53 protein-coding genes, 2 tRNA genes and 1 riboswitch (2 of these 56 cut by a window edge) are annotated in these 56795 nt (G+C 65.1%); of the genes, 25 read left to right on the top strand and 30 right to left on the bottom strand.

Annotated features, from left to right (window positions below; all coding sequences use genetic code 11):
- Nucleotides 1-283, top strand: the 3' portion of a protein-coding gene (locus tag KVT37_RS02140) for an isoprenylcysteine carboxylmethyltransferase family protein (protein ID WP_217569148.1). 197 nt of this gene lie to the left of the window's left edge; the window shows 283 of its 480 coding nt (coding positions 198-480); its start codon lies beyond the left edge, outside the window; it ends in the stop codon at nt 281-283.
- A gap of 306 nt (nt 284-589) precedes the next feature.
- Here the strand turns inward: KVT37_RS02140 and KVT37_RS02145 are convergent, their stop codons facing one another.
- Together KVT37_RS02145 and mgtE are read right to left on the bottom strand one after the other, a co-directional pair.
- Nucleotides 590-976, bottom strand: coding sequence for a MerR family DNA-binding transcriptional regulator (locus KVT37_RS02145; protein WP_027168973.1), 387 nt, complete (start codon nt 974-976; stop codon nt 590-592).
- Nucleotides 977-1119: 143 nt separating this feature from the next.
- Entirely contained in the window at nt 1120-2517 is a 1398-nt protein-coding gene (gene mgtE, locus KVT37_RS02150; protein ID WP_217569900.1) for a magnesium transporter, read from the bottom strand.
- 380 nt (nt 2518-2897) lie between these two features.
- Here mgtE and KVT37_RS02155 point away from each other — a divergent pair, with 380 nt between their 5' ends.
- The 7 genes from KVT37_RS02155 to KVT37_RS02185 all read left to right on the top strand — a co-directional run bounded on the left by KVT37_RS02155 (nt 2898) and on the right by KVT37_RS02185 (nt 11797).
- Entirely contained in the window at nt 2898-3569 is a 672-nt protein-coding gene (locus tag KVT37_RS02155) for a response regulator transcription factor (protein WP_254633750.1), read from the top strand.
- Nucleotides 3570-3703: 134 nt separating this feature from the next.
- Nucleotides 3704-4894 carry an aminotransferase class V-fold PLP-dependent enzyme gene (locus tag KVT37_RS02160; protein WP_217569151.1) on the top strand — a complete coding sequence of 397 codons (1191 nt, stop codon included), beginning with the start codon at nt 3704-3706 and terminating at the stop codon, nt 4892-4894.
- Between the two features lie 11 nt (nt 4895-4905).
- A complete protein-coding gene (locus KVT37_RS02165) occupies nt 4906-5868 on the top strand; it encodes a CoA ester lyase (RefSeq protein ID WP_217569153.1) in 963 nt (320 codons plus the stop codon).
- Between the two features lie 19 nt (nt 5869-5887).
- Entirely contained in the window at nt 5888-7075 is a 1188-nt protein-coding gene (locus tag KVT37_RS02170; protein WP_217569156.1) for a malate--CoA ligase subunit beta, read from the top strand.
- A 13-nt stretch (nt 7076-7088) separates the two neighbouring features.
- Nucleotides 7089-7988: a succinate--CoA ligase subunit alpha gene (gene sucD / locus KVT37_RS02175; RefSeq protein WP_126054042.1), complete on the top strand. Its 900-nt coding sequence runs from the start codon at nt 7089-7091 to the stop codon at nt 7986-7988.
- 89 nt (nt 7989-8077) lie between these two features.
- Nucleotides 8078-9046 carry a D-glycerate dehydrogenase gene (locus tag KVT37_RS02180; protein WP_217569157.1) on the top strand — a complete coding sequence of 323 codons (969 nt, stop codon included), beginning with the start codon at nt 8078-8080 and terminating at the stop codon, nt 9044-9046.
- 66 nt (nt 9047-9112) lie between these two features.
- Nucleotides 9113-11797: a phosphoenolpyruvate carboxylase gene (locus tag KVT37_RS02185; RefSeq protein WP_217569159.1), complete on the top strand. Its 2685-nt coding sequence runs from the start codon at nt 9113-9115 to the stop codon at nt 11795-11797.
- 156 nt (nt 11798-11953) lie between these two features.
- Here KVT37_RS02185 and KVT37_RS02190 read toward each other — a convergent pair.
- Nucleotides 11954-12038, bottom strand: a tRNA-Leu gene (locus KVT37_RS02190).
- Between the two features lie 238 nt (nt 12039-12276).
- Here KVT37_RS02190 and lipB point away from each other — a divergent pair.
- Entirely contained in the window at nt 12277-13020 is a 744-nt protein-coding gene (lipB, locus tag KVT37_RS02195; protein ID WP_217569161.1) for a lipoyl(octanoyl) transferase LipB, read from the top strand.
- A gap of 10 nt (nt 13021-13030) precedes the next feature.
- Here the strand turns inward: lipB and KVT37_RS02200 are convergent, their stop codons facing one another.
- From KVT37_RS02200 to KVT37_RS02315, 24 genes are all read right to left on the bottom strand, one after another.
- Nucleotides 13031-14281 carry a site-2 protease family protein gene (locus KVT37_RS02200; protein WP_217569163.1) on the bottom strand — a complete coding sequence of 417 codons (1251 nt, stop codon included), beginning with the start codon at nt 14279-14281 and terminating at the stop codon, nt 13031-13033.
- A gap of 688 nt (nt 14282-14969) precedes the next feature.
- Nucleotides 14970-15653, bottom strand: a complete 684-nt coding sequence (locus KVT37_RS02205) for an ABC transporter ATP-binding protein (RefSeq protein ID WP_217569165.1) — start codon at nt 15651-15653, stop codon at nt 14970-14972.
- On the bottom strand, nt 15650-16936 hold the full coding sequence (locus KVT37_RS02210) for a lipoprotein-releasing ABC transporter permease subunit (RefSeq protein ID WP_217569167.1): 1287 nt from the start codon (nt 16934-16936) through the stop codon (nt 15650-15652). Before KVT37_RS02210 ends, KVT37_RS02205 begins: the two co-directional genes overlap by 4 nt.
- Complete coding sequence (gene proS, locus KVT37_RS02215; RefSeq protein WP_217569169.1) at nt 16933-18261, bottom strand: proline--tRNA ligase; 1329 nt, start codon at nt 18259-18261, stop codon at nt 16933-16935. Before proS ends, KVT37_RS02210 begins: the two co-directional genes overlap by 4 nt.
- A 568-nt stretch (nt 18262-18829) precedes the next feature.
- Complete coding sequence (locus KVT37_RS02220; protein WP_217569171.1) at nt 18830-19120, bottom strand: DUF1467 family protein; 291 nt, start codon at nt 19118-19120, stop codon at nt 18830-18832.
- A complete protein-coding gene (gene mce / locus KVT37_RS02225) occupies nt 19117-19521 on the bottom strand; it encodes a methylmalonyl-CoA epimerase (protein WP_217569173.1) in 405 nt (134 codons plus the stop codon). Before mce ends, KVT37_RS02220 begins: the two co-directional genes overlap by 4 nt.
- Before the next feature lie 125 nt (nt 19522-19646).
- Nucleotides 19647-21317: a ribonuclease J gene (locus KVT37_RS02230; protein WP_217569175.1), complete on the bottom strand. Its 1671-nt coding sequence runs from the start codon at nt 21315-21317 to the stop codon at nt 19647-19649.
- A gap of 96 nt (nt 21318-21413) precedes the next feature.
- Entirely contained in the window at nt 21414-22235 is an 822-nt protein-coding gene (locus KVT37_RS02235) for a biotin--[acetyl-CoA-carboxylase] ligase (RefSeq protein ID WP_217569177.1), read from the bottom strand.
- A 4-nt stretch (nt 22236-22239) separates the two neighbouring features.
- Nucleotides 22240-23676, bottom strand: coding sequence for an NADH-quinone oxidoreductase subunit NuoN (gene nuoN, locus KVT37_RS02240; protein ID WP_217569179.1), 1437 nt, complete (start codon nt 23674-23676; stop codon nt 22240-22242).
- A gap of 13 nt (nt 23677-23689) precedes the next feature.
- On the bottom strand, nt 23690-25195 hold the full coding sequence (locus KVT37_RS02245; RefSeq protein WP_217569181.1) for an NADH-quinone oxidoreductase subunit M: 1506 nt from the start codon (nt 25193-25195) through the stop codon (nt 23690-23692).
- On the bottom strand, nt 25195-27168 hold the full coding sequence (gene nuoL, locus KVT37_RS02250) for an NADH-quinone oxidoreductase subunit L (protein ID WP_217569183.1): 1974 nt from the start codon (nt 27166-27168) through the stop codon (nt 25195-25197). The genes KVT37_RS02245 and nuoL overlap by 1 nt, the downstream gene beginning before the upstream one ends.
- Before the next feature lie 11 nt (nt 27169-27179).
- Nucleotides 27180-27488, bottom strand: coding sequence for an NADH-quinone oxidoreductase subunit NuoK (gene nuoK / locus KVT37_RS02255; RefSeq protein ID WP_112100004.1), 309 nt, complete (start codon nt 27486-27488; stop codon nt 27180-27182).
- A gap of 1 nt (nt 27489) precedes the next feature.
- A complete protein-coding gene (locus KVT37_RS02260) occupies nt 27490-28110 on the bottom strand; it encodes an NADH-quinone oxidoreductase subunit J (RefSeq protein ID WP_112100003.1) in 621 nt (206 codons plus the stop codon).
- Nucleotides 28111-28340: 230 nt separating this feature from the next.
- Nucleotides 28341-28832 (bottom strand): NADH-quinone oxidoreductase subunit NuoI, encoded by a 492-nt coding sequence (gene nuoI, locus KVT37_RS02265; protein WP_217569186.1) that lies wholly within the window; start codon nt 28830-28832, stop codon nt 28341-28343.
- Nucleotides 28832-29875 carry an NADH-quinone oxidoreductase subunit NuoH gene (nuoH, locus tag KVT37_RS02270; protein WP_217569188.1) on the bottom strand — a complete coding sequence of 348 codons (1044 nt, stop codon included), beginning with the start codon at nt 29873-29875 and terminating at the stop codon, nt 28832-28834. The genes nuoI and nuoH overlap by 1 nt, the downstream gene beginning before the upstream one ends.
- Before the next feature lie 2 nt (nt 29876-29877).
- A complete protein-coding gene (gene nuoG, locus KVT37_RS02275) occupies nt 29878-31959 on the bottom strand; it encodes an NADH-quinone oxidoreductase subunit NuoG (protein WP_217569190.1) in 2082 nt (693 codons plus the stop codon).
- Between the two features lie 75 nt (nt 31960-32034).
- The gene (locus tag KVT37_RS02280) at nt 32035-32706 is read right to left on the bottom strand and encodes an NADH-ubiquinone dehydrogenase (RefSeq protein WP_217569192.1); all 672 of its coding nucleotides are present in this window, start codon (nt 32704-32706) and stop codon (nt 32035-32037) included.
- Nucleotides 32707-32781: 75 nt separating this feature from the next.
- The gene (gene nuoF, locus KVT37_RS02285; RefSeq protein WP_217569194.1) at nt 32782-34086 is read right to left on the bottom strand and encodes an NADH-quinone oxidoreductase subunit NuoF; all 1305 of its coding nucleotides are present in this window, start codon (nt 34084-34086) and stop codon (nt 32782-32784) included.
- 10 nt (nt 34087-34096) lie between these two features.
- Nucleotides 34097-35437 carry an NADH-quinone oxidoreductase subunit E gene (locus tag KVT37_RS02290; RefSeq protein WP_217569196.1) on the bottom strand — a complete coding sequence of 447 codons (1341 nt, stop codon included), beginning with the start codon at nt 35435-35437 and terminating at the stop codon, nt 34097-34099.
- On the bottom strand, nt 35438-36628 hold the full coding sequence (locus KVT37_RS02295) for an NADH-quinone oxidoreductase subunit D (RefSeq protein WP_217569198.1): 1191 nt from the start codon (nt 36626-36628) through the stop codon (nt 35438-35440).
- Between the two features lie 9 nt (nt 36629-36637).
- Nucleotides 36638-37243, bottom strand: a complete 606-nt coding sequence (locus KVT37_RS02300; RefSeq protein WP_217569200.1) for an NADH-quinone oxidoreductase subunit C — start codon at nt 37241-37243, stop codon at nt 36638-36640.
- Between the two features lie 4 nt (nt 37244-37247).
- On the bottom strand, nt 37248-37829 hold the full coding sequence (locus tag KVT37_RS02305; RefSeq protein ID WP_015317338.1) for an NADH-quinone oxidoreductase subunit B family protein: 582 nt from the start codon (nt 37827-37829) through the stop codon (nt 37248-37250).
- The gene (locus tag KVT37_RS02310; protein ID WP_112127345.1) at nt 37820-38185 is read right to left on the bottom strand and encodes an NADH-quinone oxidoreductase subunit A; all 366 of its coding nucleotides are present in this window, start codon (nt 38183-38185) and stop codon (nt 37820-37822) included. The genes KVT37_RS02305 and KVT37_RS02310 overlap by 10 nt, the downstream gene beginning before the upstream one ends.
- Before the next feature lie 147 nt (nt 38186-38332).
- Nucleotides 38333-38545: a hypothetical protein gene (locus KVT37_RS02315; protein ID WP_217569202.1), complete on the bottom strand. Its 213-nt coding sequence runs from the start codon at nt 38543-38545 to the stop codon at nt 38333-38335.
- Here KVT37_RS02315 and KVT37_RS02320 point away from each other — a divergent pair.
- The 8 genes from KVT37_RS02320 (at nt 38520) to KVT37_RS02355 (ending at nt 48862) form a co-directional block, all read left to right on the top strand.
- On the top strand, nt 38520-39719 hold the full coding sequence (locus KVT37_RS02320) for a winged helix-turn-helix domain-containing protein (protein WP_217569205.1): 1200 nt from the start codon (nt 38520-38522) through the stop codon (nt 39717-39719). The two genes, KVT37_RS02315 and KVT37_RS02320, sit on opposite strands and share 26 nt — an antisense overlap.
- 30 nt (nt 39720-39749) lie before the next feature.
- Nucleotides 39750-39954, top strand: a riboswitch (cobalamin riboswitch).
- A 38-nt stretch (nt 39955-39992) separates the two neighbouring features.
- Nucleotides 39993-40418, top strand: coding sequence for a DUF1636 family protein (locus KVT37_RS02325; RefSeq protein WP_217569207.1), 426 nt, complete (start codon nt 39993-39995; stop codon nt 40416-40418).
- Between the two features lie 2 nt (nt 40419-40420).
- Complete coding sequence (gene cobW / locus KVT37_RS02330; RefSeq protein WP_217569209.1) at nt 40421-41458, top strand: cobalamin biosynthesis protein CobW; 1038 nt, start codon at nt 40421-40423, stop codon at nt 41456-41458.
- A gap of 31 nt (nt 41459-41489) precedes the next feature.
- The gene (locus KVT37_RS02335) at nt 41490-45257 is read left to right on the top strand and encodes a cobaltochelatase subunit CobN (protein ID WP_217569211.1); all 3768 of its coding nucleotides are present in this window, start codon (nt 41490-41492) and stop codon (nt 45255-45257) included.
- A complete protein-coding gene (gene cobG, locus KVT37_RS02340) occupies nt 45254-46720 on the top strand; it encodes a precorrin-3B synthase (protein WP_217569213.1) in 1467 nt (488 codons plus the stop codon). The genes KVT37_RS02335 and cobG overlap by 4 nt, the downstream gene beginning before the upstream one ends.
- Nucleotides 46721-46722: 2 nt before the next feature.
- Nucleotides 46723-47355, top strand: coding sequence for a precorrin-8X methylmutase (locus tag KVT37_RS02345; protein WP_217569215.1), 633 nt, complete (start codon nt 46723-46725; stop codon nt 47353-47355).
- Nucleotides 47352-48101: a precorrin-2 C(20)-methyltransferase gene (locus KVT37_RS02350; RefSeq protein WP_217569217.1), complete on the top strand. Its 750-nt coding sequence runs from the start codon at nt 47352-47354 to the stop codon at nt 48099-48101. Before KVT37_RS02345 ends, KVT37_RS02350 begins: the two co-directional genes overlap by 4 nt.
- Nucleotides 48098-48862 (top strand): precorrin-3B C(17)-methyltransferase, encoded by a 765-nt coding sequence (locus KVT37_RS02355; protein WP_217569219.1) that lies wholly within the window; start codon nt 48098-48100, stop codon nt 48860-48862. The genes KVT37_RS02350 and KVT37_RS02355 overlap by 4 nt, the downstream gene beginning before the upstream one ends.
- Here the strand turns inward: KVT37_RS02355 and KVT37_RS02360 are convergent.
- Nucleotides 48826-49593 (bottom strand): cobalt-precorrin-6A reductase, encoded by a 768-nt coding sequence (locus KVT37_RS02360; RefSeq protein ID WP_217569904.1) that lies wholly within the window; start codon nt 49591-49593, stop codon nt 48826-48828. The genes KVT37_RS02355 and KVT37_RS02360 overlap by 37 nt on opposite strands.
- Before the next feature lies 1 nt (nt 49594).
- Here KVT37_RS02360 and cbiE point away from each other — a divergent pair, with 1 nt between their 5' ends.
- The 8 genes from cbiE (at nt 49595) to KVT37_RS02400 (ending at nt 56403) form a co-directional block, all read left to right on the top strand.
- Complete coding sequence (gene cbiE / locus KVT37_RS02365) at nt 49595-50836, top strand: precorrin-6y C5,15-methyltransferase (decarboxylating) subunit CbiE (RefSeq protein WP_217569221.1); 1242 nt, start codon at nt 49595-49597, stop codon at nt 50834-50836.
- Nucleotides 50833-51219: a cobalamin biosynthesis protein gene (locus tag KVT37_RS02370; protein ID WP_217569224.1), complete on the top strand. Its 387-nt coding sequence runs from the start codon at nt 50833-50835 to the stop codon at nt 51217-51219. Before cbiE ends, KVT37_RS02370 begins: the two co-directional genes overlap by 4 nt.
- On the top strand, nt 51216-51980 hold the full coding sequence (gene cobM, locus KVT37_RS02375) for a precorrin-4 C(11)-methyltransferase (RefSeq protein ID WP_217569226.1): 765 nt from the start codon (nt 51216-51218) through the stop codon (nt 51978-51980). The genes KVT37_RS02370 and cobM overlap by 4 nt, the downstream gene beginning before the upstream one ends.
- Nucleotides 51977-52792 carry a uroporphyrinogen-III C-methyltransferase gene (cobA, locus tag KVT37_RS02380; protein ID WP_217569228.1) on the top strand — a complete coding sequence of 272 codons (816 nt, stop codon included), beginning with the start codon at nt 51977-51979 and terminating at the stop codon, nt 52790-52792. Before cobM ends, cobA begins: the two co-directional genes overlap by 4 nt.
- On the top strand, nt 52789-54105 hold the full coding sequence (locus tag KVT37_RS02385) for a cobyrinate a,c-diamide synthase (RefSeq protein ID WP_217569230.1): 1317 nt from the start codon (nt 52789-52791) through the stop codon (nt 54103-54105). Before cobA ends, KVT37_RS02385 begins: the two co-directional genes overlap by 4 nt.
- Nucleotides 54102-54869, top strand: coding sequence for an adenosylcobinamide-GDP ribazoletransferase (locus KVT37_RS02390; RefSeq protein WP_217569232.1), 768 nt, complete (start codon nt 54102-54104; stop codon nt 54867-54869). Before KVT37_RS02385 ends, KVT37_RS02390 begins: the two co-directional genes overlap by 4 nt.
- Nucleotides 54870-54893: 24 nt before the next feature.
- Nucleotides 54894-55919: a nicotinate-nucleotide--dimethylbenzimidazole phosphoribosyltransferase gene (cobT, locus tag KVT37_RS02395; RefSeq protein ID WP_217569234.1), complete on the top strand. Its 1026-nt coding sequence runs from the start codon at nt 54894-54896 to the stop codon at nt 55917-55919.
- Nucleotides 55920-56010: 91 nt separating this feature from the next.
- Nucleotides 56011-56403, top strand: coding sequence for a hypothetical protein (locus KVT37_RS02400; RefSeq protein WP_217569236.1), 393 nt, complete (start codon nt 56011-56013; stop codon nt 56401-56403).
- 51 nt (nt 56404-56454) lie between these two features.
- Here the strand turns inward: KVT37_RS02400 and KVT37_RS02405 are convergent.
- Both KVT37_RS02405 and KVT37_RS02410 read right to left on the bottom strand, forming a co-directional pair.
- Nucleotides 56455-56530: transfer RNA gene (locus KVT37_RS02405), tRNA-Lys, on the bottom strand.
- Between the two features lie 105 nt (nt 56531-56635).
- Nucleotides 56636-56795, bottom strand: the 3' end of a protein-coding gene (locus tag KVT37_RS02410; RefSeq protein WP_217569238.1) for a PhzF family phenazine biosynthesis protein. It continues 743 nt past the right edge of the window; only the last 160 of its 903 coding nucleotides appear in the window; the start codon falls outside the window, past its right edge — the gene reads right to left on this strand; the stop codon is at nt 56636-56638.

The following is a 56795-nucleotide window of genomic DNA, read 5'->3' on the forward strand; positions in this document are numbered from 1 at the left end:
CGCCATGTTCAAGGCCAGGACGACGCTCGATCCCAACGCCGAGCCGGACCATCTGGTGACTTCGGGCCCCTTCGGCATCACCCGCAACCCGATGTATCTCGCCAACACGCTGCTGCTGATCGGCGTCGCCTTCGTCACCGGCATCGCCTGGTTCCTGATCTTCGCCTTCCTCGCCGCTTTCGCCACGCAGAAGCTGGCGATCGAGAAGGAAGAAAAGATCCTGACGGCGAAGTTCGGCAAGAAATACCGCGACTACGCAAAAAGGGTGCGGCGCTGGATTTGAGGCCGCGTCAGCAATGAAGGTTGGTTGGTGCAAGCAGGTCGCATCTCAGCGGTCAACAAAAGCGTCCGAAACGTCGTCATTCCAGGGCGGAGCAAGGAGCGAAGCGACGCGCGCAGACCCTAGAATCCATTCCGTTACCTATGGGCGTTGCGGCGGTGCAGAAAGCCTTGTTCTGCACCGTCTTCGCCCTTCGATAGTCACGGAATGGATCCTCGGGTCTTCGCTCCGCTTCGCGTCGCTACGCCCAAGGATGACGAAGTTTGGAGCGCTTCGCCAATCACCAGGGCCCACTATGCCAGGCGCCGTCTACGTATTAACACCCAGCTCGGCCAGCCGCTCCACGCAGGACTCCTCGGCCTGGTCCAGTTCGGCCAGCGTCTCTTCCAGGTCGCGCCGCTTCTGGCGCAGGTCCTCGCGCTTCTCCTCGATACGCTTGATCATCAGCTTGAGCTGGCCGACCTCGCCGGGCGGCTCCTTGTACATCTGGATGATCTCGCGGATCTCGTTGATCGAGAAGCCGAGCCGCTTTCCCCGCATGATTTGACGGATGAGGTGCCGGTCCGACGGCCGGAACAGCCGCGTGCGGCCGCGCCTGACGGGCTGCACCAGCCCTTCGTCCTCGTAAAACCGCAACGTCCGCGTCGACACGTCGAACTCGCGTGTCAGCTCGGTGATCGTATAATATTCCCGCATTCCCGCTCCCAAAGTCCGGACACCTCCGCCTGGAGCGTCGCCCTTCCCGCCGATCAGACCCTTCCATGCCGGAATCGGCACTTAACCCCGGGGCAACCTCGCACGGCATTTACGTAAAAGTCAATTAACGTGGCTTGCTGATTTTAGGGCACGCTAAACCACCACGTCGCCAAACCAAGGAAGGCAAAGAAGCCGACGCAGTCGGTGACAGTCGTGACGAAGACTGCGGAGGCCACCGCCGGATCGATCTTGAAACGGTCGAGCACCAGCGGAATGAGGATCCCGGCAAGTGCTGCCGCGAACATGTTGATGATCATCGCCGCCGCGATGATCCCGCCCAGATTGGCGTCGCGGAACCAGAAACCGGCGACCATGCCGATCAGCACAGCGAACACCACGCCATTGATGAACCCGACACCGAGCTCACGGCGGATGATGCGCGCGGCGTTGTAGATATCGAGGTCCTTGGTCGCCAGCGCCCGCACCGTCACCGTCATGGTCTGCGAGCCGGCATTGCCGCCCATGCCGGCGACGATCGGCATGAGCACGGCAAGCGCCACGATATGCTCGATCGTGCGGTCGAACAGGCCGATGACCGAAGCGGCCAGGAAAGCGGTCAACAGGTTGACCAGCAGCCATGGCACGCGCGAGCGCGAGGTGGCGAGCACCGTGTCCGACAACTCTTCGTCGCCGACGCCGCCCATGCGCAGCAGGTCTTCCTCCGCCTCCTCCTGGATGACGTCGACCACGTCGTCGATAGTGAGCACGCCGACCAGCCGCTCATTCTCGTCGACCACGGCGGCCGAAAGGAGATCGTATTGTTCGAATTCGCGCGCGGCCTCTTCCTGGTCCATCGTGGCCGGAATGGCGTGGCGCGTCTCATGCATAACCTCCTCGACCTTGACCGCCCGCTTGGTGCGCAAGATCTGGTCGAGGTCGATGGCGCCGACCAGCTTGAAGCTCGGATCGATGACGAATATCTGGCTGAAGCGCTCGGGAAGGTCCTTGTCCTCGCGCATGTAGTCGATGGTCTGGCCGATCGTCCAGAAGGGCGGGACGGCGACGAACTCGGTTTGCATACGCCGGCCGGCCGTCTCTTCCGGATAATCCAGCGCGCGCCTGAGCCTGATGCGCTCGGTGAACGGCAGTTGCGACAGGATCTCGTCCTGGTCCTCCTGGTCGAGATCCTCCAGAATGTAGACGGCGTCGTCGGAATCGAGCTCCTGCACCGCCTGCGCGATCTGCTCGTTGGGCAGATTGTCGACGATGTCCATGCGGATCGCTTCGTCGACTTCTGTCAGCGCGGAGAAGTCGAAATCGGAGCCGAGCAACTCGACCAGCGCCCGGCGTTGTTCGGGATGCAGCGCCTCGAGCACGTCGCCCAGTTCCGACTGGTGCAGGTCGTCGACTTCACGCTTGAGCGTGGTCGTGTCACGATCGGCGATCGCCGCGCCGATCTGGGCAAGAAACGCGGCCCGCACGGCGCCATCCTCGCCATAGATGTCGGCGTGCTGCTCCTCGGCGGGCGCGGCGCCGGTCATCTCTCTGTCCTGGCCTTCCACCAGCGCCTCCCGCAACAGGAATCCCGAAAGGGTTCAAAATCAGGTCTAGCGCATGACTCCGAGAACGGGAAACCGCTTTCGGAGAAATCCCAGACCTTTGCGGCAGATAGCACGACGATGAGATTCTTCTTGGGAAGATGTCGCGCTAGAGTCCGGAATAGCCGAGGAAATATCGCGGCGATCTTGCCCTCATAGTCGCTGACTTACGAAAGGTCGCAGCTGTGACAATCCCTCCAGCCGACGCGACAGCGCATGTCGCTGGGGAAAGAGCACCCCTTCACCTTTGAGGCAGAATTGTCATGATGCATGATCCAACCGGATTTGCGCATTGCCAAACGGTCCGAGGACAAACGCTGCCCTTGAACATCAAGTCCGCAAAGACGAACCAGGCAAATACCGAGCGGCGCGTTCGCGTGGTCGTTGCCGAACGCAATCCGCTCGTTGTTTCGGCGCTGCGTGAAATGCTGGAATGCGACGGCCGCTTCGATCTGCTCAGCGCCGTGCACAGCGGCTCACAATTTCTGGAACTGGCCGCCGCCACGAAATTCGATGTCGGCATCATCGGCTGGAAGCTCGCGGACATGGACGGCGCCGACGTGCTCACGGAGGTTCAGAGCCGCCAGCTTGGCGTGCGCATCACGGTCTTCTCCAACGACCACGATATCGGCATTCTGAAGCAGTGCGTGCGCCTCGGCGCGCAGGGCTACTGTTTCCAGTTCGACGATCCGCCGGTGATCTTCGAGACGATCCTGGCGGTCGCGCATGGCCGCATCTGCATCCCCTATATCGACATCAACAAGGTCAACGACACGCCGCTGTCCCGGCTCACCGTGCGCGAACGCGAATTGCTGGCGGTGCTGTCCGACGGCTGGACCAACCTGCAGATCGCAACGCGGACAGGAATTTCCGAGAACACGGTGAAGTACCACCTCAAGAATCTCTACGACAAGCTGGACGTCCGCAACCGCGCCATGGCCGTCGCGCTCTATTCCAGCGAGAAGCGGCGCAACTCGAAATCGCCTTTCGGGTAGGCCGCCCAGGTCGCCAATCGGGTAGGACCATCCCACCCGCAAGGGCCAACAACTTACCCGGCAAGGTGTTGTTGGCGAGCCTCTTCAAAACCAGAATTCCTCCACAATCCAAAACGATCGGAGGAGTTTCGCGCATGGCTGGGTTCACTCATCTCTTCATCCCAGGACCCACCAACATTCCGGAACAAGTCCGGCAGGCCATGAACCTGCCGATGGAGGATATGCGCGCCGGCTCCTTCCCCAACCTGACGCTGCCGCTGTTCGAGGACATCAAGAAGGTCTTCAAGAATGAGACCGGCCGCGTCTTCATCTACCCCTCTTCCGGCACGGGCGCCTGGGAAGCGGCAATGACCAACGTGCTCAGCCCCGGCGACAGGGTGCTGATGTCGCGCTTCGGCCAGTTCTCGCATCTGTGGGTCGACATGGCCGAGCGTCTCGGCTTCGAGGTGGACGTCATCGATTGTGAATGGGGCACCGGCGTCCCGCTCGAGCTCTATGCCGAGAAGCTTCGCGCCGACAAGGCGCACCGCATCAAGGCCGTCTTCTGCACCCAGAACGAGACCGCGACCGGCGTCACCAGCGATGTCGCCGGCTGCCGTGCCGCGCTCGACGCGGTGAACCACCCGGCGCTCCTCTTCGTCGACGGCGTCTCCTCGATCGGCTCGATCGATTTCCGCCAGGAGGAATGGGGCGTCGACTGCGCCGTCAGCGGCTCGCAGAAGGGTTTCATGCTGCCGGCCGGCCTCGGCTTCCTGTCGGTCAGCCAGAAGGCGCTTGCCGCTTCGCGGGTCGCCACGCACCGGCACTGCTACTTCTCCTTCGACGACATGATCCGCACCAACGACGCCGGTTACTTCCCCTATACGCCGGCCACCCAGCTGCTGCGTGGCCTGCGCGCGTCGCTTGACCTGATCGCCGAGGAAGGGCTGGAGAACATCTTCGCCCGTCACCATCGCCTCGCAGAAGGCGTGCGCAAGGCGGTCGACGCCTGGGGCCTGAAGCTCTGCGCCAAGACCCCGCAATGGCACTCCGATACGGTGAGCGCCATCCTGGTGCCGGAAGGCATCGACAGCGCCAACGTCGTCAAGCGCGCCTACAACGCCTACCAGACGTCGCTGGGCGGCGGCCTCAACAAGGTGGCCGGCAAGGTCTTCCGCATCGGCCATCTCGGCTGGCTGAACGAGGTGATGGTGCTGGCCTCGCTGTCGGCCGCCGAAATGACGCTGCTCGACTGCGGCGTGCGCCTGGCGCCAGGCTCGGGCGTGGCGGCGGCGATCGAGCACTTCCGCCGCACGGCCGACATGCCCGTCGCCAAGGCTGCGTGAGGAGCGGGACCATGAGCCACACCATCAACCATCTGAAGAAGCTCAGACTCCAGCGCAGCGAACTGGCCGTGCCCGGCTCCAGCCCGGAGATGATCGACAAGGCGGCGAACAGCGCAGCCGACTTCGTCTTCCTCGACATCGAGGACGCCGTCGCGCCGCCCGACAAGGAACGCGCCCGCAAGAACATCATCCAGGCGCTGAACGACATCGACTGGCGCGCCAAGGGCAAGGCCGTCTCGGTGCGCATCAACGGCCTCGACACCCATTACATGTACCGCGATGTCGTCGACGTCATGGAACAGGCCGGCGACAAGCTGGACACGATCCTGGTGCCGAAGGTTGGCGTTCCGGCGGACCTCTATATGGTCGAGGCGATGGTCAACCAGATCGAGATGGCCAAGGGCTTCAAGACCCGTGTCGGCCTCGAAGCGCTGATCGAGACGGCGCTCGGCATGGCCAATGTCGAGGCGATCGCCGCCACGCCCGGACGGCTGGAGGCGATGCATTTCGGCGTCGCCGACTATGCCGCGAGCAACAAGGCGCGCACCGTCAACATCGGCGGGCTCAACCCCGATTATCCCGGCGATCAATGGCATTTCGCTTTGTCGCGCATGACCGTTGCCTGCCGCGCCTATGGCTTGCGCGCCATCGACGGGCCGTTCGGCGATTTCTCCGATCCGGAAGGCTACAAGGCGGCCGCCCGGCGCGCCGCGGCCCTCGGCATCGAGGGCAAATGGGCAATCCACCCTTCACAAATCGCGCTGGCCAACGACGTGTTCTCGCCGCCGGAAAAGGAAGTCACGCGCGCCCGCCGCATCCTCGAAGTGCTGAAGGAAGCGGAAGCGCTCGGCAAGGGCGCCGCCGCCCTCGACGGCAAGATGATCGACGCCGCGTCGGAGCGCATGGCGCGCAACGTGCTGGTGGTGAACGAGGCGATCGAACGCGCCAGCCAGGCGCACGCCGCCGCGCAGTAGAAAATACCGGGAGGACAGAATGGACATTCACGAATATCAGGCCAAGGAACTGCTCGCCCGTCATGGCGTGCACGTGCCGCGCGGCGGCCTCGCCTACAGCCCCGAGCAGGCGACGTACCGCGCCAGGGAGATCGGCGGCTCGAAATGGGTGCTGAAGGCGCAGGTCCATTCCGGCGCGCGCGGCAAGGCCGGCGGCATCAAGCTCTGCTCGAACGACGAGGAGATCTCCAACGCCGCCGAAGCCATGCTCGGCCGCAAGTTGGTGACGCACCAGACCGGCCCGCGCGGCAAGCTGATCTCGCGCCTCTATCTCGAGGAAGCCGTCGACATCGCGCAGGAGCTCTATCTCGGCTTCGTGCTCGACCGTAAGGAAGAGCGCGTCATGATCGTGGCCTCGGCCGCCGGCGGCATGGAGATCGAGGACATCTCCGAGAAGCAGCCGGATTCGATCATCCGCGCCACCGTCGATCCCGGCGTCGGCATGCAGGGTTTCCAGGCGCGCGAGATTGCCTTCGGCCTCGGGCTTGAGAGCAATCTGATCGGCAAGGCGACCGAAACCATCCTTGGTTGCTACCAGGTGTTCCGCGACTACGACGCCTCGATGCTGGAGATCAATCCGCTAGTGGTGACGCGCGACGGCAGCCTCGTCGCGCTCGACGCCAAAATGTCGTTCGACGAGAACGCGCTGTTCCGCCGCCCGGAAATCTCCGAGTTGCGCGACAAGAGCCAGGAAGATCCGCGCGAGACCTTCGCTAGCGATCGCGGCCTCTCCTATGTCGGCCTGGAAGGTAATATCGGCTGCATCATCAACGGCGCCGGCCTCGCCATGGCGACGATGGACATGATCAAGATCGCCGGCGGCGAGCCGGCGAACTTCCTCGACATCGGCGGCGGCGCCTCGCCGGAACGCGTGGCGAAATCCTTCCGCGCTGTGCTGGGCGACAAGAACGTCGAGACCATCCTGGTCAACATCTTCGCCGGCATCAACCGCTGCGACTGGGTGGCCGAGGGCGTCATCAAGGCGATCCGCGAGGTCGGCGTCGACGTGCCGCTGGTGGTGCGGCTGTCCGGCACCAAGGTGGAGGAAGGACGCAAGATCCTGGCCGACTCCGGCGAGGCGGTGATCGTCGCCGACACGCTGGCCGAAGCCGCCGAAAAGGCCGTCGCGGCCTGGCGCGAAGCCACCAAGAACAAAAAAGCAGCCTGAGGGAGGTCGAGAAATGGCAATCCTGCTCAACCGCAGCACCCGCGTCATCGTCCAGGGTTTCACCGGCAAGATCGGCAGCTTCCACGCCGAGGACATGAAGCGCTACGGCACCAAGCTGGTCGGCGGAGTCACCCCCGGCAAAGGCGGCCAGACGCATCTCGGCCTGCCCATCTTCAACACCGTCAAGGGCGCCGTGCGCGAGACCCGCGCCGAGGCCAGCATCGTCTTCGTGCCGCCGCCCTTCGCCGCCGATTCGATCATGGAAGCGGCCGATGCCGGCATCAAGCTTTGCGTCTGCATCACCGACGGCATCCCCTCGCAGGATATGATGCAGGTGAAGCGCTACATGCGCCGCTACCGCTTCGAGGACCGCATGCGCCTGGTCGGCCCGAACTGCGCCGGCGTCATCACGCCCGGACAGGCGCTGATGGGCATCATGCCGGGCAGCATCTATCTGCCCGGCCGCGTCGGCATCGTCGGTCGCTCCGGCACGCTCGGCTATGAGGCCGCCTCGCAGATGAAGGCGCTGGGCATCGGCGTCTCGACCAGCGTCGGCATCGGCGGCGACCCGATCAACGGCTCGTCCTTCAAGGACATCCTGCAGCTCTTCGAGCGCGACGAGGACACCGACGCGGTGGTGATGATCGGCGAGATCGGCGGCCCGCAGGAAGCCGAAGCCGCGATCTGGGCGCGCGACAATATGCGGAAGCCGCTGATTGCCTATATCGCCGGCCTTTCCGCCCCGAAGGGCCGCCGCATGGGCCATGCCGGCGCCATCATCTCCGCCTTCGGCGAGTCGGCGCAGGAAAAGGTCGAGATCCTCAAGGAAGCCGGCGTCGTCATCGTGCCGACGCCTGCCTCCTTCGGCGAGGTCGTGGCCGATACGCTGGCGCGGACCAAGAAGGCAGCGTGACGGCCGACCGGGCGAAGGCCGCAAAGCTGTGAAGTCTGTTTCGGGCCGGCGCAAGTATCGCGGCGGCCCATCGATCGGCAGGAAATTCGATGAAACCGCGTTTGATTGTCACCCGCAGATGGCCGGCCGCCGTCGAGGCGATCCTCGCCGAGCGCTTCGACACCACGCTCAACGCCAGCGACGAGCCGCTGAGCCCAGCCGCCATGACGTCCGCTTTCGCGGATTATGACGCGATCCTGGCGACGGTCAGCGACCGCTTGCCGGTCGCGGTGTTTCCAGACAGTGCCGCCCGCACCAGGATCATCGCCAATTTCGGCGTCGGCTTCAGCCATATCGATGTCGCGGCGGCCCGCGACCGCGACATCGTCGTGACCAACACGCCCGGCGTGCTGACCGACTGCACCGCCGACCTTGCGCTGAGCCTTATCCTGGCCGTCGCGCGCCGGACCGGTGAAGGCGAACGGCAGCTCAGGGCCGGAGAATGGCGCGGATGGTCGCCGACCCACATGGCCGGCGCGAAAGTGTCGGGCAAGACGCTCGGCATCGTCGGCATGGGGCGCATCGGCAAGGCGACCGCCAGGCGCGCCCATTTCGGCTTCGGCATGAAGATCGTCTTCTTCAATCGCTCGCCGGTCGATGACGCCGAGACGCGCGCCATGGGCGCGGTGCAGATGCCAAATCTGGACGATGTACTTGCTGCATCCGATTTCGTGTCGCTGCACTGTCCGGGCGGCGCGGAGAACCGCCACCTCATCGATGCCCGGCGCCTGCGGCTGATGAAAGCCGGCGCGTTCCTGATCAACACGGCGCGCGGCGACGTCGTCGACCAGGATGCCCTGACCGGCGCGCTGGAACGGCGCGAGATCGCCGGCGCGGGTCTCGATGTCTTTGACGGCGAGCCGGCCGTTCCGGAGGCGCTGAAGCGCTTGGAGAACGTGGTGCTGCTGCCGCATCTCGGCAGCGCGACCGAGGAAACGCGGGTGGCGATGGGCATGAAGGTGGTGGAGAACCTGACCGCCTTCTTCGAAGGTCGCCCGGTCCCCGACCGGGTCGCCTGACAGCCGGCACCGCTCTCCATTCAGGGCGCGGCCGCAATTGCAATCGATGCGGACGAGGAAGCGGCTTTGGAACAGAGCAAGCGCATAAGATTTCGCGAGGACGAGCGCAGCCTGCTGTTGCGCCTGCTGCTTCAGGTGGCAAGCGCGCGCGAGCCCGAGATCGCCGCGGTCCTGAGCGGGCGCAGGTCGCTTGTCTCCCTCGCCCCGGAGCAGCGCATCCCGGCGCTTCAGGCGAGCGGCGTGTGGTTCCAACTGCTGACGATCGCCGACGAGCTGCTTGCCATGCGGGCACGGCGCGAGCTCGAACAGGGCGCGGGCGTCGACGAGGTGCCCGGCTCCTTCGCCAGCGTCATCGCGCAGATGGCGGCGAGCGGCCATTCGGCGGCGGAAGCCCAGGCGGCGCTCGACGCGCTTTGCGTCGGCCCGACCATGACCGCGCATCCGACCGAGGCCAAACGAGTCACGGTGCTGGAGATCCACCGCCGCATCTATCGCAAGCTGACCGAGCTCGACCAACCGCGCTGGGCGCCGCGCGAGCGCGACCTTCTGGTCGCCGACCTGGAAAGCGAGATCGAGCTTCTGTGGATGACCGGCGAGCTGCGGCTGGAGCGCCCGACGGTGGAACGCGAGATCGCCTGGGGCCTGCATTTCTTCCGCGAAGTCATCTTCGAGGCGACGCCGCAACTCTATGGCAAGCTGCAAGGTGCGTTCGAGCGTCACTATCCGGGCGAACCGATCAAAATTTCTTCCTTCATGCGTTATGCCTCGTGGATCGGCGGCGACCGCGACGGCAATCCGAATGTGACGGCCGAAGTCACCGCCCAGGCCATGGCCGAATACCGCGACACCGCCATAGGCTGGTATCTGACGCAGGTGCAGCGGCTGGTGTCGGTGCTCAGCGCCAGCTCGAACGTCATCGACCTGCCGATGAGCTTCAGGCTGGTGCTGCAAACCGCGCTTGAGAAGAGCGGCGAGGCTGAAGAGATCGCAGCGCGTAACCCTGACGAGCCGCTGCGCCAGTTCGCTTCGGCCCTGCTTGCCCGGCTGGTCGCCACCCGGGACGGCGGTAAGGCAGCCTACCCGTCCGCCGAGGCGTTTCGCGCCGATCTGAACGCGCTGTCCTCGGTGCTCGACGCGATCGGCGGGCGTGCGGTGGCCAGGCGTTTCGTCCAGCCGCTGCTCTGGCAGGTCGGCAGCTTCGGTTTCCGCACCGTCTCGCTCGACATCCGGCAGAACTCCACGGTGGTCAACCGGGTGCTGGCCGAACTGTTCGCGCTGACGGATCCTGCCGATCCGGCCATTCCCGGCACGCCGCAATGGTCGGCGCGCATTCGCGCGGGCCTCAGCCAGGGCGAGCGGCTGGAGGTCGACGAAGGGCGGCTCTCGCCGGAGGCAGCGGAGCTGCTCTCGACATTCTCGGTTGTCGCCAGGCAAATCTCGGGCACTGATGCCGACGCGGTCGGCTCCTTCGTGCTCAGCATGACCCGCTCGGCCGACGATCTGCTCGCGGTCTATCTGCTGGCGCAATATTGCGGTCTGTCGACCGCGCCCGGTGGCGGCGGCACGATCAGGCTGCGGATCGTGCCGTTGTTCGAGACCATCGCCGACCTGCAGGCCGCCCCCGCCATCCTGAATGGATTGCTCGGCGTTTCGCTGGTGCGGCGCACGGTGCGCGATTTCGGAGCGCGCCAGGAAATCATGCTTGGCTATTCGGATTCCAACAAGGACGGCGGTTTCCTCGCCTCCAATTGGGAACTAGCAAAAGCGCAAAAGCGCCTCGCCGCCATCGGCCGCAAGCACAACACCCGGGTCAGTTTCTTTCACGGCCGCGGCGGTTCCGTCAGCCGTGGCGGCGCGCCGACCGGTCGGGCGATCGCCGCACAGCCGCAAGGCACGGTCGCCGGAGCCATGCGAGTGACCGAGCAGGGCGAGGTCGTGTCGTCGAAATTCGCCAATCGCGGCACCGGCCTCAACCAGCTCGAGGTTCTCGCCGCCGCCGTGCTGGCGCACGGTGTCCGATCGGCCGGCGATGCCGTGACGAAGGAATCGCCGGAGTTCGATGAAGCGCTGGAAGCGCTGGCCGGCATGTCGCAGGCGTCCTATGCCGGCTTGATGGCCGAGCCGGGCTTCCTCGATTATTTCAACCAGGCAAGCCCGGTCGCCGAACTGGCGCTCTTGAAAATGGGCTCACGCCCAGACCGCCGTTTCGGCGCCAGCGGCATTGCCGACCTGCGCGCGATCCCCTGGGTGTTCGCCTGGAGCCAAAACCGGCACCTGCTGACCGGCTGGTATGGCATCGGCAGCGCGCTCAGCGCCTTCGTTACGGTGCGCGGCGAGGCCGGGCGCGAGCTTCTGGCGCGCATGTTCGAGCACTCGCGCTTCTTCCGCCTGATCGTCGACGAGGCGGAAAAGACGCTCTACCAGTCCGATATGGAGATCGCGCGGCTCTATGCCGGCCTGGTGTCCGACAGCGATGCGGCCAGCAGAATCTATATGCGCATCGCCGCCGAATACGAGCTGACGCGACGCCTGATCGGCGACCTCACCGGCGGCGACCTCTCCGCGCGCTTCCCGATGTTCAAGCGGCGCTTCGACAATCTGCGCCGGCAGATGGACGACATCCACCGGCTGCAGGTCGACCTGCTGCGCGAAGTCCGGGGAAGCACTGGCACGGCGGATCAAAAGCGGGCGACCGACGCCCTGCTGGTGTCGATCAACTGCATCTCGGCTGGCCTGGGATGGACGGGGTAGGCTCGGTTTTTTGCTCAGTGACTGACCGGAAAACTCAAAGCAGCGGCGCGGTCCTCAGGACTTGGCGCCGCTTCTGTTTTGACCCGCAGGATACAGGCGGCGCGGCAACCGCTCGCCGGCTTGCGAGGTCATCCAAGTAACATCTTTGGAGGAGAATGGTGCGGTCGAGAAGACTCGAACTTCCACGGGTTGCCCCACAGCGACCTCAACGCTGCGCGTCTACCAATTCCGCCACGACCGCACGTGGTAGGAGCCGGAACCGTCCGGCCCGGGGCCTGTAGCAAATCGTTTCCGGCGAAACAAGTGCGCTGTGCGGAATATTCGTGAATGCATGTCGCCCAAAGGTGCGCAGCGGTTTTGGGCGAACGACATGCAGCGTGCAAAGCGGCTTGCACAACCCTCCGCAGGTCGGCTTCACGCGGCGGAACTGGACGTTTTGGCCGATTGCCGCCATATGAGAGGAACATCGAGAAAGTTCCATGACAGAACGCAGCCAGATCGCCACGTCGTTCCTGCCACTCCCCGGTTCGGCGCCGGTGGAATGGGTGATCGAACCCGGCCTCACCGCCTATCCGGATGCGCTGGCCTTCATGGAAGCGCGCGCCGAGGCGATCCGCAGCGGCGCGGCGGGCGAGATGGTCTGGCTGGTCGAACACCCGCCGCTTTACACCGCCGGCACCAGCGCCCGCAGCGAGGATCTGATCGATCCCGACCGGTTTCCGGTCTTTGCCGCCGGGCGCGGCGGCGAATACACCTATCACGGCCCCGGCCAGCGCGTGGCCTATGTCATGCTCGACCTGAAGCGCCGGCGCGAGGATGTGCGCGCCTTCGTCGCGGCGCTCGAGCAATGGATCATCGGCACGCTCGCCGCCTTCAATGTGCGCGGCGAGCGGCGCGAGGACCGCGTCGGCGTCTGGGTGGTGCGGCCGGACCGCCCTGCCCTGCCGGGCGGCACGCCGGCCGAGGACAAGATCGCGGCGATCGGCATCCGGCTGCGGCGCTGGGTGAGCTTTCACGGCATCGCCATCAATGTCGAGCCGGAGCTCGGCCATTTCGGCGGCATCGTGCCCTGCGGCGTCTCGGACCATGGCGTGACCAGCCTGGTCGACCTCGGCTTGCCGGTCACCATGGCCGATCTCGACCTGGCGCTGAAATCCGCTTTCGAGGATGTTTTTGGGCCTGCCGCAGCCCCTGCCAGCGAAATGGCCCGCAGGGCAGGCTGATCCCTCGCCGTCACATAAGGTGAGCTGACGCCCACAGCATGCCGTAACCGTGAATGGCAAACACAGCCAGCAGCGCGCCGGCCATGGCCAGCCGGTCGAAGGGCTGGATCGGCTTCAGCTCGTGGCGCGGCTTCACGCCGCTGCCCATGGTGATCAGGCTCAGGATCGAGAACACCGCGCCCGCGATCAGCAGGAAGCTCGGCGAGAAACCGGCCCGCCAGCCGAGCGCCAGAAGCGCCGACAGCAGGAAGAAGGACGCCAGCGCCAGCGCGACCGGCCCGGGGCAGATCTGACGCAGCACCTGGCCGCCATCGAATTTCCACACCGGCACGAGATTGGCGATGTTGAACAGCGACGCGCAGCCGGCGAGCGTGGCCAGCATCACCGCGGCCAGCCGGTGTCCCTCGCTGCCGGCAAAGCCACTGGCGGCGATCAGTACCGGCACCAGGAAGGCCGAGAAGCCGGCGCCCATCAGCGCCACGAAGGCGACCTCGAAGCGGCTGTCATAGGGCCTGCCGCCGATGGCGATGCCGCCAAGCAGCGGAATGAAGATCATCCGCGCCCGGCGATGCCCGGTCAGACGGAAGGCCGCCATGTGACCGAGCTCGTGCAAGGCGACTACGGAAGTCAGGATCGCGGCCAGTGCCAAGCCGCCGAGGTTGAGGCCGAAGAAGGGCCAAAGGATCAAGGCCGAAAGCACGGCAAAGCCGACCTGGCTCACCGGATGCTCGAACCAGCCGCCCTTGCGATACGTGCCGGTTGCCGCCCAGACGTCGAGCTTGCGCAGTTCGCGGCGCATGGCGAAGAAGCGAAAGATCAGGAAGGCGACGCCACGATAGCGGTCGGTCTGCGTGAGCGTCACTCTTGTCGCATCTCCCTCGGAGACGAGTTCCGCGGTCTCGCGATAATTCGCCCAGAACGACGGATCGAGCGCCGTATCCTCGACGACCCGCATCGAGAAGCGGCTGCCGTCCACGACATCCTCGAACCGCGCCTTGCGTTCGATCGGCCGACCGTCCCGGCCCTCCCAGGACAGTTTGATCAGCGCGGTCCCCTCGCCGTCCAGCGGCTCGGCGGAGAGGATTTCGCCGGACCATCCGGCATCGCTGCCGAACGGCCATAGCGCCTGCCAGAGGCGATTGCGGTCGGCCTTGATCACGCGGCTGACCGTCACCGTGCGCAGCCCGAGCGGCACGGTCATCAAAAGAAAGATCAGTCCGAGATTGCCGGCCACGAGGGTGACCGTGACGATGACCGACACTGCCTTCGCTCCCTGTCTTGAAGGAGCAGCCTAGCGGCGGCGCGGCCAAGAAAGACTTAACAACAATGGGCGGGCTCTTGCCCGTCCCGAACGGCGGCGATAGCCGCATTCTCACATGGCGCCGATCCAGATGGCCATGGAAACGAGGAAGGTGCTCATGCAAACCAGCGAGACGACATCCTGAACCAGATCAGACATAACTCTCTCCGTTGTTAGTATGTTCGTAATTTGTTCTAATTTTGTTCGAATGTCAACGACCGCCAAGCAGCACGCCGGGGAAATTCGAGGGGTCCGATTGGGCAGGGTTAAGGAAAGGTTGACGTGAGATGCGGGACCGAGAACTTAAGACACGCGCGACTGTCCGCGCGGCAAGCCTCCTCGGATTTGAAGTCCTCTCGGGCGTTTGCGCTGCCCCTCATCTGGCTGCCGCCACCTTCTCCCCGTGAACGGGGAGAAGGAAGCCTGTCGCCGAGGATTTCGCCAATCGCCAACGTCGCAGGAAGGGAGCCAGCATTGCGGCCAGCCTCTTTCTCCCCGTTTACGGGGAGAAATGCCCGGCAGGGCAATGAGGGGCGGCGCCGACTTCGAAAGCTTTACTCGGTCCGAAGCGACTTCCCGGAAAAGACTACGCCAAGAACCATATGGGGCTGCCGTCCGCAGGCGAGCTTCATCCGAATATCGCCTGGCCTCAGAGCGGTACGACCTTCCCCTCGGCCAGCGTCACCCGCCGGTCCATGCGCCCGGCCAGCTCGTGATTGTGGGTGGCGATCAGCGCCGCCAGGCCCGACTGCCGGACCAGCGCCTCGAGCGCATCGAAGACATAGGACGCCGTCGTCGGATCGAGATTGCCGGTCGGCTCGTCGGCCAGAAGCACCAGCGGCGCATTGGCGACCGCGCGGGCAATGGCGACACGTTGCTGCTCGCCGCCCGAAAGCTCGGCCGGCCGGTGCTGCGCGCGCTTGCCGATCTGCATGTAGTCGAGCAGCTGTGCCGCCCGTTCCGCCGCATCCTTGCGCGAAAGCCCCTTGATCAGCTGCGGCATCATGATGTTCTCGAGCGCCGAGAACTCCGGCAGCAGATGATGGAACTGGTAGACGAAGCCGACATCGTTGCGGCGGATCGCCGTGCGTTCCTCGTCCGACAGCCGGCCGCAGGCACGGCCGGCCAGGATCACGTCGCCGGCGTCGGGCCGCTCCAACAGGCCGGCCGTGTGCAGCAGGGTGGACTTGCCGGTGCCCGACGGCGCCACCAGCGCCACCATCTCGCCACGCCGCAGCGAAAAATCAGCGCCGTTCAAAATAGTGAGCTTGCGCGGCCCCTGGACATAGTGCCGCTCGACGCCCTTCAACTCGATAATGGCCTCGGCCATCATTCGTACCTCAAGGCTTCGACGGGATCGAGCCGGGCCGCTCGCCAGGCCGGAAACACGGTCGCGAGGAACGACAGGGCCAGCGCCATGATCACGACATAGGTCGTCTCGCGCGGGTCCATCTTCGCCGGCAGCTGGCTGAGGAAATAGAGCTCGGGGTTGAACAGGATCCTGCCGGTCATCCAGGAAAAGAACTGGCGGATCGATTCGATGTTGACGCAGATGACGACGCCGAGCAGCACGCCGGCTATCGTGCCGGTGACCCCGATCGCCGCCCCCGTCATCAGGAAGATGCGCAGGATCGCGCCGCGCGAGGCACCCATCGTGCGCAGGATGGCGATATCGTGGCCCTTGTCCTTCACCAGCATGATCAGGCCCGAAATGATGTTGAGCGCTGCCACCAGCACGATCAGCGTCAGGATCATGAACATGACGTTGCGCTCGACCTGCAGCGCCGAGAAGAAGGTCTCGTTGCGCTGGCGCCAGTCGACGATGTCGATCGGCCGTTGCGCCGCCTGCTCGACCAGCGGTTTCAGCGCGTCGACCTTGTCGGGATTGTCGACATAGATCTCGATGGTCTGCGCCCGCCCGTCCATGTTGAAATAAAGCTGCGCTTCCGAAAACGGCATATAGACGATCGAGGCGTCATATTCCGACATGCCGACCTCGAAGATCGCCGCCACCTTGTAGCCCTTCATGCGCGGCGTGGTGCCGAGCGGCGTCACGTCGCCATCGGGCGAGATCAGGGTAATGGTGTCGCCAAGCACGAGGCCGAGATTCTCGGCCATGCGCTTGCCGATCGCCACGCCGTCGCCGGTATCGAAACCGTCGAGCGTGCCCTGCTTGACGTTGCTGGCGACAATCGAAATCTTGCCGAGGTCCTCGCCGCGGATGCCGCGCACCAGGGCGCCGGTGCCGCCGCCGACATTGCCTTGCGCCAGCACCTGGCCGTCGATCAGCGGGATGGCGTATTTGACGCCGGCGACGCCGTTGATGCGGCTCGCCACCTGGGCGTAGTCCTCCAGCGGCGAATCGAGCGGCTGCACGATGAGATGGCCGTTGACGCCGAGGATGCGGGTCAGCAATTCGGCGCGAAACCCGTTCATCACCGCCATGACGACGATCAGCGTCGCGACGCCGAGCATGATGCCGAGAAAGGAGATCGAGGCGATGACGGAGATCACCGTCTCCTTGCGGCGCGAGCGCAGGTAACGCCACGCCACCATGCGTTCGAAGCCGGAAAAGGCGCCCGCCCCTGACCTGGCCGCTGCCGCCGGTTCGCTCATGCGGCGATACCCAGGCGCTTCTTGGCCTCGGCGATCGGCAGCGTCTCGCGCTCGCCCGACTTGCGGTTCTTGATCTCGACCTCGCCGGCGGCGACGCCGCGCGGGCCGACGATCACCTGCCACGGCAGGCCGATCAGGTCGGCGGTGGCGAACTTGCCGCCGGGCCGCTGGTCGGTGTCGTCATAGAGCACATCCTTGCCGGCGGCGTTGAGCGCGGCATAGAGCTCGCCGCAGACACGGTCGCATTCGGCGTCGCCGACCTTCATGTTGATCAGGCCGATATCGAACGGCGCCACGGCTTCCGGCCAGATGATGCCGTTCTCGTCATGGCTCGCCTCGATGATCGCCGCGACCAGCCGCGACGGACCGATGCCATAGGAGCCACCCGAAGCGTAGTGGTCCTTGCCGTCGGGGCCGGTCACCTTGGCGTTCATCGGCTTCGAGTATTTCTCACCGAAATGGAAGATGTGGCCGACCTCGATGCCGCGCGCCGAGAGCCGGTCGCCTTCGGAGACCTTTTCCCAGGCCGCCTCGTCATGCATCTCGTCGGTGGCGGCGTAAGGTGTGGTCCATTTCTTCACGATGTCGCCGATCTCGGCGTCGTTGGCGAAGTCGGTCCCGGCGCCCGGCACGTCGAGCGCCAGATAGGCGCGGTCGCAGAACACCTGGCTCTCGCCGGTCTCGGCCAGGATGATGAACTCGTGGCTGAGGTCGCCGCCGATCGGACCGGTGTCGGCGCGCATCGGTATCGCCTGCAGGCCCATGCGCGTGAACGTCCTCAGATAGGAAACGAACATGCGGTTGTAGGCGGCCCTGGCGCCCTCGAAATCGAGGTCGAAGGAATAGGCGTCCTTCATCAGGAACTCTCTGCTGCGCATGACGCCGAAGCGCGGGCGCACCTCGTCGCGGAATTTCCACTGGATGTGGTAGAGGTTCAGCGGCAGGTCCTTGTAGGACTTGACGTAGGCGCGGAAAATCTCGGTGACCATCTCTTCATTGGTCGGACCGTAGAGCATGTCGCGATCCTGGCGATCCTTGATGCGCAGCATCTCCTTGCCGTAATCGTTGTAACGGCCGCTTTCGCGCCACAGATCGGCCGACTGGATGGTCGGCATCAGGATTTCCAGCGCGCCCGCGCGGTCCTGTTCCTCGCGGATGATCCGGCAGACCTTGTCCAGCACGCGCTTGCCCAATGGCAGCCACGAAAAGCTGCCCTGCCCCTGCTGGCGGATCATGCCGGCGCGCAGCATCAGCCGATGCGAGACGATTTCGGCCTCGCGGGGATTTTCTTTGAGAATGGGCAGGAAATAGCGCGACAAACGCATGGACTGGTCCGTGAATGAAAAATGACGCGCGGGAATCGGCGCGAAAGGGCTGCTTGCCCGGGCTTCATAGCCATTTCATGGCGGAATGGGAACCCGAGTGCCCCAAAGTATCGGGGTCTTCTGCACCTTACCAAAAAGGCGATTTTGGCCGCAAAGTGCCGCAAATGGCTATTTGATCGATTCACAAGCAAGCCTTGCCGCACTATTGTGCAGTGCAGCACGATATTGCCTGTTTCGAGGCAAAATTCTTCGTGACATTTTCACCTGCCTTGGTCTAGTGTGCGCCGATAACCGAGAGGGCGGAGAAAAATCTGCTCTCCTACGCGGTCAAAGTCTTGGGAGGATGCGATCTAGGCGCGGTAACTCGCTGCCGCCGGACACCGGAAACGGATCGGACGCGTTTAAATTGCAAGGCCTCGTGCCTTGCATTTTTTTTGTGCAATCATCTGCTTAGCACTACCGCCTGCCGAACAGCGTCAGCCATATCTGGCGGTTGAAATCGGAAGTCGGCTTCCGATTTCAACCTTGGCGCGCGTAATCCCGCTCAATACTTGCGGAAACTGTATTGTCAGCCTTGATGACTGGCATTCGGACTAAAGTCCGGCATGATCCGCATGATGTCGTCGAAGCTGAAACCCAGCCCCATCGTCAGGCCGTAGAGAATGCCCATGACGATCACCGTCACAATCGTCGCGCGCAGGAAGGCGCGCAGCATATGCGGCCCGCGCGGAGCGCTGGAAACGGTGCCCAGCGTGACATCCTGATCGTCATCCTGGGTGCGCAGGCTGAACGGAAGCACGACGAACAGCGCCAGCCACCAGGTGACGAAGAACAGCGCGCAGAACAGGATCCAGTTCATGCCTGCTCCAGTTCGACCAGCGTGCCGAAGAAATCCTTTGGGTGCAGGAACAACACCGGCTTGCCGTGCGCGCCGGTCTTGGGGTTGCCGTCGCCCAGCACGCGCGCGCCGCTTGCCTTCAGATGGTCGCGGGCAGCCAGGATGTCGTCGACCTCGTAGCAGACATGATGCATGCCGCCCGAAGGGTTCTTCTCGAGGAACGCCGCGATCGGCGAGGCATCTCCCAGCGGCTCCAGCAGCTCGATCTTGGTGTTGCCGACATCGACGAACACCACGGTCACGCCATGCTCCGGCAGCGCCTGCGGCGCGCTCAATCGCGCGCCCAGCTTATCGCGATAGGCGGCCATCGCCGCGGCCAGGTCCGGCACGGCAAGCGCGACATGGTTCAGGCGTCCAAGCATAAAGCGCTCCGCTTTTAGGGGAGTAGGGGAATAGGGCAGTAAGGGAGTAGGGAAAAACAAGAAAACAAGAAACTGCTCGTTCTTCCCTACTGCCTTACTGCCTTACTCCCCTATTCCCTCATTCGTCACCGCGTCACGAACACCGTCACCAGCGGCTTCTTGCCCCAGGCTTCGTTGGCGGCGGCACGCACGGCGCGACGCACCGCTTCCTGCACCAGGTCGAGGTCCTTCCGGCGCTGGCGCGGGATGGAGTCCACCGCCCCGACCGCCGCATCGACCATCAGGTCTTCCAGCGTCTCGCCTTTGGCATCGGCCTCGGCGACGCCGATCGCCACCAGATCGGGGTCGCCGGCAAGCTCGTATTTGTCGTCGAGCACGACATTGACCGCGACATGGCCGGCGAAGGAGAGCTTGCGCCGGTCGCGTATGCCCATCGCCTGGTCGGTGCCGATCAGATTGCCATCCTTGTAGAGCCGGCCGAACGGCACCTGGTCGATGATCGTCGCCGGCCCCGGCCACAGCCGGAGCATGTCGCCGTCGCGCACCTGCGCCACCTGGCCGATGCCCGACATCGACATCAGCGAGCCCTGCGCCACCAGATGCGCCGCCTCGCCATGCACCGGAACGCCGATCTGCGGCCGCACCCATTCATACATCTTGCGCAATTCGCTGCGGCGCGGATGGCCCGAGACATGCACCAGCGCGTCGCCGTCCTCGATGATCTTCATGCCGAGATCGATCAGCCGGTTCTTGATCTCGAGGATTGCCTTTTCGTTGCCGGGAATGGTGCGCGAGGAAAACACCACCGTGTCGCCGGCCGTCAGCGCCACCGACTTCATCTCGTCGCGCGACAGCTTGGCAAGTGCCGCCAGCGGCTCGCCCTGGCTGCCGGTGCAGATGATCACCAGGTTCTCGCGCGGGATATAGCCATAGTCCTCCTCGGCGATGAACTCCGGCAGGCCGTCCATGTAGCCAAGTTCGCCCGCCACATCGATGACGCGCTTCAGCGAGCGGCCGAGCACCAGGCACTGCCGGCCGGCATCGCGCGCCGCACGCGCGATCGAAACGATGCGTCCGACATTGGAGGAGAAGGTGGTGACCGCCACGCGCCCCTTGGCGCTCTCGATGACGCCCTTGAGACCTTCGCCGACCGCCACTTCCGACGGCGACTCCCCTTCCCTCAGCGCATTGGTCGAATCGCAGATCAACGCCAGCACGCCCTTGTCGCCATAGGCGCGGAAACGCGCCTCGTCGGTCTTCGGGCCGATCGTCGGCGCCGGGTCGATCTTCCAATCGCCGGTGTGGATCACGGTGCCGGCGGGCGTGGTGATCGCCAGCGACATCGGCTCGGGGATCGAATGCGCCACCGGGATTGCCTCGATCTCGAACGGCCCGACGGTGAATGTCTCGCCGGCCCGGTAGATCGACGCCGGAATCTTCGGCGCGTTCTGCTCGCCCTGCCGCTTGGCTTCGAGCAGACCGGCGGTGAACGGCGTCATCCAGACCGGCGCTTTGAGCTTCGGCCAGATGTCGAGCAGCGCGCCGTAATGGTCCTCATGCGCGTGGGTGATGACGATGCCGCGCAGACCGTCGAGGTTCTCCTCGATGAAGCGCGTGTCGGGCAGGATGAGATCGACGCCCGGATGCGCCGAATCCGGAAAGGTGACGCCGACATCGACGATGATCCATTCGCGCGCGTCGGCAGGCCCATAACCGTAAAGGGCGAAGTTCATGCCGATCTCGCCGACGCCGCCCAGCGGCGCGAAGACGAGTTCGGCGTTTTCCTTATTCGCCATCAGTTTCTTTCCTTCCTGACCCCTCAGGCCAAGTCAATCGGGCAATTCCGGGAAAAGTGTCTAACGGTTTTCCGTCCGGAATTGCGCAAAAACAAACTATACGCGCGCCGAGGCGACGGCGCCGAAATGCACGTCGCCAGCCGCGATCGTCAGCACCGATCCCTCATCGTCGCGGATCACGAAACGGCAGTCCTCGTCAATGGTCTCGAAGACGCCGCGCACCACATTGCCGTCGATTCTGACGGCAACCTCGCCGCCAAGGCCCGCCGCGCGGGCAAGCCAGCGCTTACGGATGGCATCGAGCCCGCGCCCGTCGTCCCACATCCGGGCATTCTCGCTCCAGGCGTCCGAAAGCGCCAGAAACAGCGTCTCGGCATCGCAATTGGCGCCCAGCGCCTGCAGCGACGTCGCCGGATAAGGCAAATCCTCAGGATACGCCACGACATTGACGCCGATGCCGATGGCAACGGCGAAACGGCCGCCATCGAGCATCGCCGATTCCAGCAGGATGCCGGCAAGCTTGGCGCCCGAAGCCAGCACGTCGTTCGGCCATTTCAGCTCGAAGCGGTTGCGGTCCTGGCTTGCGCCATCCAGTGCGACGGCGATCCGGCCTTTCGGCACGACGGCGTCGAGCGCGTCGGCCAGCGCAAGGCCCGCGACGAAGCCGAGCGTCGCGGCAAGCCGCAACTCGCCGCCGGGGACCAGGAGCAGCGTCGCCGCCAAATTGCCCTCGGGCGTCGCCCAGGCGCGGCCGCGCCGGCCACGCCCGCTTTCCTGCTTCTTCGAGACGACCCAGAGCTTTCCCGGATCGCCCGCGCGCGCATGCTCCAGCGCCAGCGCGTTGGTCGAGCCGACGCTGTCATGCGCCTCGAGCCGGAACCCCTCCGACGCAGCGGTTGGAGCCAGTCGAAACGCCATCCCGTCAGAAGAAGGTCTTCGCCGCGGCTTCGGCATAGCTGCCGATCGGCCCGCCGATCAGCACATAAAACAGCACGAAGGCGCCGCTGACGCCGAGCACCAGGCGCAGCTCGCTCGCCATCGGCACGAAGCCGCCGACCGGTTCGTCGAACCACATGATCTTGATGATGCGCAGATAATAGTAGGCGCCCACCACCGAGGCCAGCACGCCGATGATCGCCAGCGCGTAGAGATGCGCGTTGATGGCAGCGAGGAACACGTACCACTTCCCCCAGAAGCCCGCGAGCGGCGGAATGCCGGCCAGCGAGAACATCAAGATGGTGAGGATGGTGGCCATGATCGGGTTGGTCGAGGCCAGGCCGGAAAGGTCGCTGATCTGCTCGACATTGCCTTCCTTGCGCCGCATGGCCAGGATGAAGGCGAAGGTGCCCAGCGTCATCACCAGATAGATCAGCATGTAGATGGCGACGCCGCGCACGCCCGCCTGGCTGTTGGCGGCAAGGCCGACCAGCGCGTAGCCCATATGGCCGATCGAGGAATAGGCCATCAGGCGCTTGATGTTGGTCTGGCCGATGGCCGCGAAAGCGCCAAGCGCCATCGAGGCGATCGAGATGAAGACCACGATCTGCTGCCAGTCGGCGGCAACCGGCTTGAAGGCGCCCATGGTGACGCGCACGATCAGCGCCATCGCCGCCATCTTCGGGGCCGCCGCCAGGAAGGCGGTGATCGGCGTCGGCGCGCCCTCATAGACGTCCGGCGTCCACATATGGAACGGCACGGCCGAGATCTTGAAGGCGAGGCCCGCAAGCACGAACACCAGGCCGAAGACGAGGCCAAGCTGGCGCTCGCCGCTGCCCAGAGCCGTCGCGATCTCGTGGAAGCCGGTGTTGCCGGTGTAGCCGTAGACGAGGCTGATGCCGTAGAGCAACATGCCCGACGACAGCGCGCCGAGGACGAAATATTTCAGGCCCGCCTCGGTCGAGCGCAGGTTGTCACGGTTGATCGCGGCCAGCACGTAGATCGCCAGCGACTGCAGTTCGAGCCCGAGATAGAGCCCGATCATGCCGTTGGCCGAGATCATCAGCATCATGCCGAGCGTGCAGAGCAGGATAAGCACCGGGAATTCGAACTTGTCGAAATGCTCCTGGCGCGCAAAGCGCATCGACATCACCAGCGACACCGCCGAGCCGATCAGCGCCAGCATCTTCATGAAGGCGCTGAAGGGATCCTGCACGAAGGCGCCGCCATAGGCAGCGCCCTGCCCGCCTGAGAAGGCAAGCCAGAGACCTGCCACCACGAGCACGATCACGGCCAGGCCGGTCACGGTCATGGTGTTGTTGCTGCGCGAATAGGCTCCGATCATCAGGAGCACCAGCGCGCCGACGGCCAGGATCAGTTCCGGCGTCGAGAGCGAAAGACTGGAGAGAAGGTCCGGCGTCATGGTTTATCCCCAGTCAGTTCGCCGCCGCGGTCTGCGCGGAATTGATGGATGCGGTGACGTTGGTGACGAGCGTCTTGACCGATTGGGCCGTCGCGTCGAACACCGGCGCCGGGTAGACACCGAAGAAGATGACCAGCACCACCAGCGGGTAGATGATCGCCTTCTCGCGCGGCGACAGATCCAGCAGGTTTTTCAGGCTGTCCTTGGTCAGCGCGCCGAAGATCACCCGGCGATAGAGCCAGAGCGCGTAGGCAGCCGACAGGATGACACCGGTGGCGGCGAAGAACGCCACCCAGGTGTTGACCTTGAACACGCCGAGCATGGTCAGGAATTCGCCGATGAAGCCGCTGGTGCCTGGCAGGCCGACATTGGCCATGGTGAAGATCATGAACACGGTGGCGTATTTCGGCATGTTGTTGACCAGCCCGCCATAGGCGTCGATCTCGCGCGTGTGCATGCGGTCATAGATGACGCCGACGCACAGGAACAGCGCGCCCGAAACGAGGCCGTGGCTGAGCATCTGGTAGATCGCGCCCTGCACGCCCTCCTGGTTCATCGCGAAGATGCCCATGGTGACGAAGCCCATATGGGCGACCGACGAATAGGCGATCAGCTTCTTCATGTCCTCCTGCATCAGCGCCACCAGCGAGGTGTAGATGATGGCGACGACGGAGAGCGTGAACACCAGCGGCGCGAACATCGCCGACGCTTCCGGGAACATCGGCAGCGAGAAGCGCAGGAAGCCGTACCCGCCCATCTTCAGCAAGATGGCGGCCAGGATCACCGAGCCTGCCGTCGGCGCCTCGACGTGAGCGTCGGGCAGCCAGGTATGCACAGGCCACATCGGCATCTTCACTGCGAAGGAGGCGAAGAAGGCGAGCCACAGCCAGGTCTGCATGTTGGCCGGGAAGTGATGCGTCAAAAGCGTCGGGATGTCGGTGGTGCCCGACTGGAAGAACATCGCCATGATGGCAAGCAGCATCAGCACCGAGCCGGCGAGCGTATAGAGGAAGAACTTGAACGAGGCATAGACGCGCCGCTTGCCGCCCCAGACGCCGATGATGATGAACATCGGGATCAGGCCGGCCTCGAAGAAGACGTAGAAGAGCACGATGTCGAGCGCGCAGAACACGCCGATCATCAGCGTCTCGAGGATCAGGAAGGCGATCATATAGGCCTTGACCCGCTTCTCGATCGCCTCCCAGGAGGCGAGGATGGAAAGCGGCATCAGGAAGGTGGTCAGGATGACGAACAGCATCGAAATGCCGTCGACGCCCATATGGTAGGAGATGCCGGAATCCAGCCAGGCATGCTTCTCGACGAACTGGAAGCCGGCCTGTGAGTTGTCGAAGCCCGTCCAGATGAACAGCGACACCACGAAGGTGAACGCTGTCGTGGCGAAGGCGATCGCGCGGATGTTGCGGCGCGCGTTTTCGCTGTCGTCGCTGATTGGCAGAATGAAGAGCACACCAACCAGCGGCAGGAAGGTGACCAGCGAGAGGATTGGCCAGGCGGTCATCAGAGCATCATCCAGGTGACGAGAGCGGCCACGCCGATGAGCATGGCGAAGGCATAGTGGTAGAGATAGCCGGTCTGCAGCTTGACGACGCGGTTGGTGACGTCGACAACGCGCGCCGAGATGCCATCGGGGCCGAGCCCGTCGATGATGGTGCCGTCACCGGTCTTCCACAGGAACCTGCCAAGGCGCTTGGCCGGCTGCACGAACAAGAAGTCGTAGAGCTCGTCGAAATACCACTTGTTGAGCAGGAAGGCGTAGAGCAGGCGGTGGTTGGCGGCGACGCTGCGAGGCAGTTCCGGCGAGCGGATGTAGAACTTCCAGGCAACCGCAAGCCCGATCACCATGGCCACGAACGGCGCCAGTTCGACCCAGAGCGGTAACTCGTGGATCTCGCGCAGGATGTCGTTGTCGGGGAGCGTGAACAGCGACGCCTTCCAGAATTCGGCATAGCCCTCGCCGATGAAGGCGCCGTGGAAGATGATGCCCGCGAACAGCGCGCCGGCAGCCAGAACGTAAAGCGGCACCAGCATCACCGGCGGCGATTCATGGACATGATGCATCACCTCGTGGCTGGCGCGCGGCTCGCCGTGGAAGGTCATGAAGATCAGCCGCCAGGAGTAGAAGCTGGTGAAGCAGGCGGCGACCACCAGCAGGATGAAGGCGAAGGCCGCGACCGCATTGTGGCTGGCAAACGAGGTCGCGATGATGGCATCCTTGGAGAAGAAGCCGGCGGTGCCGATCACCGTCGCCGGGATGCCGACGCCGGTCAGCGCCAGCGTACCGACGATCATCATCCAGTAGGTCGCGGGGATCAGCTTGCGCAGCCCACCCATCTTGCGCATGTCCTGCTCGTCGGACACGGCATGGATGACCGAGCCGGAGCCGAGGAACAGCAGCGCCTTGAAGAAGGCGTGCGTGAACAGATGGAAGATCGCCGCGCCGTAGGCGCCGACGCCGAGCGCCACGAACATGTAGCCGAGCTGCGAGCAGGTCGAATAGGCGATGACGCGCTTGATGTCGTTCTGGACCAGGCCGACGGTCGCCGCGAAGAAGGCGGTGAAGGCGCCGATGAAGGTGACGACGGTCAGCGCCGTATGCGACAGCTCGAACAGTGGCGACAGCCTCGCCAGCATGAACACGCCGGCGGTCACCATGGTCGCGGCATGGATAAGCGCGGAGACCGGCGTCGGGCCTTCCATGGCGTCCGGCAGCCAGGTGTGCAGCGGCACCTGCGCCGACTTGCCCATGGCGCCCATGAAGAGCAGCAGGCAGACCACGGTCAGCGCCGTCTGCTTGTCGAGCGCATGGCCGAGGAAGGTGAGCACCGCCGCACCCGCCGGCGCGCCTTCGGTCGGCAGGAACGATGCGGCATTGGCGAACACTGTGCCGAGATTGACCGAGCCGAACAGCACGAACACGCCGAAGATGCCGAGCGCGAAGCCGAAGTCGCCGACGCGGTTGACGACGAAAGCCTTGATCGCCGCGGCATTGGCTGACGGCTTCTTGTACCAGAAGCCGATCAGCAGGTAGGAGGCGAGACCGACGCCTTCCCAGCCGAAGAACATCTGGATGAGATTGTCGGCGGTCACCAGCATCAGCATGGCGAAGGTGAACAGCGACAGATAGGCGAAGAAGCGTGGCCGGTTCGGATCGTGATGCATGTAGCCGATCGAATAGATGTGAACCAGCGCCGACACCGTGTTGACGACGACCAGCATCACCACCGTCAGCGTGTCGATCCTCAGCGCCCAGGAGGCGTCGACGCCACCCGACTGGATCCAGCGCAGCACCGGCACCGTGAACACCTCGCCATGGCCGAAGCCGACGGTGAAGAAGGCGATCCACGACAGGATAGCCGCGATCACCAGGAAGCCGGAGGTGATGTATTCGGAAGCCTTGGCGCCGAGCGAATTGCCGAACAGGCCGACAATCAGGAAGCCAAGCAGCGGAAGGAAGACGATAGCCTGATACATGGTGGTTCCCGTCAACCCTTCATCGAGCTCACGTCTTCGACCGCGATCGAGCCGCGGTTGCGGAAGAAGACGACAAGAATGGCAAGACCGATCGCGGCTTCAGCGGCTGCGACCGTCAGCACGAACAGGGCGAAGACCTGTCCGACGAGGTCATGCAGCGCCGCCGAGAAGGCGACGAAGTTGATGTTGACCGCAAGCAGGATGAGCTCGACCGACATCAGGATGACGATGATGTTGCGGCGGTTCAGGAAGATGCCGAACACGCCGAGCGTGAACAGGATCGCGGATACGGTCAGATAATGTGCAATGCCGACGACCATCTCAGATGCCCTCGCCCGATTTGACCTTGCGGATTTCCATGCCCGTCGCCGGGGTGCGGCCGACCTGGGCGGCGATCGACTGCCGCTTGACGCCTTCCTTGTGGCGCAGCGTCAGCACGATGGCGCCGATCATGGCGACGAGCAGCACCAGCCCGGAAATCTGGAAGTAATAGAGGTAGTCCGTATAGAGGATGTCGCCGAGCGCCGCCGTGTTGGAGCGCGTGGCGAGATCCGGCGTCGCCTTGGCGACCGTCGAGGCCAGCTGCGGCGCGAATGTGTAGCCGCCGAGCACGACAATCAGCTCCGCCGCCAGGATCAGCCCAACCAGCGCGCCGATGGGCGCATATTGCAGCGCGCCCTGCTTCATCTCGGCGAAGTCGACGTCGAGCATCATGACGACGAACAGGAACAGCACCATCACCGCGCCGACATAGACGACGAGCAGGATCATCGCCAGGAACTCGGCGCCGGTCAGCATGAACAGGCCGGCGGCGTTGAAGAAGGTGAGGATCAGGAACAGCACGGAATGCACGGGGTTGCGCGACGAAATGACCATGAAGGCCGACGCCACGGCGATAAAGGCGAAGAGGTAGAAAAAGGCCGCCTCTAATCCAGTCAGCATGGGATTCCCCGGGTTACAAATTCCGACTCCGACCCGCCTCCGGTTCGAAACCGCGTGTTCCTTAGACGGACGACGTTGCGCCGTCCACTTTCTTGTTCCTTCTCCCCGTTTACGGGGAGAAGGTGGCCCGAAGGGCCGGATGAGGGGTAACGCCAAGTTTCCAGAAGCTGGCGCCGCCCCTCATCTGCCTGCCGGCATCTTCTCCCCGTAAACGGGGAGAAGCACGCTAATCACCTATACGGCGAGTCCAGCGCGATGTTGCGCGCAAGCTCCCGCTCCCAGCGATCGCCGTTCGCGAGCAGCTTTTCCTTGTTGTAGTAAAGCTCCTCGCGCGTCTCGGTCGCGAATTCGAAATTCGGCCCCTCGACGATGGCGTCGACCGGGCAGGCCTCCTGGCAGAAGCCGCAATAGATGCACTTCACCATGTCGATGTCGTAGCGCACGGTGCGGCGCGTGCCGTCATTGCGGCGCGGACCGGCCTCGATGGTGATGGCCTGCGCCGGGCAGATCGCCTCGCAGAGCTTGCAGGCGATGCAGCGTTCCTCGCCGTTCGGATAACGGCGCAGCGCATGCTCGCCACGGAAGCGCGGGCTGATCGGCCCCTTCTCATGCGGATAGTTGATCGTTTCCTTCGGCGCGAAGAACTGGCGCATCGACAGGAAGAAAGCGCTGACGAAATCCTTCAGCAGCAGCGATTTTGCGGCCTGGGCCAGAGCGGACATCACGCAAACCCCGTGATCTTGAGGAAGGCCGCGGTGGCCACGACCATGAACAGCGAGATCGGCAGGAACACTTTCCAGCCCAGCCGCATCAGCTGGTCGTAGCGGTAGCGCGGCACGAAAGCCTTCACCATCGAGAACATGAAGAACATCAGGCAGATCTTCAGCACGAACCAGATCACTCCTGGTACCCAGGTGAAGGGCGCGAAGTTGAACGGTGGCAGCCAGCCGCCGAGGAACAGGATGGTCGCCAGCGCGCACATCAGGACGACGGCGACATACTCGCCGAGGAAGAAGAGCAGGAACGGCGTCGACGAATATTCGACCATGTGGCCGGCGACGAGTTCCGATTCCGCCTCCACCAGGTCGAAAGGCGGGCGGTTCGTCTCGGCGAGCGCGGAGATGAAGAACACCACGAACATCGGCAGCAGCGACAGCCAGTGCCAGTCGAGGAAGGTGTTGGGCAGGCCGAGCCGGGTGCCCAGACCGTCCTGTTGCGACATGACGATGTCGGAGAGGTTGAGCGAGCCGACGGTGAGCAGCACGGTGACGATGACGAAGCCGATCGAGACTTCGTAGGACACCATCTGCGCGGCCGAGCGCAGCGCGCCGAGGAACGGGTATTTCGAGTTCGACGCCCAGCCGCCCATGATCACGCCGTAGACCTCGAGCGAGGAGATGGCGAAGACATAGAGGATGCCGACGTTGATGTTGGCGATCGCCCATCCCTCATTGACCGGAATGACCGCCCAGGCCGAGATCGCCAGCACCGCCGACACCAGCGGTGCCAGAAGGAACACGCCCTTGTTGGCGCCCGACGGGATCACCGGCTCCTTGAAGACGAATTTCAGAAGGTCGGCAAAGGCCTGCAGCGTTCCCCACGGACCGACGACGTTCGGGCCGCGGCGCAGCTGCACCGCTGCCCAGATCTTGCGGTCGGCATAGAGCAGGTAGGCGACGCCGATCAGGAGCACGACGATCAACACGACCGACTTCAACAGGATCAGCAGCGCCGGCAGCACGTAGAAGGAGAAAAAGGTTTCCATGCTTATTCCGCCGCCTGCTTGAAGCCGCTCTTGGCCAGCGCCGAGCATTCAGCCATCACGGCCGACGCCCGCGCGATCGGGTTGGTCAGATAGAAGTCCTTCACCGAGGAGGCGAAGGTGCCCTTGTTCAGCCGGCCGCCGAGCTTCGCCACCTTGGCGATATCGTCGCCGCTGCCGGCCTGCACCTGGTCGATGCGGGCAAGATGCGGGAATTCTCCATAGAGCTTGGCGCGCAGCTGCACCAGCGAATCGAAGGGCAGCTTCTTGCCGAGCACGTCCGACACCGCCCGCAGGATCGCCCAGTCCTCGCGCGCCTCGCCAGGGGCGAAGCCGGCGCGGTTGGTCTGCTGCACGCGGCCTTCGGTGTTGACATAGGTGCCGGACTTTTCGGTGTAGGCGGCGCCTGGCAGGATGACGTTGGCGCGATGCGCCCCGGCATCGCCATGCGTGCCGATATAGACGACGAAGGCGCCTCCGGTCGCAGCCATGTCGATCTCGTCGGCGCCGAGCAGGAAGAGCACATCGGTGTCGCCCAGCATGCCGGCGACATCCTTGCCGCCCTCGCCCGGCACGAAGCCGACATCGAGGCCGCCGACTCTCGCCGCTGCGTTATGCAGCACCGCGAAGCCGTTCCAGTCGGCGCTGACCGCGTTGACGGCCACCGCGAGCTTTGCCGCCTGACCGAGCACCGCGGCGCCATCGGCGCGCGCCAGGGCGCCCTGGCCGACGATGATCAGCGGATGCGTGGCCTTGCTCAGCACCTCGAAGAACTTGCCGGTGCCGTCGGCAAGACCCTTCAGGGATTCAGGGCCGGCGCCGATCAACTCATAGTCGTAGCGGGTGTCGCCGATCTCGCCGATGACGCCGACCGGCAGGTTGCCGACACGCCAGCGCTTGCGGATACGGGCATTGAGCACCGAGGCCTCGAAGCGTGGATTGGCGCCGATGATCAGCACCGCGTCGGCCTGCTCGATGCCTTCGATGGTCGGGTTGAAGATGTAGCTGGCGCGGCCGAGCGACGGATCGAGCGCGGCGCCATCCTGGCGGCAATCGACGTTCTTCGAGCCGAGAGCATTCATCAGAAGCTTGAGCGCATAGATTTCCTCGACAGCCGCGAGATCGCCGGCGATCGCGCCGATCCGCTCGGGCGCGGTCTTGCCGACCTCGTCCTTGACGGCGGCGAAGGCCTCCGCCCAGCTTGCCGGCACCAGCTTGCCGTTCTTGCGCACATAAGGCCGGTCGAGACGCTGCGTGCGCAGGCCGTCCCAGATGAAGCGGGTCTTGTCGGAGATCCACTCCTCGTTCACCTGTTCGTTGACGCGCGGCAGGATGCGCATCACTTCGCGACCTCTGCTATCGACGCGGATCGCCGAGCCGACGGCGTCCATGACGTCGATCGATTCCGTCTTGGTCAGTTCCCACGGCCGCGCCTGGAAGGCGAACGGCTTGGAGGTCAGCGCGCCGACCGGGCAAAGGTCTATGACATTGCCCTGCAGCTCGGAGGTCATCGCCTGTTCGAGATAGGTGGTGATTTCGGCATCCTCGCCGCGGCCGATCAGGCCGAGTTCGGAAATGCCGGCGACTTCGGTGGTGAAGCGGACGCAGCGCGTGCAATGGATGCAGCGGTTCATCACCGTCTTGACCAGCGGGCCGATATACTTGTCTTCGACGGCGCGCTTGTTCTCGTGATAGCGCGAGGAATCGACGCCGAAGGCCATCGCCTGGTCCTGCAGGTCGCACTCGCCGCCCTGGTCGCAGATCGGGCAATCCAGCGGGTGGTTGATCAGCAGGAACTCCATCACGCCTTCGCGGGCCTTCTTTACCATCGGCGTGTTGGTGAAGATTTCCGGCGGCTCGCCATTCGGGCCGGGGCGCAGGTCGCGCACGCCCATGGCGCAGGACGCCTGCGGCTTGGGCGGGCCGCCCTTCACCTCGATCAGGCACATGCGGCAATTACCGGCGATGGACAGGCGCTCGTGGAAGCAGAAGCGCGGCACTTCCGCGCCGGCGTCCTCGGCCGCCTGCAGCAGCGTGTAATGGTCGGGTACCGTGATCTCTTTCCCGTCGACCTTGAGCTTTGCCATTCGCCTCAAACCCTCGCGGATATCCCGCAATCTCTATCTTCCGGGCGCGGCTTGCGCCGCGCCCGGTATTTCAATTCACTTCGCGGCGAGCGCCGCCGCCTGCGCGGTCCAGTCATCGCGGCCGATGCGGCCGGCGAGCGACAGATAATCTTCTACCCAGGCGATCTCTTGCGACGTCCAGGCCGCGATCTGGCCATAGGTCCAGATGCCGAGGCCGTTGAGCACTTTCTCCAGCTTCGGTCCGATACCGGAAATCGCTTTCAGGTCCGACGGCGTCGCCGGCTTGTCGACGGCCTTCGGCTGGCGGAAATCTTCCGGCATCAACGCCGATGCGGCCGGCTCTTCGACGGCGTCGGCGCCGATCGCCTTCTCGGTCGCGGTCGCGGCAATGTCGGTGACGTCGCGGGCAAAGGTCTGCGCCTTGGCGATCAGCGTCTCGGTCGCCTTGCGCGCCTTGGACGCGTTGGCCGCCGCTTCGTTCTGCGCCTCGAGGTCGTCGAGGAACGGCTGGAACATGCGCTGCGAGGCTTCCAGCGCGCCGGTGAACGCTCCCATCCACATGCCGACGGCATGGTTGGCAAGACCGATGCCGAGCGCCGACATCGCGGCGGCGCCCGCGACCGGATGCGCCAGAAGGTTGACGGCGCTGGCCATCTCCTTCGGCATCATCTTGGTCAGGTCCTGGTTCATTTTTTCGAGTTGGTCCAAATCAGGTATGAACGGATAGGGTATCGAATACGGCGCCATAGAGATCTCCTGGTCGTTTCTTCGTATGCCCCGCCCCTGCTTTCAGTCTTGGGCTTTCGCCCATATTCCAAAATTCTATTCCGCTGCGACCATTACCGGCTCGACCCGGTGGGCGTTGCGCGAAAACTCGTCGATGCGGCGTTCCACCTCGCCGCGGAAATGCCGCATGAGCCCCTGGATCGGCCAGGCCGCCGCGTCGCCCAGCGCGCAGATCGTGTGCCCCTCGACCTGCTTGGTGACGTCGAGCAACATGTCGATCTCGCGCTTCTGCGCCTCGCCGCGCACCAGCCGCTCCATCACCCGCCACATCCAGCCGGTGCCTTCGCGGCACGGCGTGCACTGGCCGCAGCTCTCATGCTTGTAGAAGTAGGAAAGCCTGGCGATCGCCTTCACGATATCCGTCGACTTGTCCATGACGATGACAGCCGCGGTGCCGAGGCCGGATTTCAGGTCGCGCAGCGCATCGAAATCCATCGGCGCGTCCATGATCTGCTCGGCCGGCACCAGCGGCACCGAAGCGCCGCCCGGGATGACCGCAAGCAGATTGTCCCAGCCGCCGCGGATACCGCCGCAATGCGTCTCGATCAGCTCGCGGAACGGGATCGACATCGCCTCTTCGAAGGTGCACGGGTTGTTGACGTGGCCGGAGACGCAGAACAGCTTGGTGCCGGCATTGTTCGGCCGGCCGAAGGACGAGAACCAGGCCGCGCCGCGACGCAGGATGGTCGGCGCCACGGCGATGGATTCGACATTATTCACGGTTGTCGGGCAACCGTACAAGCCGACATTGGCCGGGAATGGCGGCTTCAGCCGCGGCTGGCCCTTCTTGCCTTCCAGGCTTTCGAGCAGCGCCGTCTCCTCGCCGCAGATATAGGCGCCGGCGCCGTGATGCATGTAGACGTCGAAGTCGTAGCCGGACGTGTTGTTCTTGCCGATCAGCTTGGCCGCATAGGCCTCGTCGATGGCGCGCTGCAGCGCCTCGCGCTCGCGGATGAATTCGCCGCGCACATAGATGTATGCGGCGATCGCGCCCATGGCGAAGCCGGCGACCAGCGCCCCCTCGACCAGCGTGTGCGGGTCGTTGCGCAGGATATCGCGGTCCTTGCAGGTGCCGGGCTCGGATTCGTCGGCGTTGATGACCAGATAGCTCGGCCGGCCGTCGCTCTGCTTGGGCATGAACGACCATTTGAGCCCGGTCGGGAAGCCGGCGCCGCCGCGGCCGCGCAACCCGCTGGCCTTCATCTCGTTGACGATCCAGTCGCGCCCCTTGGCGATCAGGCCGGGCGTATCGTCCCAGATGCCGCGCGACTGCGCGCCAGCCAGCGACGTGTCGAAGAGGCCATAGATGTTGGTGAAGATGCGGTCTTTGTCCTGAAGCATTTGTCGTCCCTCAGACCGGCTTCTTGCCGAAGACGCGGATGTATTCTTCGACGCCGCCCTTGGCGAGCGCCTTGGCCTGCTTCACCCAGTCGTCACGATCGATGCGGCCGTGGAAGGAGAGATAGCCGTCGACCCATTCGCGCTCGGCCTTCTTCCAGGCGGCGACCTGCGCGAAGGTATAGATGCCCAGCGTATGCAAGGTTGCTTCAATCTTCGGCCCGACGCCGGAGATCAGCTTGAGGTCGTCGACCGTCGCCGGGCGCTCGATGCCGGCGGGCCGGTTCTTGTCCTCGAGCGAGGGCTTCGCCGTCTTGGCGACAGGCTGCTTGGTTTCCGGCGCCTTGAAAGCGCTGGCTGGCTCGGCCTTGGTCTTCGGCCCGCTGCGCGGCTTGGAAACGGCCTCGACTTCCGGATCGGCCTGGTTCGCGTTGGCGGCCGAATGGCGCGGCGCCTTGACGCTGGCGCCGTTCTCGGTGGCCGGGGCGACTTTGACCGGCGACGGGGTGTTAAGCGCCGGGTTGGTTTCAACCGCATGGGTCTTCGGCTTGCCGGATTTGGACGGCGCAACCGGACCGGAAGCCGGCGGCGCGGCGGGCGCCGGAGCCGCGGGCGCGGCCGGAGCAGGTGCCGCCTGCGAAACGACGTTGGCGGCGGCCGCAGCCGGCGCCGCCGCTGCAGCATCCTTGGCCGCCTTCGCGGCAGCCTTGGCTTCCTTGTCGCGCGTCGACTTCAGGATCGCCTTCTCGCTGGTCAGCGTCTTCAAGCCACCGGCCGGCTCGGAGCCATGGCGGCCGTTCTGCGGGCCGGGTTTCACCTCGGCGCCTTTGCCGGCGTCGTAGAGATCGATGATCTCGGCCAGCCGTTCCGGCGTCAGGTCTTCAAAAGTGTCCTTGAAGATCATGACCATCGGCGCGTTGACGCAGGCGCCGAGGCATTCGACCTCCTCCCACGACAGCGTGCCCTTGTCGTTGGTGTGGAACTGGTCGTGATGGATTTTTGACCGGCAGACATCCATCAATGCTTCCGAGCCGCGCAGCATGCAGGGCGTGGTGCCGCAGACCTGGATATGCGCGCGCGTGCCGACCGGATTGAGCTGATACTGCGTGTAGAAGGTCGCGACCTCGAGGCCGCGGATACGCGGCATGCCGAGCATGTCGGAGATCGTCTCGATCGCCGCCTTGGTGACCCAGCCCTCCTGCTCCTGCGCGATCATCAGCAACGGGATGATGGCCGACTGTTCGCGTCCCTTCGGGTATTTGGCGATCCACTGCTGAACCGCAGCCTCATTGGCCTTGTTGAAGGCGAAGGAAGCTGGCTGGACGCTGGCATCTGCGAGACGGCGGACTGACATTTAGCGATCGACCTCACCAAACACGATATCGAGCGAACCCAGCACGGCGGTGACGTCGGCCAGCATGTGGCCCCGGCACAGGAAATCCATGGCTTGCAGATGCGCGAAACCGGGCGCGCGCAGCTTGCAGCGATAGGGCTTGTTGGTGCCGTCGGAGACGAGATAGACGCCGAACTCGCCCTTGGGCGCCTCGACGGCCGCATAGACCTCGCCGGCCGGCACGCGGTAGCCTTCGGTATAGAGCTTGAAGTGATGGATGAGCGCTTCCATCGAGCGCTTCATCGCCTGGCGCTTCGGCGGCACGACCTTTCCGTCGAGGTTCGATACAGGGCCGGCGCCTTCCTTGCCGAGCAGAAGATCGACGCACTGGCGCATGATCTTGGCCGACTGGCGCATCTCTTCCATGCGCACCAGGTAGCGGTCGTAGCAGTCGCCGTTCTTGCCGATCGGGATGTCGAAATCCATCTCGGAATAGCATTCATATGGCTGCGATTTGCGCAGGTCCCAGGCCGCACCCGAGCCGCGCACCATCACGCCCGAAAAACCCCAGGCCCAGGCATCGGCCAGCGATACCGTACCGATGTCGACATTGCGCTGCTTGAAGATGCGGTTGCCGGTGAGCAGAGCGTCCAGATCATCGATCGACTTCAGGAACGGATCGATCCATTTGCCGATGTCCTCGACCAGCTTCTGCGGCAGGTCCTGGTGCACGCCGCCCGGCCGGAAATAGGCCGCATGCATGCGCGAGCCCGAGGCGCGCTCATAGAACACCATCAGCTTTTCGCGCTCGACGAAGCCCCACAGCGGCGGCGTCAGCGCGCCGACGTCCATCGCCTGCGTCGTCACATTCAGGATGTGCGACATGATGCGGCCCATCTCGGAATAGAGCACGCGGATCAGCTGGCCGCGCTTCGGCACCTCGATGCCGAGCAGGCGCTCGGCGGCCAAAGCAAAGGCATGCTCCTGATTCATCGGCGCGCAATAGTCGAGCCGGTCGAGATAGGGCACGGCCTGCAGATAGGTCTTGGCCTCGATCAGCTTCTCGGTGCCGCGGTGAAGCAGCCCGATATGCGGATCGACCCGGTCGACAACTTCGCCGTCGAGCTCAAGAACCAACCTCAAAACACCGTGCGCTGCAGGGTGTTGAGGCCCAAAGTTAATGTTGAAATTACGGACGGAGGTTTCAGCCATCGTGGCGCCTCAGTTTGCCTTCGCTTTCTCATCGCCCGGCAACACGTAGTCCGTGCCTTCCCAGGGCGAGAGAAAATCGAAATTGCGGAATTCCTGCTTGAGCTCGACCGGCTCGTAGATGACCCGCTTGGCCTCGTCGTCGTAACGAACCTCGACGAAGCCGGTCAGCGGGAAATCCTTGCGCAGCGGATGCCCCTCGAAACCATAGTCCGTCAGAAGGCGACGCAGGTCAGGATGGCCGGAGAAGAGCACACCGTAGAGGTCATAGGTCTCGCGTTCATACCAATCAGCGCCCGGATAAACACTTGTCAACGAGGGAACCAGCGTCTCCTCGTCGGCCTGGACCTTGAGGCGGATGCGGACATTCTGCTTCGGCGACAGAAGGTGATAGACGACATCGAAGCGCCTGGCGCGCGAAGGATAGTCGGCTCCGGAAATGTCGATGATCGAGATGAACTGGCAGCGCGCATCGTCGCGCAGGAAGGTCGCCACCTCGACCAGGTTGCCCGGCTCGACGGGAACCGTCAGCTCGCCATAGGCGAGCACGGCTTCGCCGATGCGGCCGGAGAGCTTCTCGCCGAGATAGGTGGAGAGTTCGTTCAACGCCTGGGTCATCGGCTCACCGTTCGATCGTGCCGGTGCGGCGGATCTTCTTCTGCAGAAGGAGAATGCCGTAGAGCAGCGCTTCGGCGCTCGGCGGGCAGCCGGGCACGTAAATGTCGACCGGCACGACGCGGTCGCAGCCGCGCACCACCGAATAGGAATAGTGGTAGTAGCCGCCGCCATTGGCGCAGGAACCCATCGAGATGACGTAGCGCGGCTCAGGCATCTGGTCGTAGACCTTGCGCAGCGCCGGGGCCATCTTGTTGGTCAGCGTGCCGGCGACGATCATGATGTCGGACTGGCGCGGCGACGCGCGCGGCGCGACGCCGAAGCGCTCCGAGTCATAGCGCGGCATCGAGGTGTGGATCATCTCGACCGCGCAGCAGGCGAGGCCGAAGGTCATGAACATCAGCGAGCCGCTGCGCGCCCAGGTGATCAGCGCTTCGGTCGAGGTGACAAGAAAACCCTTGTCGGCCAGTTCATTGTTGATTTCGAGGAAGAAGGGATCGTCCTCCCCCACCGGCCTGCCGGTATTGGGGTCGATGATGCCTTTGGGCTTCGGCGCGACGAGGGTGCCTGAACTGTCGTTCAATCCCATTCCAGCGCTCCTTTTTTCCATTCATAGGCAAAGCCGATGGTCAGCACCGCCAGGAACACCATCATCGACCAGAAGCCGAGCATGCCGAGCTTGGAGAAAGACACCGCCCACGGGAACAGGAAGGCGACCTCGAGATCGAAGATGATGAACAGGATCGACACCAGGTAGAAGCGGATGTCGAATTTCATGCGGGCGTCGTCGAACGAGTTGAACCCGCATTCATAGGCGGAAAGCTTTTCCGGATCGGGATTGCGATAGGCCACCAGGAAGGGGGCGATGATAAGCGCCAAGCCAACGACCATCGCCACGGCGATGAACAGGACGATGGGCAGATATGAACTCAGGAGTGCGCTCATGCGGCGGCTTTCCTTCGGCGGGGCAGTTCACTTTGATTACAGCAACGAACTCTAATGCGGAAGCGTGACAGTTTAACCGCTGAACCGTTTTAAGAGGCCCATGCTGCAACGCGGCGAGGGTTAGCGCAGCGGTTTCGGTGACGCAAGTCAAACCTTGTTCAAATCGCGGCCCTGGATGCCATATCGGATGAAACTGGTCCGATCCGCTCCTGTTTGATTTCCTTCATTTTTTACTCCACTTTTTTTCTCCTGACACATCTCCCGCCATTTGCCTGCTAGCATCGCTGGAATCACCGGCTGAAAATCCGGCAAACGGTCAGGCAAGGGCGCCTCGATGAAGGATAAGATTTCGCTGGCCACGGCGAGGCGCATCGCGCTTGGAGCACAGGGGTTTAACGACCCTCGGCCCGGTGGCGTTCCGGATCGCCGGCACCTTGCCCGTGTGCTTTCGCGAACAGGCCTCTTGCAGATCGATTCCGTCAGCGCGGTGGTACGCGCGCATTACATGCCGCTCTATTCGCGCCTCGGCCCCTACCCCCTGGCGCTGCTCGACAACGCCGCGGTCACCCGCAAGCGCGCCGTCTTTGAATATTGGGCGCATGAGGCCTCATTCCTGCCCGTCGAGACCTACCCTTTGATGCGCTGGCGCATGCAGCGCGCCGAGCAGGGCGACGAGATGTATCTCGGCCTGGCGAAATGGGGCCGTGAGCGCAAGGCGATGATCGACGAGATCTATAAGGAGGTTGCTGAACGCGGGCCGATCGCCGCGTCCGACATCGAGGGGCACAAGGGCAATGGCGGCTGGTGGGGCTGGAGCGAGGCCAAGCACGCCTTCGAATGGCTGTTCTGGGCCGGACGCATCACCACGGCCTACCGCCGCGGCTTCGAACGCTATTACGATCTACCGGGGCGCGTTTTGCCGCAGGCCGTGCTCGACCTGCCCGTGCCGTCGGTTGAGGACGCGCACCGCGAATTGCTGCGCATTTCCGCCCGCTCCCACGGCGTCGCCACCTACGGCGACCTGCGCGACTATTTTCGTCTGGCGCCGGGCGACACGAAGGACCGCATCGAGGAACTGGTCGAAACCGGCGAACTGCTGCCGGTGAGCGTCGCAGGCTGGGACAAGACCGCCTATTTGCACAAGGACGCCCGCTTTCCGCGCAAGATCGAGGCGCGCGCCCTGCTCGCGCCGTTCGATCCTGTCGTTTTCGAGCGGACGCGGACGGAAAAGCTCTTCGACTTCCGCTACCGCATCGAAATCTACACGCCCGCCGAAAAGCGCCAGTACGGCTATTATGTGCTGCCCTTCCTGCTCGGCGACCGCCTCGTCGCTCGCGTCGACCTCCGCGCCGACCGGCCGGCCAGCGTCTTGCGCGTCCACGCCGCCTATGCCGAGGCCGGCGCGCCACCGGAGACAGCAGCCCAGCTCTACGAAGAGCTGAAGCAGATGCAGGGCTGGCTCGGCCTGGAGCGCATCGAGGTGACGCCCGCCGGCGATCTCGGACCGGCGCTGGCCGACATCGCGGTGTCGTAGCCGCGCGTTGACAGGCGCCTAGTGGTAGGCCTAAATCCTGACCCAGACGGTCTTCTCCCGGCAAAGGGAGGAGCCAAGAGGGAATGCGGTGCGGGAAAGATTCCCAAATCCGCGGCTGTCCCCGCAACTGTAAGCGACGAGCCTTGGCCGAAAACCACTGGGATATCCCCGGGAAGGCGGCATTCGAGGCGACGACCCGCGAGCCAGGAGACCTGCCGTCTGAGACTTTAAGTATCCGAATGCCCGGCGGGTTTTCCGGGCAAGGAGCCTGTTTTGGATCGTAACGGCAGTTTCCCGGCAAATAATGCGGACATTTCGTCCGAGCCCGACGCGCTGGCCGGCGTCACCGTCATCGTCTGCTCGTCCTGCCGTGACGAAACCGGCTCTGATGGGCATCCGCGCGCCGGCGCGCTGCTCGCCGAAGACACGCGCCGGGCTGCTTCCGGCGAAAAGATCAACATCCGCACCGTCGAATGCCTCGGCAATTGCAAGCGCCGCCTGAGCGCGGCACTGCTGCGCGATGGCTGCTGGAGCTACGTCTTCGGTGACCTGAATGCCACCAGCGGCGCCGACCTTGTCACCGGCGCGAAGCTCTTCGCCACCTCGACCGATGGCCTCATCCCCTGGCGCGGCCGGCCCGATTCCCTCAAGCGCGGCCTCGTTGCCCGCATCCCTCCCCTCGACATGCTGAAGGACTGACCATGAACGCCTCCGTTTCCCGCGTGCCCTGCACTGTCGTCACCGGCTTCCTCGGCGCCGGCAAGACGACGCTGATCCGCAACCTGCTTGAAAACGCCAAGGGCAAGCGGCTGGCGATCATCGTCAACGAGTTCGGCGATGTCGGCATCGACGGCGAAATCCTGAAAGGCTGCGGCGTCGACACCTGCCCTGAGGAAAACATCGTCGAGCTCGCCAATGGTTGCATCTGCTGCACCGTCGCCGACGACTTCGTGCCGGCGCTCGACCAGATCCTGTCACGCACGCCGAAAGTCGACCACATCCTAATCGAAACCTCCGGCCTCGCTTTGCCGAAGCCATTGGTCCAGGCCTTCCAGTGGCCGACGGTGAAGAGCCGCGTTACTGTCGACGGCGTCGTCGCCGTGGTCGACGGCCCGGCCCTGGCCGAAGGCCGGGTCGCCTCCGACATGGATGCGCTCCAGGCGCAGCGAGCCGCGGACGACTCGCTCGACCATGACGATCCGGTTGAAGAAGTCTTCGAGGACCAGATCGCCTGCGCCGACCTGATCATCCTGTCGAAGAGCGATCTGATGGACGCGGCGGGCTCGCAACGCGCCAACGCCGTCATCGGCGAACACGTCGCGCGCGCCGTGAAAGTCGTGCCGACCGCGCAGGGCAAGGTCGATCCTTCGGTGCTGCTCGGCCTCGGCCTTGCCGTCGAGGACGACATCGAGAACCGCAAGACCCATCACGACGACGAGCTCGACCACGAGCATGACGATTTCGATTCCTTCGTCATCGACATCCCGTCCGTCGCCAACCCGGATGAGCTGGCAAAGCGCGTCGCCCTTGCCGCCGAGCAGGAGAACGTGCTGCGCGTCAAAGGCTTCGTCGAGGTCGGCGGCAAGCCGATGCGGCTCCTGCTCCAGGCCGTCGGCCCGCGCGTCAATCACTACTACGATCGCGCCTGGACGGCCGGGGACGACCGCCGCTCGCGGCTCGTCGTCATCGGCCTCAAGGGGCTGAACCGCCCGGCGATCGAGCGTATCCTCGCCGGCTGAGGCCAACACGAAAGGCCCAACACGAAACGCGATGCATATCCTCGCCACGACATCCGCTTCGCTCGACGATCTCGCCGAGCCGATCGATCTCAGGCAGACGCCTGCGGATGTCGTGGCTCTGTCCTTCACCGACAGCGATCTCGCCGGCCTGGCCGCCGCCTGGAAAGCCGATGCCGCGCGGCTGCCCTCGATGCGGCTTGCGGCGCTGCGTGACCTTCGCCATCCGATGTCGGTGGACTTGTGGATCGACAGCGTCGCCCGCCACGCCAAGGTCGTTCTCGTGCGCATCCTCGGCGGCTATGACTGGTGGCGCTACGGCTGCGACCAGCTTGCCGCGGTGGCGCGCGAGCGCGGCATCAGGCTGGCGCTGTTGCCGGGCGAAAGCCATGACGAGGATTTGCGGCTGATCGAAGCCTCGACCTTACCGCGCAAGGAGCTGGACGCGCTGCTCAGCTATTTCCGCGAAGGCGGTCCGGCCAATATGGCGGCGCTGGTGAAGAGACTGGCAAGACTTGCCGGGTCGGACGCGGCGGCTGCCGAGCCGGTCGGTGTGCCGAAGGCTGGGTATTACGAGCCTGGGCTGGGGGTTGTAGAAAAGCCTAGCTTATCGAACGTTGGCGATCCTTCGCCCCCCTCTCTGTCCTGCCGGACATCTCCCCCTCAAGGGGGGAGATCAGCCGTCGCCGGGCCTGGCGCCTTTTCTTCATCTGCCGAAAAAGAGCCATCTGCAACATCCGCGATTGGCGAAACCATCGACGACAGTTCAATCTCCCCCCTTGAGGGGGAGATGTCCGGCAGGACAGAGAGGGGGGCGACGAAACTCGACGCCGACAATCTCGGCACCCCCGTCGTTCCAATCCTCTTCTACCGCTCGATGTTGCTGGCCGCCGACGTCGCGCCGGTTGACGCGCTGGTCGACGCATTGCGCTCGCAAGGCCTGGCGCCGGCACCGATCTTCGTCTCCAGCCTCAAGGACCCGGTGTCCTTGGCCTTCGTCGAAGCCGCCCTCGCCGCACTGAACCCCGCCGCCATCGTCACCGCCACCGCTTTCGCCTCCGGCGCCGAGCCAGGCGCCGAAACCCTGTTCGACCGCGCCGGCGTGCCGGTGTTCCAGGTCATCGTCGCCACGACACGCCGCGAAGTCTGGGAGAAGAACCAGCGCGGCCTGGCGCCCGCCGATCTCGCGATGCATGTCGTGCTGCCCGAGCTCGACGGCCGCATCCTCGCCGGCGCGATATCCTTCAAGGGCGAGATCGAGGCCGATCCCGCACTGGCCTTCCGCGCCTTCGCCAACCGGCCCGAGGCGGACCGCGTCGCGCAAGTCGCCAAGCGGATCGCCTCGTTCATCCGCCTGCAGCGGACGGAGCGGGCCGAGCGCAGGCTGGCGATCCTGATCCCGGATTATCCGAGCGCCCCCGGGCGTACCGGTTATGCGGTTGGCCTCGATGTGCCGTCCAGCGTGCTCGCCATGCTGCATGACCTGAAAGAACAGGGCTACGCAGTTGATGGGATTCCGCAATCGCCGCGGGAGTTGTTGGATGCGCTGGAGGTGGGTGGTCAAAGGTTGAGTTCAGAAGACTACCTGCGCTTGTCCACGGAACTGCCGGAAGGCGCGCGTAACGCCGTCAGAGCCGCCTGGGGTAGCGCGGAAGACCGGATAGGGTTGCGCGAGGCCCCCCTCTCTGTCCTGCCGGACATCTCCCCCTCAAGGGGGGAGATTGGCAGTTCGGGCGACGGCGCAACCCTTGCCAGGCCGGAAATTGGCGAAAGCCGTGGCGAAGGAATAATCTCCCCCGCTGAGGGGGAGATGTCCGGCAGGACAGAGAGGGGGGCGACAGAACGCCAGCCTTCGCCGCTAGCGCGCGAAACCCACTTCCCCTTCCGCGCCGCGACCTTCGGCAACATCACCGTCACTCTCGCCCCGGACCGCGGCCGCTCCGCCGACCGGCGCGCCGACTACCATGACCCGACGCTTCCCCCGCGCCACGAGCTGATCGCCTTCGGCCTCTGGCTGCAAGAATCGCTCGGCGTGCATGCGATCATCCACGTCGGCGCCCATGGCACGCTCGAATGGCTGCCGGGCAAGACGGTCGCGCTCTCCGGCGCCTGCTTTCCCGAGATCGTCACCGGCTCGCTGCCGGTCATCTACCCCTTTATCGTCTCCAATCCCGGCGAGGCGGCGCAGGCCAAGCGCCGCATCTCGGCCGTCACGCTTGGACATCTGCCGCCACCGCTGACCGGTGCCGGCCTCGACGAGTCGCAACAGAAGCTCGAACGGCTGGTCGACGAATATGCCCAGGCCGATGGGCTCGACCGTCGACGCCGCGACCGCTTGGCAAAGCTTATCGTCGAGACGGCACGGAAAACCGGGCTTGCCTCGGAAGCTGGCGTCGCCAAGACCGATCAACCTGACGAGGCGCTGCGCCGCATCGACGCCTGGCTCTGCGACCTCAAGGATTTCGCCGTCAAGGACGGGCTGCATGTCTATGGCCGCGCGCCGGAGGACGAATCCGATCCACTGCGCCGGCAAAGCGCGGAAGCCGAAAAGGCCGCCCTGCTCGCCGCGCTCGACGGCCGCCACATCAAGGCCGGCCCCGCCGGGGCGCCGGCGCGCGGTCGTTCCGACGTGCTGCCGACCGGCCGCAACCTCTTCACTTCCGATCCGCGCACCATGCCGACGCCGACCGCCTATGATCTCGGCCAGGCGGCGGCGGAAGAAGTGGTGCGCAGCTACATGCAGGGCCATGGCGACTGGCCGCGCTCGCTGGTCATCGACCTCTGGGGCTCGGCCTCCTTGCGCACCGGCGGCGAGGAGATCGCCCAAGGGCTGGCGCTGATGGGTTGCCGGCCGCAATGGGATGCCGCGACCGGCCGCGTCACCGGCATCGAGGTGCTGCCGCCGGCCACGCTCGGCCGGCCGCGCGTCGACGTCACCTGGCGCATTTCCGGCCTGTTCCGCGACATGTTCCCGACCCAGATCGCGCTGATCGACGCAGCTGCGAACGCGGTCGCCGGCCGCGACGAGGACGATTCGGAAAACCCGCTCGCCGCCGCGACCCGCGCGCAGGGCAAGATCGGTCCGCGCATTTTCGGCACCTCGCCCGGCACCTATGGCGCCGGCGTCGAGGATCTGCTGTCGCGCGGCGAATGGGGCGTGCGCGAGGAGATCGGCCGCGCCTATCTCGAGGCCACCTCGCACGCCTATGGCGGCGCCGACGGCGAGGCGATCTCGGCGCCAGGCGCCTTCGAGGGCCGCATCGCCGAGGCCGACCTTCTCGTCCACACCGGCGACGACCCGGGCCGCGATATCCTCGAGGGCTCGGCCGACGTCGCCTTCATCGGTGGATTTTCGGCAGCGCTTGCAGCACTTGGCCGGAATGCCGACGTCATCGTGCTCGACACGACCGATCCCAAGAAGCCTAAGCCCCGTTCGGTCGGCGAAGCGGTGTCGCGTGTGGTGCGGGCGCGCGCCGTCAACCCGCGCTTCATCGCCGGCCAGATGCGCCACGGCCCGCGCGGCGCCTCGGAATTCGCGGAGACGGTCGACCGGCTCGTGGGTTTTGCCGAAACAACGCACGCCATTTCGGGTGCGCTGATCGAGGCCGTGCACGACGCCTATGTCGGCGACCCGGACGTGCGCGCCTTCCTGTTGCGCGAGAACCCGGCGGCGGCGAAGGTCATCGCCGAGCGCTTCCTCGCCGCGCGGCGGCGCGGCCTCTGGCATCCGCTCAGGAATTCCATCGACGACGATCTCGCTGCTTTGATTGCGGAAGCACAGGCAAGCGGGGTAGCGGCATGAACGCCTTTTCGCGCCGTGACACCTGCCCTGCCTTGAGCGCCCCGATGCAGACCGGCGACGGCTTGCTGGTGCGGCTCAACCCGGTTGCTGGAGGAATTGCTGCGAAGTCGCTGATCGGACTCGGCGAATCGGCTCTGCGTCACGGCAACGGCATCATGGAGGTGACCGCGCGCGGCAGCCTGCAGATCCGCGGCCTGACGGCGGGAAGCGCCCGGCTGCTGGCGGCGGAGGTCGATGCGCTGGGCATTGCGGTCCGCAGCGGCGTGCCGGTCGAGATCGGGCCGCTGGCAGGTATCGATCCGAAAGAGATCGCCGATCCTCGGCCGCTGGCTGAGCGGATCAGGACGGCGATTGAAGAGGCCGGGCTGACGGAGCGACTGGGGCCGAAGGTGTCGGTGATTGTCGACGGCGGCGGACAGTTGAGCTTGGACGCGGTGACGGCCGATGTGAGGTTGAAGGCGGTGCGGACCGGCGAGGATGTTCGTTGGGATGTATCGGTTGCAGGCGACGCGCGCAGTGCAAGGCCGCTCTCGACGGTCAATGCCGATGCTGCGCGCGACATCGCTGTGGCGGCACTGCGGATGGTGGCCGAAAAAGGACGCGAGGCGCACACGCGCGATTTGACCGAAAGACAGCTTAATTCACTCGCAAGTTGGCACTCTGTCGCCCCCCTCTCTGTCCTGCCGGACATCTCCCCCTCAGGGGGGGAGAATGGCAGTTCCCGCGCCGGCTCTCCACTTTCAGCGTTGGAGATTGGCGAAAGCCACGGTGACAAGACAATCTCCCCCCTTGAGGGGGAGATGTCCGGCAGGACAGAGAGGGGGGCCTCGCGCAAACCTATCGGCCTTTTTCCCTTAGCCGGCGACACTTTCACCCTCGGCATCGGCCTCCCCTTCGGCAGCATGCCGGCCCAACCCCTCATCGATCTCGCCAACCAAGCTGCAAGCCTCGACGCCACCGAAATCCGCCTCGCCCCAGGCCGAGCCCTGCTTTTCCTCGGCCTCTCCCCATCCGCCTGCACCTCTCTGCGCGATACAGCCGACACCCTCGGCTTCGTCACCTCCGCCGCCGACCGGCGCACCCGCATCGCCGCCTGCCCCGGCACGCCGGCCTGCGCCTCCGGCCGCATCGCCACCCGTGCCATCGCCGAGACAATCGCAAAGCAAAGCGCCGATCTCCTCGACACCTCGCTGACCCTCCACATTTCCGGCTGCGCCAAGGGTTGCGCACATCCGGGCACGGCAGCGCTGACAGTGGTGGGCGACGAAAACGGAGCCGGACTTGTCGTGGACGGGACGGCAAAAGCCCTTCCTGCCGCGTACAGGCCGGGCTATGACGCCGCGCGCGGGGTCGCCGGCATTGCGGCGGCGATCCACGACGCGCGACATCAAGGCGAGACCGCCGCCGCCTGCCTGGCAAGGCTTGGCGCTGCAGGCATCGCTGAACTCTATCGACGGAACTGAAAATGGCCGCCTACGACTATATCCATGACGGGATGGCGATCTACGAACGCTCTTTCGCCATCATCCGCGCCGAGGCGGACCTTTCGCGCTTCTCGGAGGCCGAGGCCGATGTCGCCATCCGCATGATCCATGCCTGCGGCCAGGTCGAAGCCGCCGGCCATTTTATCTTCTCCAGCGATTTCGTTGGTGCAGCCCGCGCGGCCCTTGCCGCCGGCGCGCCGATCTTTTGCGATGCCGAGATGGTCGCCCACGGTGTCACCCGCGCCCGCCTGCCGGCCGGCAACGAGGTGATCTGCACGCTGCGCGATCCGCGCACCCATGACATCGCCAAGGCAATCGGCAACACCCGCTCAGCCGCGGCGATCGACCTTTGGGGCGAGCGCATGGCCGGATCGGTGGTCGCCATCGGCAATGCGCCGACCGCGCTCTTCTATCTGCTCGAAAAGCTGCGCGACGGCGCGCCGAAGCCCGCCGCGATCATCGGCATGCCGGTCGGCTTCGTGGGTGCGGCCGAATCCAAGGACGCGCTGGCCGACAATTCCTATGGCGCGCCCTACGCCATCGTGCGCGGCAGGCTGGGCGGCAGCGCCATGACAGCGGCGGCGCTCAATTCCCTGGCGAGGCCTGGCCTGTGAACGCTCTCCCGAAAGGACGCCTGGTCGGCGTCGGCACTGGCCCCGGCGATCCGGATTTGTTGACGCTGAAGGCCGCGCGAGCATTGGCTGAAGCGAATGTCGTCGCCTATTTCGCCAAGCGCGGCAACAACAGCAATGCCCGCGCCATCGTCGAGGCGCGCTTCCGGCCGGACATGATCGAGCTGCCGCTGCTCTATCCGGTGACGACCGAGATCGACAAGGATCACGACGACTACCGCGCGCAGATCACCGATTTCTACGAGCAGTCGGCCGAACAGGTCGCCGAGCATCTCGACGCCGGCAGGATGGTGGCCGTGCTGTCGGAGGGCGATCCCCTGTTCTACGGCTCCTACATGCACCTGCATGTGCGCCTCGCGCATCGCTTCCCGACCGAAGTCATTCCTGGCATCACCGCCATGTCCGGCTGCTGGTCGCAGACCGGCCTGCCGATCGTGCAAGGCGACGACGTGCTCACCGTGCTGCCTGGCACGATGAGCGAGTTCGAACTGACCCGTCGCCTCGCCGACACCGATGCCGCCGTGATCATGAAGGTCGGCCGCAACCTGCCGAAAATCCGCCGTGCGCTGGAAGCGACGGGCAAGTTGGCAAAGGCCGTCTATGTCGAGCGCGGCACCATGCCGGGCAGCGTCTCGATGCGGCTTGCCGAAAAGCCGGACGACAAGGCGCCCTATTTCGCCATCGTGCTGGTCGCCGGCTGGTCGGCTCGCCCCGGGGCAAAGCCATGAGCGGCCGCCTCACCGTCATCGGCCTCGGCCCCGGCAATGCCGACCAGGTCACGCCGCAGGCTGCCAACGCCGTCGCTGAGGCTTCCTTCTTCTATGGCTACAAGCCCTATCTCGACCGGCTCGAGCTGCGGCCGGACCAGACCCGCATCGCGTCCGACAACCGCGAAGAGCTTGCCCGTTCCAACGAGGCATTGGCCAAGGCCGCCGAGGGCCACAGCGTCGCCGTCGTCTCCGGCGGCGATCCCGGCGTCTTCGCCATGGCCGCCGCCGTTTGCGAGGCGATCGAAGCCGGACCAGACGAATGGCGCGCCATCGACCTCTCGGTCGTTCCGGGCGTCACCGCCATGCTCGCAGTCGCGGCTCGCATCGGCGCGCCGCTCGGCCACGATTTCTGCGCCATCTCGCTCTCCGACAATCTGAAGCCGTGGGACTTGATCGAACTGCGTTTGCTGGCAGCGGCCGGAGCCGGCTTCGTCATCGCGCTCTACAACCCGATCAGCAAGGCCCGCCCCTGGCAGCTCGGCCGCGCCTTCGAATGCCTGAAGGCGATCCTGCCCGGCACCACGCCGGTGATCTTCGGCCGCGCCGCCGGCCGGCCCGACGAGCGCATCGAGGTGTTTTTGCTGGCGGATGCCGATGCCGAAAAGGCCGACATGTCGACCTGCATCATCATCGGCTCGCCCGAGACCCGGATCATCAAGCGCGGCGAGAAGCCGGCGCTGGTCTACACGCCGCGTTCGGCAACGGGGTCGAAAAGATGATCGACCATCGCGGCGAGCGCATCGACGGTTTGGGCCGAGGGCACGTTCGGAAGGGGCGGCCTACGGACCATGACCACCTCGATGCCGAGCGCCCGCGCCGCGGCGATCTTGCCATAAGTCGACTCGCCGCCACTGTTCTTCGAGACGACGGCGTCGATGGCGTATCTCCCAAGCAGCGCTCGCTCATCCGCTTCCGGGAACGGTCCGCGCGCCAGCAAATAGAGTGCATCCGGCACGGCAAGCTTGGGCTCAACCGGATCAACGCTGCGGACCAGATAGCTATGCTGCGGCGCGACCTCGAAGGCCCCGGCCTCCTGCCGGCCGATCGCCAGGAAAACCCGGCGCGGCGCCGCGCCAAGCGCCCTCGCCGCCTCGGCGACATTGTCGACCAGCGTCCAGCGATCGCCTGCGACAGGCTCCCAGCCGGAGCGCCGCAGCGCAAGGATCGGCACGCCGGACTGTCGCGCCGCCTCGGCAGCGTTACCCGAGATACGCGCGGCGTATGGATGGGTGGCGTCGATCAGCAGGTCGATCTTGTCATCGCTGAGATAGGCGGCCAGTCCCTCCGCGCCGCCAAAGCCGCCGACGCGCACCGGCACACCTTGCGCGACAGGACTTTCGGTTCGGCCGGCAAGCGACAGCGTGACGAAGAAATCCTCGCGACGCGCCAGCCTTCCCGCCAGTTGCCGGGCTTCCGTCGTGCCGCCGAGGATCAGGATACGGTGGGTCATCATGCCTGCTAAGGGTTCGCGCGCCGCCAAGCCCGCCACAAGGTGGCTCACCATCGTCGGCATCGGCGAGGACGGTGTAGCGGGTCTCGGCGACGAGGCCAAGCAGCGCATCGCCGATGCGACTATCGTGTTCGGCGGCAAGCGGCATCTTGCTCTCGTCTCAAACCTGACCAAGGGCAAGGCGCGCCCGTGGCCGACGCCCTTCGACGCCGAAATGCGCGACGTGCTGGCGCTCAAAGGCAAAAAAATCTGCGTGCTGGCTTCCGGCGACCCGTTCTTCCACGGCGTCGGCGTCACACTGGCGCGCAAGGTGAAGCCAGACGAGATGCTCATCCTCCCGGCGCCCTCCTCCCTGTCGCTGGCGGGATCGCGCCTCGGCTGGGCTTTGCAGGACGTTGAAACCATCTCGCTGCATGGCCATTCGATCGACCTGATCCGTCCCCTGCTTCATCCGGGCGCGCGCATCCTCGCGCTGACCTCCGACGGCGACGCCCCGGCCGCTATCGCCGCATTGCTGGACGAACTGGGCTTCGGCCCATCGCGGCTGACGGTGCTCGAAGCGCTCGGCGGCGCGGATGAAGCTAGTCGAACCGCCCGCGCCGACGCCTTCGATCTCAAAAACATCAACCCGCTCAACGTGCTGGCGCTGGAAATTGAATCGACGCCGGATGCGCGCGTCCTGCCTTTGACCGTCGGCCTTGCCGATCACCTGTTCGAGCATGACGGCCAGATCACCAAGCGCGAGATCCGCGCCATATCGCTGTCGGCGCTGGCACCGCGGCGCGGCGAGCTGCTGTGGGACATCGGCGCCGGTTCCGGTTCGATCGGCATCGAATGGATGCTGGCGCACCCCTCGTTGCGCGCCATCGCCATCGAGGCCAACAACGAGCGCGCCGTCCGCATCGCCCGCAACGCCGCGCATTGCGGCGTGCCCGGCCTTGCCGTGGTCGAAGGCGCCGCGCCCAAGGCGTTCGCCAAGCTGGAAACACCGGATGCGATCTTCATCGGCGGCGGCGGCAGCGATGCCGGAGTGCTGGAGAAGGCGATCAAGGCGCTCCGCTCCGGCGGCCGGCTCGTCGCCAACGCGGTGACGCTGGAGATGGAGGCGCTGCTGCTCGACCAGCACAACAGGCGCGGCGGCGATCTCACCCGTATCGCCCTTTCGCGCGCGGCACCGGTCGGCTCCATGCAGGGCTGGCGTCCGGCCATGCCGGTCACGCAGTGGAGCTGGATAAAACCATGATGGTCGCGGGTATAGGCAGCCGCAAAGGCGTGAGCGTGGAAGACGTCCTGGCGGCGATTGAGACCGCGCTTGAAGCGCATGGCCTCGCGACGACGGCGCTTTCGGCGCTGGCGACCGCGCCGCTCAAGAAGGATGAGGCGGCGATTTCCGCCGCCGGCCGCGCGCTCAACCTGCCGGTGGTCATTGCCGATGACCGGGTCCTGCAGCTGGCCTCGCCGGGCGCCCGCAGCCGTTGCGATCTCTCGCAGAGCCGCGCCGGCACGCCGTCGGTTTCGGAGGCCTCCGCCCTCGCGGTTGCCGGGGCTGGTGCGAGACTGCTCGGGCCTCGCACGGTGGTCGGCCCGGTCACCTGCGCCATCGCCATCAGCGGAGATGCGCCATGACGGTCCATTTCATCGGCGCCGGTCCAGGCGCGGCCGATCTCATCACGCTGCGTGGCGCGCGGCTCCTGGCCAGTTGCCCGGTCTGCCTCCATGCCGGCTCGATCGTCGCGCCGGAACTGCTCGAGCATTGCGCGCTGGGCACGAAACTGATCGATACCGCGCCGATGTCGCTCGACGAGATCGAGGCCGAATATGTCGCCGCGCACAAGGCCGGCCAGGATGTCGCGCGCCTGCATTCCGGCGACCTCTCCGTTTGGAGCGCGGTCGCCGAGCAGATCAGGCGGCTGGAAAAACACGGCATCCCCTATACGCTGACCCCAGGCGTGCCCTCTTTCGCGGCGGCAGCGGCAGCGCTTCGCCGCGAGCTCACCATTCCCGAGCTCGCACAAAGCCTGGTGCTGACCCGCGTCTCCGGCCGCGCCTCGAAAATGCCGCCGGGCGAGACGCTGGCCGGCTTCGGCCGCACCGGCGCCACGCTCGCCATCCACCTTGCCATCCATGCCATCGATCGCGTCGTTGCCGATTTGACGCCGCTCTACGGTGCCGAATGCCCGGTCGCGGTCGTCTTCCGCGCCTCCTGGCCCGACGAGCGCATCCTGACCGGCACGCTGGGCACCATCGAGGCGCTGCTCGCGCAAAACCCGATGGAGCGCACGGCCATCATCTTCGTCGGCAGCGCGCTCGCCGCGCAGGATTTCGGCGAAAGCTCACTCTATGACGCCCACTACCAGCGGCGTTTTCGCGGACGGGACGGGTTGTGAACGGCAGCGCCAACATAAACGGACGGGCTACGGTTGAGCAGGCGCTGGCGCGGCTGAACTTCAAGCCGCGCGAACTGGAGCCCGGCAATGTCTGGCTGGCCGGCGCCGGCCCGGGCGATCCCGGCTGCCTGACGCTGGAGGTGCTGGCGGCGCTCGGGCAATGCGATGCGCTGGTCTATGACGCGCTGGTCTCGCCCGACGTCGTGGCGGTCGCCCAGGGCGCCGAGCTCTTCTACGCCGGAAAACGTGGCGGCCAGCCATCGATGAAGCAGGACGACATCAACGCTCTTTTGGTGAAGCTGGCGCGCGAAGGCCGCCGGGTCGTGCGGCTGAAGGGCGGCGACCCTTATATTTTCGGCCGCGGCGGCGAAGAGGCTTTGGCGCTCGCAGGCGAAAAAATTCCGTTCCGGGTGCTTTCCGGCCTGACCTCCGGCCTCAGCGCGCTTGCCGCCACCAGCATTCCCGCCACCATGCGCGGCATCAACAAGGCCGTCATCCTCGCCACCGGCCATGCCGCCGGCACGGATGACGACATCGACTGGGCGGCGATCGCCCGCACCGGACAGCCGGTCGTCGTCTATATGGGCATGGCCAATCTGCCGGTGATCGCGGCAAAGCTGCTCGAAGGCGGCCTCGCGCCGTCGACACCCGCCGCGGTGATCGTCGCGGCAACCACGCCGCAGGAGCGCATCGTCGTCGCCACGCTCGCCACCATCGCGGACGAAGCCGCAGCGGCCGGGCTTGCTTCTCCTGCGCTGATCGTGGTCGGCGGCATCGTCGCCATACGCTCGGCATTGGCGGGCGAAACATGACGGCGCGCGCGATCATCATCGGCGCGCCGCGCTCCGGCTCGGGCAAGACCAGCGTCACCATCGGCTTGTTGCGCGCGCTTGCCCGGCGCGGGCTGAAAGTGCGTGGCGCGAAGTCGGGACCGGACTATATCGACCCCGGCTTCCACACCGCCGCCACCGGCCTGTCCGGCGTCAATCTCGACAGCTGGGCGATGTCGCCGTCGCTGCTCAACGCGCTGGCGGCCCAAGCCGCGGATGACGCCGAATACGTCATCCTCGAAAGCGCCATGGGCCTGTTCGACGGCATTCCCGCGCCGGAAGGCCGCTCGGGCTCGGCAGCCGATCTCGCCCGGCTCTATGGCTTGCCTGTGCTGCTGGTGCTCGACGTCTCGGGACAGTCGACCACGGCCGCCGCCGTCGCCAAGGGTTTCGCTACCTATGACCCGGATGTTCGCATGGCCGGCGTCGTGCTCAATCGCCTCGGCAGCGAACGCCACCGGCGTCTGTCGGGCGACGCCATCGAGGCGATCGGCCTGCCTGTGGTCGGCGCCATCCTGCGCGATCCGACGCTCAACCTGCCGGAGCGGCATCTCGGCCTCGTCCAGGCAGGTGAATACGAAAACCTGATGGCGCATCTCGATCGGCTGGCCGACATGGTCGAGACATCGCTCGACATCGACGCGATTCTCAAACTCGCAACACCTCTCGCGCCTTCTCCCGGCGACTTTGCCGACGCGTTGCAGCCGCCCGCGCAGCGAATCGCGCTGGCGGAAGACGCCGCCTTCACCTTCCTCTATCCGCATGTGGCCAACCATTGGCGCAAAGCCGGCGCCGAGCTCGTGCCTTTCTCGCCGCTTGCCGACGAGGCGCCTTCGCAGGACTGCGATGTCTGCTGGCTGCCAGGCGGCTATCCGGAATTGCACGCCGGCAAGCTCGCAGCCGCGACGAACTTCCAGGCCGGAATGGCGCGCTTTGCGGCGACGAAGCCGGTGCATGGCGAGTGCGGCGGCTTCATGGTGCTGGGCGAAGTGCTGGAAGACGCGGACGGCAAGAGCCACAGGATGCTCGGCCTGCTCGGACATTCGACCAGCTTCGCCAGGCGCAGGATGAACCTCGGTTATCGCGAGGCGCGGCTCCGCGCCGCCTGCCCGTTGGGGCCGCAGGGCACGCTGATCCGCGGCCATGAATTCCACTATGCGCAGATGACCGCCACCGGTAACGACGAGCCGCTGGCCGACCTCGCCGATGGCCAGGGCAATCCGCTCGGCGCCTCGGGTTACCGGCGCGGCCATGTCAGCGGCACCTTCTTCCATGCCATAGCGAGGGGCACATGAGCGGCCCTTCCGCACCAAGGCAATTGCTTGACGATATCGGCCTCAGCCTCGTCTTCTTCACCCGGCTGAGGTTGCCGTCGAGCGATTTCGGCGGCCGCAGCCTTGCGGACGCGATCTGGGCGGCACCCTTCGCCGGCCTCGCGGTGGCAACCATCGGCGCGCTCGTCTACGCCATCGCCTACAGTTTGGGTCTTGCCAGCGGCCCGGCGGCGGCGTTGACGCTCGCCGCCACGATGCTCGTCACTGGCTGCCTGCATGAGGACGGGCTTTCCGACATCGCCGACGGTTTTGGCGGCGGCAGGACACGCGACCGGAAACTGGAAATCATGCGCGACAGCCGCATCGGCGCCTATGGCGCTGCGGCGCTTGGGCTGTCGCTGCTGATCCGCTGGAGCGCGCTCTCCGAACTCGCCGGCCCCGGCCACATCTTCCTGGCGCTGCTTGCCGCGCATGCAGCCTCGCGCGGCCTGTTCGGCGCCTTCATGCATCTTCTGCCCCCTGCCCGGGCCGACGGGCTGTCCGCCAATGCGGGCTCCGTCACGACTGAGACCGCCGTCATCGGTGCTGCGCTCGGCGCGGTGGCGCTGCTGGCGCTCGGCCTTGGCGGCGCGATCGCTGCTCTCATCCTGCTCGGCCTGCTCTTTGCAGGCTTTCGCGCGCTCTGCCTCAGCCAGATCGGCGGCCAGACCGGCGACACGATCGGCGCGCTGCAGCAGCTCGGCGAGATCGCGGTGCTGCTTATCGCTTCCGTTTGCCTTTCCTGATTCTCTCTCGGAGACCTTGCCCCCATGTCCTCCCAATCAACTTCGTTCAAATCCCTCGAAGACCTGCGCGCCGCCTGCCTCGATCTCTCCAATGGCAGTGACACCGCTGCCGCTGCTGTCGCCAGGCGCCAGGACACGCTGACCAAGCCGCCGGGCAGCCTCGGCCGGTTGGAGACGACCGCAGCCTGGCTGGCCCGCTGGCAGGGCCGCGACATGCCGAAGCTCGACAACGTGAAAGTGTTCGTCTTCGCCGGCAATCACGGGGTCACCGCGCAAGGCGTCTCGGCCTATCCGTCCGAAGTGACCGTACAGATGGTGGCGAATTTCGCCGGCGGCGGCGCGGCCATCAACCAGTTGGCCCGCATTGCCGGCGCCAGGCTCGATGTCATCCCGCTCGATCTCGACCATCCGACCGGCGATTTCACGCAAGTGCCGGCGATGGACGAACATGCCTTCCTCGCTGCCGTCTCTACCGGCTACGACGCGGTGAGCAGTGACCTCGATCTCGTCTGCTTCGGCGAGATGGGCATCGGCAACACCACGCCGGCGGCCGCGATCTCGACCGCCCTGTTCGGCGGCGGCGCGGAAAAATGGACCGGCCGCGGCACCGGCGTCGACGACGCCGGCTTGAAGCGCAAGGTGGTGGCGATCGAAGCGGGCCTGAAGCGCCATGCCGATTCGCTGTCCGACCCGCTGAAGATTGCCGCGGCGCTCGGCGGGCGTGAACTGGCGGCGATCTTTGGCGCCACGCTCGCCGCGCGCAAGAACAACGTGCCGGTGCTGCTCGACGGCTTTGTTTGCACTGCCGCCGCGGCACCCCTGGCCCGGCTGCACCCGACCGGCCTCGCCCACACCATCGCCGCTCACGTCTCGGCCGAAGCCGGCCACCGCCGCCTGATCGAGGCGCTCGGCCTGCCGCCGCTGCTTGACCTCGGCATGCGTCTCGGCGAAGGCTCCGGCGCCTGCCTTGCCATCAACATCGTGCGTTCGGCACTGGAGTGTCATGCAAAGATGGCGAGCTTTGCCGAGGCGGGCGTGTCCGAAAAATAATACTCCGCCGAAATTTCAACACTGTTGAAACATCGAAATAACGTCATTTGGCTATTCCCTGAGATAGAGTTGTTTCAGGGGAGGTCGATCGATGTATTTGAAAAATCTAATATCCGTCGCAATTCTGGTTGCTGTGGCTTCGCCGGCTTTGTCTCAGGAGCAGTTTGTACGCCCATTTCGTGGCGGCCAAGATGGATCGGCCATGATCCAGTCTTCATATTCGATGACCCTTCCGGTCAAGGATGACCAAGACGCCGCCGCCCAGCAGGAGGTTGCGCTTCGCTCCTTCTACAAAGTGGCGGCCGGAAGCTGCGCCATGGTCGTCGAGACTGTCGCCGACACGTGCGAGATCGTTGGCATGACGACCAATACCAACGGCCGGAACCGCAATTTCGATGGCTATGGCGGATCGGCGGTCACGGTGACCGGCCAGATCACGATGAAGGTCAAATTCAAGGCCAGTCTCAACAGGGCAGCTCAGTAAGCTCGCCTCTGCCCAGGATCGGCCGATTTCCTTGCTCTTGAAGAAGGATTTTGGTGGGTGTGCACAGGATCGAACTGTGGACCCGCTGATTAAGAGTCAGCTGCTCTACCAACTGAGCTACACACCCACACCGCCGGGAAAACCAGCGTCGGCGGCGCATATAGCCGCCGCTTTCGGTCATGTCTAGCCCTGCCGGATCATTTCCCGACAAATCGCCGAATTGCCGCACCCATCACACAAAAAGCTTGCCTTCCGCGACCTTGATGGCGTGGCCGCCGATGCGCGCGGAGGCCAGTTTCCCGGCTTCTACATTGAGCTCGAGGCGGATGCGCGACGGCCGGCCCATTTCCAGCCCCTGCTCGATCCAGAGCTGCGAGGTTCCGTCGGTCGGA

The organism is Mesorhizobium sp. GbtcB19, assembly GCF_019091085.1.
Lineage (GTDB): Bacteria > Pseudomonadota > Alphaproteobacteria > Rhizobiales > Rhizobiaceae > Mesorhizobium.

What these genes read in the sequence shown, in the direction of transcription:
- KVT37_RS02205 (WP_217569165.1), bottom strand. Translation starts at nt 15,653, where the DNA reads ATGATGGCCGAGGCCATTATCGAGTTGAAGGGCGTCGAGCGGCACTAT.
- KVT37_RS02260 (WP_112100003.1), bottom strand. Translation starts at nt 28,110, where the DNA reads ATGCTGACTGGATTAGAGGCGGCCTTTTTCTACCTCTTCGCCTTTATC.
- mce (WP_217569173.1), bottom strand. Translation starts at nt 19,521, where the DNA reads ATGCTTGGACGCCTGAACCATGTCGCGCTTGCCGTGCCGGACCTGGCC.
- KVT37_RS02305 (WP_015317338.1), bottom strand. Translation starts at nt 37,829, where the DNA reads ATGGGATTGAACGACAGTTCAGGCACCCTCGTCGCGCCGAAGCCCAAA.
- KVT37_RS02245 (WP_217569181.1), bottom strand. Translation starts at nt 25,195, where the DNA reads ATGACCGCCTGGCCAATCCTCTCGCTGGTCACCTTCCTGCCGCTGGTT.
- KVT37_RS02230 (WP_217569175.1), bottom strand. Translation starts at nt 21,317, where the DNA reads ATGGCGAATAAGGAAAACGCCGAACTCGTCTTCGCGCCGCTGGGCGGC.
- KVT37_RS02300 (WP_217569200.1), bottom strand. Translation starts at nt 37,243, where the DNA reads ATGACCCAGGCGTTGAACGAACTCTCCACCTATCTCGGCGAGAAGCTC.
- proS (WP_217569169.1), bottom strand. Translation starts at nt 18,261, where the DNA reads ATGCGTTTGTCGCGCTATTTCCTGCCCATTCTCAAAGAAAATCCCCGC.
- KVT37_RS02320 (WP_217569205.1), top strand. Translation starts at nt 38,520, where the DNA reads ATGAAGGATAAGATTTCGCTGGCCACGGCGAGGCGCATCGCGCTTGGA.
- KVT37_RS02170 (WP_217569156.1), top strand. Translation starts at nt 5,888, where the DNA reads ATGGACATTCACGAATATCAGGCCAAGGAACTGCTCGCCCGTCATGGC.
- sucD (WP_126054042.1), top strand. Translation starts at nt 7,089, where the DNA reads ATGGCAATCCTGCTCAACCGCAGCACCCGCGTCATCGTCCAGGGTTTC.
- nuoN (WP_217569179.1), bottom strand. Translation starts at nt 23,676, where the DNA reads ATGACGCCGGACCTTCTCTCCAGTCTTTCGCTCTCGACGCCGGAACTG.
- KVT37_RS02355 (WP_217569219.1), top strand. Translation starts at nt 48,098, where the DNA reads ATGAGCGGCCGCCTCACCGTCATCGGCCTCGGCCCCGGCAATGCCGAC.
- cobM (WP_217569226.1), top strand. Translation starts at nt 51,216, where the DNA reads ATGACGGTCCATTTCATCGGCGCCGGTCCAGGCGCGGCCGATCTCATC.
- KVT37_RS02220 (WP_217569171.1), bottom strand. Translation starts at nt 19,120, where the DNA reads ATGAACTGGATCCTGTTCTGCGCGCTGTTCTTCGTCACCTGGTGGCTG.
- KVT37_RS02310 (WP_112127345.1), bottom strand. Translation starts at nt 38,185, where the DNA reads ATGAGCGCACTCCTGAGTTCATATCTGCCCATCGTCCTGTTCATCGCC.
- KVT37_RS02385 (WP_217569230.1), top strand. Translation starts at nt 52,789, where the DNA reads ATGACGGCGCGCGCGATCATCATCGGCGCGCCGCGCTCCGGCTCGGGC.
- nuoH (WP_217569188.1), bottom strand. Translation starts at nt 29,875, where the DNA reads ATGGAAACCTTTTTCTCCTTCTACGTGCTGCCGGCGCTGCTGATCCTG.
- KVT37_RS02295 (WP_217569198.1), bottom strand. Translation starts at nt 36,628, where the DNA reads ATGGCTGAAACCTCCGTCCGTAATTTCAACATTAACTTTGGGCCTCAA.
- KVT37_RS02400 (WP_217569236.1), top strand. Translation starts at nt 56,011, where the DNA reads ATGTATTTGAAAAATCTAATATCCGTCGCAATTCTGGTTGCTGTGGCT.
- KVT37_RS02335 (WP_217569211.1), top strand. Translation starts at nt 41,490, where the DNA reads ATGCATATCCTCGCCACGACATCCGCTTCGCTCGACGATCTCGCCGAG.
- mgtE (WP_217569900.1), bottom strand. Translation starts at nt 2,517, where the DNA reads ATGACCGGCGCCGCGCCCGCCGAGGAGCAGCACGCCGACATCTATGGC.
- KVT37_RS02145 (WP_027168973.1), bottom strand. Translation starts at nt 976, where the DNA reads ATGCGGGAATATTATACGATCACCGAGCTGACACGCGAGTTCGACGTG.
- KVT37_RS02180 (WP_217569157.1), top strand. Translation starts at nt 8,078, where the DNA reads ATGAAACCGCGTTTGATTGTCACCCGCAGATGGCCGGCCGCCGTCGAG.
- KVT37_RS02160 (WP_217569151.1), top strand. Translation starts at nt 3,704, where the DNA reads ATGGCTGGGTTCACTCATCTCTTCATCCCAGGACCCACCAACATTCCG.
- KVT37_RS02235 (WP_217569177.1), bottom strand. Translation starts at nt 22,235, where the DNA reads ATGGCGTTTCGACTGGCTCCAACCGCTGCGTCGGAGGGGTTCCGGCTC.
- nuoG (WP_217569190.1), bottom strand. Translation starts at nt 31,959, where the DNA reads ATGGCAAAGCTCAAGGTCGACGGGAAAGAGATCACGGTACCCGACCAT.
- KVT37_RS02165 (WP_217569153.1), top strand. Translation starts at nt 4,906, where the DNA reads ATGAGCCACACCATCAACCATCTGAAGAAGCTCAGACTCCAGCGCAGC.
- lipB (WP_217569161.1), top strand. Translation starts at nt 12,277, where the DNA reads ATGACAGAACGCAGCCAGATCGCCACGTCGTTCCTGCCACTCCCCGGT.
- nuoF (WP_217569194.1), bottom strand. Translation starts at nt 34,086, where the DNA reads ATGCTTCAGGACAAAGACCGCATCTTCACCAACATCTATGGCCTCTTC.
- nuoL (WP_217569183.1), bottom strand. Translation starts at nt 27,168, where the DNA reads ATGTATCAGGCTATCGTCTTCCTTCCGCTGCTTGGCTTCCTGATTGTC.
- KVT37_RS02210 (WP_217569167.1), bottom strand. Translation starts at nt 16,936, where the DNA reads ATGAGCGAACCGGCGGCAGCGGCCAGGTCAGGGGCGGGCGCCTTTTCC.
- KVT37_RS02280 (WP_217569192.1), bottom strand. Translation starts at nt 32,706, where the DNA reads ATGGCGCCGTATTCGATACCCTATCCGTTCATACCTGATTTGGACCAA.
- cbiE (WP_217569221.1), top strand. Translation starts at nt 49,595, where the DNA reads ATGCCTGCTAAGGGTTCGCGCGCCGCCAAGCCCGCCACAAGGTGGCTC.
- cobG (WP_217569213.1), top strand. Translation starts at nt 45,254, where the DNA reads ATGAACGCCTTTTCGCGCCGTGACACCTGCCCTGCCTTGAGCGCCCCG.
- KVT37_RS02290 (WP_217569196.1), bottom strand. Translation starts at nt 35,437, where the DNA reads ATGTCAGTCCGCCGTCTCGCAGATGCCAGCGTCCAGCCAGCTTCCTTC.
- cobT (WP_217569234.1), top strand. Translation starts at nt 54,894, where the DNA reads ATGTCCTCCCAATCAACTTCGTTCAAATCCCTCGAAGACCTGCGCGCC.
- KVT37_RS02390 (WP_217569232.1), top strand. Translation starts at nt 54,102, where the DNA reads ATGAGCGGCCCTTCCGCACCAAGGCAATTGCTTGACGATATCGGCCTC.
- KVT37_RS02370 (WP_217569224.1), top strand. Translation starts at nt 50,833, where the DNA reads ATGATGGTCGCGGGTATAGGCAGCCGCAAAGGCGTGAGCGTGGAAGAC.
- cobW (WP_217569209.1), top strand. Translation starts at nt 40,421, where the DNA reads ATGAACGCCTCCGTTTCCCGCGTGCCCTGCACTGTCGTCACCGGCTTC.
- nuoK (WP_112100004.1), bottom strand. Translation starts at nt 27,488, where the DNA reads ATGGTCGTCGGCATTGCACATTATCTGACCGTATCCGCGATCCTGTTC.
- KVT37_RS02345 (WP_217569215.1), top strand. Translation starts at nt 46,723, where the DNA reads ATGGCCGCCTACGACTATATCCATGACGGGATGGCGATCTACGAACGC.
- KVT37_RS02360 (WP_217569904.1), bottom strand. Translation starts at nt 49,593, where the DNA reads ATGACCCACCGTATCCTGATCCTCGGCGGCACGACGGAAGCCCGGCAA.
- nuoI (WP_217569186.1), bottom strand. Translation starts at nt 28,832, where the DNA reads ATGTCCGCTCTGGCCCAGGCCGCAAAATCGCTGCTGCTGAAGGATTTC.